The 57,134-nt window shown below is 72.9% G+C and carries 50 protein-coding genes (1 of these 50 running past the window's edge); 28 read left to right on the top strand and 22 right to left on the bottom strand.

Annotation, left to right across the window (positions count from 1 at the left end):
* Nucleotides 1–273: 273 nt before the first annotated feature.
* From AC067U_RS06465 to AC067U_RS06475, 3 genes are all read right to left on the bottom strand, one after another.
* On the bottom strand, nt 274–1,827 hold the full coding sequence (locus AC067U_RS06465; protein WP_478828510.1) for a hypothetical protein: 1,554 nt from the start codon (nt 1,825–1,827) through the stop codon (nt 274–276).
* Nucleotides 1,824–3,329, bottom strand: a complete 1,506-nt coding sequence (pelF, locus tag AC067U_RS06470; RefSeq protein ID WP_478828511.1) for a GT4 family glycosyltransferase PelF — start codon at nt 3,327–3,329, stop codon at nt 1,824–1,826. Before pelF ends, AC067U_RS06465 begins: the two co-directional genes overlap by 4 nt.
* A gap of 148 nt (nt 3,330–3,477) precedes the next feature.
* Nucleotides 3,478–5,565 (bottom strand): hypothetical protein, encoded by a 2,088-nt coding sequence (locus AC067U_RS06475; protein WP_478828512.1) that lies wholly within the window; start codon nt 5,563–5,565, stop codon nt 3,478–3,480.
* A gap of 360 nt (nt 5,566–5,925) precedes the next feature.
* Here AC067U_RS06475 and AC067U_RS06480 point away from each other — a divergent pair, with 360 nt between their 5' ends.
* From AC067U_RS06480 to AC067U_RS06510, 7 genes are all read left to right on the top strand, one after another.
* Entirely contained in the window at nt 5,926–7,455 is a 1,530-nt protein-coding gene (locus AC067U_RS06480; RefSeq protein WP_478828513.1) for a leucyl aminopeptidase, read from the top strand.
* 208 nt (nt 7,456–7,663) lie between these two features.
* Nucleotides 7,664–9,052, top strand: coding sequence for a dihydrolipoyl dehydrogenase (gene lpdA / locus AC067U_RS06485; protein ID WP_393576762.1), 1,389 nt, complete (start codon nt 7,664–7,666; stop codon nt 9,050–9,052).
* 59 nt (nt 9,053–9,111) lie between these two features.
* The gene (gene sucB / locus AC067U_RS06490) at nt 9,112–10,887 is read left to right on the top strand and encodes a 2-oxoglutarate dehydrogenase, E2 component, dihydrolipoamide succinyltransferase (RefSeq protein WP_478828514.1); all 1,776 of its coding nucleotides are present in this window, start codon (nt 9,112–9,114) and stop codon (nt 10,885–10,887) included.
* Nucleotides 10,888–11,016: 129 nt separating this feature from the next.
* Nucleotides 11,017–12,426: an esterase/lipase family protein gene (locus AC067U_RS06495; RefSeq protein WP_478828515.1), complete on the top strand. Its 1,410-nt coding sequence runs from the start codon at nt 11,017–11,019 to the stop codon at nt 12,424–12,426.
* Between the two features lie 189 nt (nt 12,427–12,615).
* Nucleotides 12,616–13,239: a GntR family transcriptional regulator gene (locus AC067U_RS06500; protein ID WP_478828922.1), complete on the top strand. Its 624-nt coding sequence runs from the start codon at nt 12,616–12,618 to the stop codon at nt 13,237–13,239.
* Nucleotides 13,240–13,459: 220 nt separating this feature from the next.
* A complete protein-coding gene (aceE, locus tag AC067U_RS06505) occupies nt 13,460–16,153 on the top strand; it encodes a pyruvate dehydrogenase (acetyl-transferring), homodimeric type (protein WP_478828516.1) in 2,694 nt (897 codons plus the stop codon).
* A gap of 165 nt (nt 16,154–16,318) precedes the next feature.
* Entirely contained in the window at nt 16,319–16,837 is a 519-nt protein-coding gene (locus AC067U_RS06510; protein ID WP_478828517.1) for a DUF4240 domain-containing protein, read from the top strand.
* A 64-nt stretch (nt 16,838–16,901) separates the two neighbouring features.
* Here AC067U_RS06510 and AC067U_RS06515 read toward each other — a convergent pair whose 3' ends face one another.
* Nucleotides 16,902–17,672: an SDR family NAD(P)-dependent oxidoreductase gene (locus AC067U_RS06515; RefSeq protein WP_478828518.1), complete on the bottom strand. Its 771-nt coding sequence runs from the start codon at nt 17,670–17,672 to the stop codon at nt 16,902–16,904.
* An 86-nt stretch (nt 17,673–17,758) separates the two neighbouring features.
* Between AC067U_RS06515 and AC067U_RS06520 the strand changes: the two genes are divergently transcribed.
* The gene (locus tag AC067U_RS06520) at nt 17,759–18,418 is read left to right on the top strand and encodes a TetR/AcrR family transcriptional regulator (protein WP_478828519.1); all 660 of its coding nucleotides are present in this window, start codon (nt 17,759–17,761) and stop codon (nt 18,416–18,418) included.
* 82 nt (nt 18,419–18,500) lie between these two features.
* Here the strand turns inward: AC067U_RS06520 and AC067U_RS06525 are convergent, their stop codons facing one another.
* Nucleotides 18,501–19,490: a GlxA family transcriptional regulator gene (locus AC067U_RS06525; RefSeq protein ID WP_478828520.1), complete on the bottom strand. Its 990-nt coding sequence runs from the start codon at nt 19,488–19,490 to the stop codon at nt 18,501–18,503.
* A 136-nt stretch (nt 19,491–19,626) separates the two neighbouring features.
* On the opposite strand from AC067U_RS06525, the gene AC067U_RS06530 reads away from it, so the two are divergent.
* From AC067U_RS06530 to AC067U_RS06545, 4 genes are all read left to right on the top strand, one after another.
* Nucleotides 19,627–20,217 carry an isochorismatase family protein gene (locus AC067U_RS06530; RefSeq protein ID WP_478828521.1) on the top strand — a complete coding sequence of 197 codons (591 nt, stop codon included), beginning with the start codon at nt 19,627–19,629 and terminating at the stop codon, nt 20,215–20,217.
* Nucleotides 20,218–20,236: 19 nt separating this feature from the next.
* Complete coding sequence (locus AC067U_RS06535; protein ID WP_478828522.1) at nt 20,237–20,983, top strand: cysteine hydrolase family protein; 747 nt, start codon at nt 20,237–20,239, stop codon at nt 20,981–20,983.
* Between the two features lie 308 nt (nt 20,984–21,291).
* Entirely contained in the window at nt 21,292–22,455 is a 1,164-nt protein-coding gene (locus AC067U_RS06540) for a hypothetical protein (RefSeq protein WP_478828523.1), read from the top strand.
* A gap of 179 nt (nt 22,456–22,634) precedes the next feature.
* Nucleotides 22,635–23,849, top strand: a complete 1,215-nt coding sequence (locus tag AC067U_RS06545) for a CynX/NimT family MFS transporter (protein ID WP_478828524.1) — start codon at nt 22,635–22,637, stop codon at nt 23,847–23,849.
* A 66-nt stretch (nt 23,850–23,915) separates the two neighbouring features.
* On the opposite strand, the gene glnA is transcribed toward AC067U_RS06545, so the two are convergent.
* Nucleotides 23,916–25,325 (bottom strand): type I glutamate--ammonia ligase, encoded by a 1,410-nt coding sequence (glnA, locus tag AC067U_RS06550; protein WP_478828525.1) that lies wholly within the window; start codon nt 25,323–25,325, stop codon nt 23,916–23,918.
* Between the two features lie 185 nt (nt 25,326–25,510).
* Here glnA and AC067U_RS06555 point away from each other — a divergent pair, with 185 nt between their 5' ends.
* On the top strand, nt 25,511–25,978 hold the full coding sequence (locus AC067U_RS06555) for an RDD family protein (protein WP_478828526.1): 468 nt from the start codon (nt 25,511–25,513) through the stop codon (nt 25,976–25,978).
* A 112-nt stretch (nt 25,979–26,090) separates the two neighbouring features.
* Here AC067U_RS06555 and AC067U_RS06560 read toward each other — a convergent pair whose 3' ends face one another.
* The 5 genes from AC067U_RS06560 to AC067U_RS06580 all read right to left on the bottom strand — a co-directional run bounded on the left by AC067U_RS06560 (nt 26,091) and on the right by AC067U_RS06580 (nt 29,591).
* Entirely contained in the window at nt 26,091–26,786 is a 696-nt protein-coding gene (locus tag AC067U_RS06560) for a DUF4191 domain-containing protein (protein ID WP_478828527.1), read from the bottom strand.
* A gap of 10 nt (nt 26,787–26,796) precedes the next feature.
* Nucleotides 26,797–26,994 (bottom strand): SCO2195 family GlnR-regulated protein, encoded by a 198-nt coding sequence (locus AC067U_RS06565; protein ID WP_393576739.1) that lies wholly within the window; start codon nt 26,992–26,994, stop codon nt 26,797–26,799.
* Nucleotides 26,995–27,296: 302 nt separating this feature from the next.
* Entirely contained in the window at nt 27,297–28,250 is a 954-nt protein-coding gene (gene lipA / locus AC067U_RS06570; protein ID WP_478828528.1) for a lipoyl synthase, read from the bottom strand.
* Between the two features lie 127 nt (nt 28,251–28,377).
* A complete protein-coding gene (gene lipB, locus AC067U_RS06575; protein ID WP_478828529.1) occupies nt 28,378–29,202 on the bottom strand; it encodes a lipoyl(octanoyl) transferase LipB in 825 nt (274 codons plus the stop codon).
* 53 nt (nt 29,203–29,255) lie between these two features.
* A complete protein-coding gene (locus AC067U_RS06580) occupies nt 29,256–29,591 on the bottom strand; it encodes a hypothetical protein (RefSeq protein ID WP_478828530.1) in 336 nt (111 codons plus the stop codon).
* Between the two features lie 174 nt (nt 29,592–29,765).
* On the opposite strand from AC067U_RS06580, the gene AC067U_RS06585 reads away from it, so the two are divergent.
* A complete protein-coding gene (locus tag AC067U_RS06585) occupies nt 29,766–31,208 on the top strand; it encodes a regulator (RefSeq protein ID WP_478828531.1) in 1,443 nt (480 codons plus the stop codon).
* Between the two features lie 621 nt (nt 31,209–31,829).
* Here the strand turns inward: AC067U_RS06585 and AC067U_RS06590 are convergent.
* The 3 genes from AC067U_RS06590 to AC067U_RS06600 form a co-directional block, all read right to left on the bottom strand.
* Nucleotides 31,830–33,074 carry an FAD-dependent oxidoreductase gene (locus tag AC067U_RS06590; RefSeq protein ID WP_478828532.1) on the bottom strand — a complete coding sequence of 415 codons (1,245 nt, stop codon included), beginning with the start codon at nt 33,072–33,074 and terminating at the stop codon, nt 31,830–31,832.
* A gap of 261 nt (nt 33,075–33,335) precedes the next feature.
* Nucleotides 33,336–34,241, bottom strand: coding sequence for a TIGR01777 family oxidoreductase (locus AC067U_RS06595; protein ID WP_478828533.1), 906 nt, complete (start codon nt 34,239–34,241; stop codon nt 33,336–33,338).
* A gap of 265 nt (nt 34,242–34,506) precedes the next feature.
* The gene (locus AC067U_RS06600; RefSeq protein WP_478828923.1) at nt 34,507–35,172 is read right to left on the bottom strand and encodes a VIT1/CCC1 transporter family protein; all 666 of its coding nucleotides are present in this window, start codon (nt 35,170–35,172) and stop codon (nt 34,507–34,509) included.
* A gap of 148 nt (nt 35,173–35,320) precedes the next feature.
* On the opposite strand from AC067U_RS06600, the gene AC067U_RS06605 reads away from it, so the two are divergent.
* Nucleotides 35,321–36,430: a PP2C family protein-serine/threonine phosphatase gene (locus AC067U_RS06605; protein ID WP_478828534.1), complete on the top strand. Its 1,110-nt coding sequence runs from the start codon at nt 35,321–35,323 to the stop codon at nt 36,428–36,430.
* A 158-nt stretch (nt 36,431–36,588) separates the two neighbouring features.
* Nucleotides 36,589–36,819, top strand: a complete 231-nt coding sequence (locus AC067U_RS06610; RefSeq protein ID WP_478828535.1) for a hypothetical protein — start codon at nt 36,589–36,591, stop codon at nt 36,817–36,819.
* A 98-nt stretch (nt 36,820–36,917) separates the two neighbouring features.
* On the opposite strand, the gene AC067U_RS06615 is transcribed toward AC067U_RS06610, so the two are convergent.
* Complete coding sequence (locus AC067U_RS06615; protein WP_478828536.1) at nt 36,918–37,172, bottom strand: hypothetical protein; 255 nt, start codon at nt 37,170–37,172, stop codon at nt 36,918–36,920.
* 153 nt (nt 37,173–37,325) lie between these two features.
* Here AC067U_RS06615 and AC067U_RS06620 point away from each other — a divergent pair, with 153 nt between their 5' ends.
* The 3 genes from AC067U_RS06620 (at nt 37,326) to AC067U_RS06630 (ending at nt 40,176) form a co-directional block, all read left to right on the top strand.
* Nucleotides 37,326–37,697, top strand: a complete 372-nt coding sequence (locus tag AC067U_RS06620) for an ArsC/Spx/MgsR family protein (protein ID WP_478828537.1) — start codon at nt 37,326–37,328, stop codon at nt 37,695–37,697.
* A 48-nt stretch (nt 37,698–37,745) separates the two neighbouring features.
* A complete protein-coding gene (locus AC067U_RS06625) occupies nt 37,746–39,491 on the top strand; it encodes an aminotransferase-like domain-containing protein (protein ID WP_478828538.1) in 1,746 nt (581 codons plus the stop codon).
* 64 nt (nt 39,492–39,555) lie between these two features.
* Nucleotides 39,556–40,176, top strand: a complete 621-nt coding sequence (locus AC067U_RS06630) for a hypothetical protein (RefSeq protein WP_478828539.1) — start codon at nt 39,556–39,558, stop codon at nt 40,174–40,176.
* A gap of 24 nt (nt 40,177–40,200) precedes the next feature.
* On the opposite strand, the gene AC067U_RS06635 is transcribed toward AC067U_RS06630, so the two are convergent.
* Nucleotides 40,201–41,142 carry a Gfo/Idh/MocA family protein gene (locus tag AC067U_RS06635; protein ID WP_478828924.1) on the bottom strand — a complete coding sequence of 314 codons (942 nt, stop codon included), beginning with the start codon at nt 41,140–41,142 and terminating at the stop codon, nt 40,201–40,203.
* Nucleotides 41,143–41,465: 323 nt separating this feature from the next.
* On the opposite strand from AC067U_RS06635, the gene glnII reads away from it, so the two are divergent.
* Nucleotides 41,466–42,485: a glutamine synthetase gene (gene glnII / locus AC067U_RS06640; protein ID WP_478828540.1), complete on the top strand. Its 1,020-nt coding sequence runs from the start codon at nt 41,466–41,468 to the stop codon at nt 42,483–42,485.
* Between the two features lie 518 nt (nt 42,486–43,003).
* Nucleotides 43,004–43,639 carry a winged helix-turn-helix domain-containing protein gene (locus AC067U_RS06645; RefSeq protein WP_478828541.1) on the top strand — a complete coding sequence of 212 codons (636 nt, stop codon included), beginning with the start codon at nt 43,004–43,006 and terminating at the stop codon, nt 43,637–43,639.
* A 62-nt stretch (nt 43,640–43,701) separates the two neighbouring features.
* Here the strand turns inward: AC067U_RS06645 and AC067U_RS06650 are convergent, their stop codons facing one another.
* Complete coding sequence (locus tag AC067U_RS06650; RefSeq protein WP_478828542.1) at nt 43,702–45,192, bottom strand: PepSY-associated TM helix domain-containing protein; 1,491 nt, start codon at nt 45,190–45,192, stop codon at nt 43,702–43,704.
* A 65-nt stretch (nt 45,193–45,257) separates the two neighbouring features.
* Nucleotides 45,258–46,064 (bottom strand): hypothetical protein, encoded by an 807-nt coding sequence (locus AC067U_RS06655; RefSeq protein ID WP_478828543.1) that lies wholly within the window; start codon nt 46,062–46,064, stop codon nt 45,258–45,260.
* A 145-nt stretch (nt 46,065–46,209) separates the two neighbouring features.
* Here AC067U_RS06655 and AC067U_RS06660 point away from each other — a divergent pair, with 145 nt between their 5' ends.
* Together AC067U_RS06660 and AC067U_RS06665 are read left to right on the top strand one after the other, a co-directional pair.
* Nucleotides 46,210–46,800 carry a rhomboid-like protein gene (locus tag AC067U_RS06660; protein ID WP_478828544.1) on the top strand — a complete coding sequence of 197 codons (591 nt, stop codon included), beginning with the start codon at nt 46,210–46,212 and terminating at the stop codon, nt 46,798–46,800.
* Between the two features lie 74 nt (nt 46,801–46,874).
* A complete protein-coding gene (locus AC067U_RS06665) occupies nt 46,875–47,672 on the top strand; it encodes a tyrosine-protein phosphatase (protein WP_478828545.1) in 798 nt (265 codons plus the stop codon).
* A 75-nt stretch (nt 47,673–47,747) separates the two neighbouring features.
* Here AC067U_RS06665 and AC067U_RS06670 read toward each other — a convergent pair whose 3' ends face one another.
* Entirely contained in the window at nt 47,748–48,149 is a 402-nt protein-coding gene (locus tag AC067U_RS06670) for a VOC family protein (RefSeq protein ID WP_478828546.1), read from the bottom strand.
* A 183-nt stretch (nt 48,150–48,332) separates the two neighbouring features.
* On the opposite strand from AC067U_RS06670, the gene AC067U_RS06675 reads away from it, so the two are divergent.
* The 5 genes from AC067U_RS06675 to AC067U_RS06695 all read left to right on the top strand — a co-directional run bounded on the left by AC067U_RS06675 (nt 48,333) and on the right by AC067U_RS06695 (nt 53,907).
* A complete protein-coding gene (locus AC067U_RS06675; protein ID WP_478828547.1) occupies nt 48,333–50,414 on the top strand; it encodes a hypothetical protein in 2,082 nt (693 codons plus the stop codon).
* A gap of 93 nt (nt 50,415–50,507) precedes the next feature.
* A complete protein-coding gene (locus tag AC067U_RS06680; RefSeq protein ID WP_478828548.1) occupies nt 50,508–51,404 on the top strand; it encodes a metal-dependent hydrolase in 897 nt (298 codons plus the stop codon).
* An 8-nt stretch (nt 51,405–51,412) separates the two neighbouring features.
* Nucleotides 51,413–52,453 (top strand): PDR/VanB family oxidoreductase, encoded by a 1,041-nt coding sequence (locus tag AC067U_RS06685; RefSeq protein WP_478828925.1) that lies wholly within the window; start codon nt 51,413–51,415, stop codon nt 52,451–52,453.
* 155 nt (nt 52,454–52,608) lie between these two features.
* A complete protein-coding gene (locus AC067U_RS06690) occupies nt 52,609–53,310 on the top strand; it encodes a TetR/AcrR family transcriptional regulator (RefSeq protein ID WP_478828549.1) in 702 nt (233 codons plus the stop codon).
* Between the two features lie 60 nt (nt 53,311–53,370).
* Nucleotides 53,371–53,907, top strand: a complete 537-nt coding sequence (locus tag AC067U_RS06695; RefSeq protein WP_478828550.1) for an N-acetyltransferase family protein — start codon at nt 53,371–53,373, stop codon at nt 53,905–53,907.
* 28 nt (nt 53,908–53,935) lie between these two features.
* On the opposite strand, the gene AC067U_RS06700 is transcribed toward AC067U_RS06695, so the two are convergent.
* From AC067U_RS06700 to pulA, 3 genes are all read right to left on the bottom strand, one after another.
* Nucleotides 53,936–55,144 carry an aromatic ring-hydroxylating oxygenase subunit alpha gene (locus AC067U_RS06700; RefSeq protein ID WP_478828551.1) on the bottom strand — a complete coding sequence of 403 codons (1,209 nt, stop codon included), beginning with the start codon at nt 55,142–55,144 and terminating at the stop codon, nt 53,936–53,938.
* Nucleotides 55,145–55,149: 5 nt separating this feature from the next.
* Nucleotides 55,150–55,836 (bottom strand): VC0807 family protein, encoded by a 687-nt coding sequence (locus AC067U_RS06705; RefSeq protein WP_478828552.1) that lies wholly within the window; start codon nt 55,834–55,836, stop codon nt 55,150–55,152.
* A gap of 108 nt (nt 55,837–55,944) precedes the next feature.
* Nucleotides 55,945–57,134, bottom strand: partial view of a pullulanase-type alpha-1,6-glucosidase gene (gene pulA / locus AC067U_RS06710; protein WP_478828553.1) — the end only. 4,174 nt of this gene lie beyond the right edge of the window; the window shows 1,190 of its 5,364 coding nt (coding positions 4,175–5,364); the start codon falls outside the window, past its right edge — the gene reads right to left on this strand; it ends in the stop codon at nt 55,945–55,947.

Genomic DNA, 57,134 nt, shown 5'->3' on the forward strand with positions numbered 1-57,134 from the left:
CGGAATCCGGCACCCTGCCCTCGCCTCAGCGGCCGTGGCAACGGCCGGCACCCACACGGCGGCGGAGTTCGGCCGCCTAGCCCACACGGCCGCCGGAATCCGGCACCCTGCCCTCGCCTCAGCGGCCGTGGCAACGGCCGGCACCCACACGGCGGCGGAGTTCGGCCGCCTAGCCCACACGGCCGCCGGACGGGGCCGCGCCCGCCCCGCACGGTCGGCGGGACGGGGCCGCCCGCCCGGCGCACGGGCGGGGCAACGGCCGGCACTCCGCGCTCAGCGGTGGGACGTGGCCCGGCCCAGCCGGCTGCAGGCCAAGGCCGAGAGGGAGAGAGCGGTGGCCCCCGCCACCAGGAGTTGCGCCGTGCGTGCCGGGGCCAGGCCGCCCAGGACGATCGCCGCCTGCATCGCCGCCGCGCCCGCCACCACCGCCGCCGCGACCCGGATCGCGCCGAAGGACTGGAGCAGCAGGCCGCTCCACATCACCGTGCCGAGGAGGAGCAGGATCGCCACGCGGGAGGCGGTGATCTGCGGCGCACCGGGCCAGAGCAGGGTGCCCACCACGCCCAGAACCAGCAGGACCCCCAGGTACGCGGCCAGGCAGCGGGCCAGCGTGGCCAGCATCGCCCGGCGGAACGCGCCCGTGGAGCGGGCCGCCCGCAGCCCGGTCAGGCTGCCGCTGCGGAACCGGTGCAGCAGCCACTCCGCCGGGCCCATGCTCAGCGTGAGCGCCACCGCCGTCGGCGCCGCCCCGGCCAGCACCTCCCCCAGCGCGGCGTACAGCACCAGCAGTCCGGTGCCGAGGCCGAACAGCCCGAACGGCACCGAGTCCGCCAGCCGCGGCCCGCGCGGGGCGAAGTCGTCCTCCGCGCCGCGCAGCACCCGCCACCGCACCGGGCCCTCGTCCGTGCGCCGCGCGAGCAGCCGCCGCAGCGCCGACCTGGCCGCCCGTACGCCCTCCGCCACCGGCAGCTCCCCCACCGCCAGCGCGCACGCCGCCAGCAGGGACAGCAGCAACAGACCGGTCCGGAGGGCGGCCGGCAGGTCCACGGCCAGCGAGGCCGCCGCGCCCGCCGCCATCGGCGCCAGCGCGTAGAGCAGGAGCCGCTCCCGGCCGAGGACCAGCAGCACCGTCGCGGCACCGACGTACACGGCCTGCCCGGCCGCGAAGGCGTACGAGAAGGCGGGTCCGCCGGGCACCGCGCACGCGGCGGCCGCGCCCAGCAGCGCTCCGGCCGGGGCGCCCACCAGCAGGGTGCGGCCGGCGGCCGCCCGGTCGCCGAGCCCCAGCCAGGAGTACGCCCGGTGGGACAGCGTCTGGTCCCAGACCCAGCCGATCAGCGCGCCCGCGAGGAGGGTGATCGTTCCGGCGGGCAGGCCGAGGCGGTCGGGCGGCCCGTCGAGCAGCGGCCCGCCGAGCAGGTACGCCAGCCCGGGCAGGACGAAGATCACGCCGCGGAGGAGGCAGGCGGCCAGGGAGACCCGCCAGGGGTCGGGCACGTCCTCCGGCTCCGGGAACTCGCGCGGGACCCGTGCGTACAGGTCCTCGGCGAGGGTGAAGGAGTCCTCGCGGCCGTAGGCGAGCCGGATGTGTTCGTCCGTCATGCCGTCGGACTCCAGGACGGCCGCGATCTCGTCCGGGTGCACGGCCGCGGAGACGAAGGTGCCGAGCCGGCCGGCGAGTTCCTCCATCGGGTCGGCGGCCAGGACGCCGCCCTCCGCGCCCTCCGCGCCCACCGCGGTACGGGCGGCGGCGCCGCGCGGCCGCGGGATCGCCGGGAGGCTGCCGGCCCCGGGGCCGGGCGGCTTCAGCCAGAGGGATCCGCTCACCAGGCGCTCCCCTCGGCCGCGAGCTCCCGCTGCCGGGACGGGCCGGCGCCGGAGTGCGGCGGGAAGGCCACCGGGCGGCCGGCCAGTTCGCGGTAGATGTGCCGGAAGCCGTCCACCGACTGGTGCAGGGTGAACTTCTCCACCACCCGCTGCCGGGACAGCCGTCCCAGCTCCGCGCGGCGCGCGTCGTCCCGGAGCAGGGCGAGGGTGGCCCGGGCCATGGTCTCGGGTTCCCGGGGCGGCACCACCAGTCCGGTGTCGCCGACCGCCTCGCGGACTCCGCCCACGTCCGTGGAGACGGTGGTCCGCCCGCAGGACATGGCCTCGATGATGCTGAACGGGAAGCCCTCGCTGATGCTGGAGAGCATCACGACGCTGCCGGCCGCGTAGGCGTCCGCGACCCGGTCGATGCGGCCCTCGTAGCTGATCCCGTCGGTGACGCCGAGTTCGGCGGCGAGTTTCTCCAGTCCCAGCCGGTAGTCCTCGCAGCCGGCCGGGACCGGCCCGAAGAGGCGGAGCCGGAGCGCCGGGAGTTCTTCGCGCATGAACGCGTAGGCGCGGACGAGGGTTTCCAGGTCCTTGATCGGGTCGATGCGGCCGCACCAGCTGAGGGTGGGCACCTCCGGCTCCGGTCCGGCCTCGGGAAAGCGGTGCGGGTCCACGCCGTTGTAGACCGTGCGGATCTTCTCGCCGGGCGCGCCGCCCCGTTCTTCCCAGCGGCGGTTGTACCGGTTGCAGGGGGTGATCAGGTCGGCCTGCCGGTAGCCCTCGGAGTTGAGCTCGCGGTAGAAGCCGAGCAGCAGGGCCTTGACCGGCCAGCGCTGCCGGTCGCTGCGATAGCCGAGATAGCGTTCGCGCAGGTAGATGCCGTGTTCGGTGAGGAGGAACGGTACCTCGTCGAGGTATTTCGCGGCGAGGGCCGGGAGGGTGGCCAGGCCGCTGCTGACGGCGTGCGCGACGCTGTCCGGGGGGAGCCGGACGGTGAGCGGGCGCAGCGCGTGTTCCAGCAGGTCGGTGGCGGCCAGCGCGTCGTGGATGGTGGGGCGGGCGCCGGCCGTGGCGAGGTCGGGGCGGGTCCACACGGCCATCAGGGTGCGCAGGACCGATTCGGAGCGCAGGGCCGGGGCGAGCCGTCCGGTCCGGGCGAGCAGGGCGAGTTCGCGGAGGGCGGCGCCGAAGCCCGTGCCGCTGTGCGCGGGGTCGAGGAGCGAGAGCAGGAACTGCTCGTAGAGGCCGAGGAAGCGGCGGTGCGCGCGGCCGCGCAGGGCGGTGCGGCGGCTGCGGGCGGGTGGCGGGCCCCAGAGCGGGAAGGCGGTGTGGCGGTAGACGTTGCGCGGCAGTTCCCAGGCGACCGGTTCACGGCCGGTGCCGGTGAGGGCCAGGACGTTGAAGTCGACTTCCGGCATCCCCCTGACCAGCTGGTCGCACCAGGTGCTGACGCCCCCGTGGACGTGCGGATAGGTGCCTTCGGTGAGCATGGTGACGTGACGCCCATGGCTCATGGATCTGTGTCCCCCCAAGGACGGAAAGGGAGCCGGCGCTCGCGGACGTGGCGAGCGCCGGCGGAAGAGGTGACGCGTCAGCGGTCAGCCGGTCGGCTCGTCAGCCACTCGGCCGCTCGGCTCGTCGGCCGGTGGACTGCTCGGCCGGTCAGCTGGGCAGCTTGAGCGTGACGGCCGACTGGAGCAGCTCGGGGCCGGTCCAGGCCGAGCGGGTGCCGGCGTAGGCGGTGCCGTACACGGTGGTGCCGAGGAGCATCTGCTTGCGGGTGCCCTCGGGGGCGGTCACCGGGGCGAGGACGCCGGCGGGGGCCTTGACGGTGACCGTGCCGCCGATGCGGTAGGCGGTGACCTTGTTCTCGGCGATCGCCTTGTCCCAGGCGGCCCGGCGCTGGAGTTCGACGCCGGTGTCCTTCTGGCTCTGGTTCACGATCGGGGTGTTGGCGTTGTACAGGGTGCGGTAGGTGCCGAGGACCTCGTCGAGGACGGGGTAGAGGGTGCGGTCCTCCGCCAGGTTGGACTGGTGGACGTAGTGCGGCCGCGGGTCGTTGGCCAGCACGTGCCGCATCGCGATGCGGGCCTCCTGCGGGACGATCCGCTCCAGGTAGCCGGTCGCCGGGTCCAGGGGCTCGGGCAGGCAGGTGGAGGTGCCGGGGTTGTCCTCGCAGATGCCGCTGCCGCCGTCGGCCCGGCTGGTGTAGATCCAGTTGTACTCGTCGGCCATCTCCTGGTTGGTGCCCGTGTTGTAGTACACGTTCATCGGGTGGCGGGGCACGGTGAGGGCGTTGCCCACGCCGCGCTGCGCGGGCTCGCGGGAGTTGTCGCTCGCGATCCACTTGACCCCGTTGTCGGCGAGGGCGCCGGCCAGGTTGGGGTTGTCCTGCGGCTGCTGCGGCAGGGTCCGCAAGCCCGAGTGCTCGCCGGTGACCAGTTCGGTGCGGTCCAGCGGGATGCCCTTCTGCACCGCCCAGTTGTGGTTGTCGCGGATCTGCGCGGAGATCTCGGAGCGGCTCATGTACTCGGGCTGGCCCTGCGCGTTGAGGGCGCACTTCCACGGGATGGCGGAGGTGTCCTGGACGCAGCCGAGGAAGGGGTGGGTGTAGGTGTGGTTGACCCACCGGTACGTGGCCCGGTCGGCGAGGAGCTGTGCGGTCATCGCGTCGGTGCCGCCGTGCTCGGTCTTCCACTCCTCGCCCGCGCCGGCGTTGAAGACCATGTCCAGCCTGAAGTTCTGCCGCTGCTGCCACTGGGCCGCGTACACGGCGTCGGCGGCGGTCATCCGGATCTCGCTCTCCAGGCCCTCGCCGCCGGGGCAGGCGTAGTCGCCGGGGGTGCAGTTCAGCTCGGTGTTCCAGCGGGCGTCGGGCGCGAAGACGTCGTCGACGTGGACGGCGAAGTAGTTGCGGCTCTGGCCGAGGTGGACGCCCTGGGTGAGCCATTCGACGATGCCGCGGGCGAGCAGCCGGTACTGCCGCTGGTACTGGTTGTAGCCGAAGGTGACCACGAGCTCGCTGCGCCCGTCGTGGACGTACTCGCCGAGCAGCGAGGCGCGGCCGGAGCCGACGGGTGCGTCGAGGTAGCTGGTGTAGCCGGGGCGCGGCTGTCCCATGAAGCCGTAGCTCTCCGGGATGAGGACGGCGTTGTCCTCGAAGTCGACGGCGCCGCCGAGGTATCCGAACGGGCCGGCCTTGCCGGCCGCGGTGATCGCCGCCTCGGTGCCGTCGAGCTCGCCGGCGTACCCCCCGTGGTCGGTGTACTCCAGGCCGACGCCGGGGTGGGCCCAGGTGTAGGCGTCCACCTGGCGGATCCCGTACGCCGTCTCGTACGCGGCGAGCGCGGCCATCTCGGCCGAGCCCTCGCCGAAGGGGTTCTCGTTCGGCAGGACCACGCCCTGGTACTTGGCGCGCGGCCGGCCGGTGGTGGCGTCCCTGGCCTCGCTGAGGAAGTCCTCGTTGATGACCGGGCGGTTCGCGCTGCCCAGTTCGACGCGGGTGAAGGGGACCCCGGTGTCCTTCAGTTCCGCGACGATCGCCTCGACCGAGCTGCCGCCGTCGTCGACGACCAGTACTTTCAGGTCGATCCTGGGTGTGACGGCCGCCTCGGCGGCCGGTGCGGCACTCACGGGGTCGGCGGGCGGTGCGAGTGCCGCCGCGGACGGGACCACGGGTGCTGCCACGGAGACGAGGGCTGCCGCGACCCATACGGCGGCAGCCCTGTTCATCCGGTTCCTGTTGACCATGTCGGCCTTTCCCCCCGCAGGCATCCCTCGACGCGGCCCGTGGCGGTCGGCGCCGGGCCGGGGAGGCTCTGTGGAAATCATGCAAAGGGACCCCGCGTCCCCTTGCGAGAGTGGCTCGAGTCTGTCGGACCCCGGCCGATCGAATAGGCAAACCTTGAACAGTCGCCACAGATGGGTGAACCTGGCGGCACGTTGATCGAACAACCTGCCAAACCTTCGAGTGCCGTACGGACTGCGGCGTACGCGTACGCTCGGTTCCGGCGGCCGCCCGGGCCGGAAGTACGATCGCGGACGGCCGGCGACCCCGGCATGGGCGCCACTGCCCCACATCACACATAACGGAAGCGAGACCTCACTACCGTGACTGCTCTGACTCTCAGCACTGCCGGCGCCGCGACGCTGCGCGCCGACGCCCTCGTGGTCGGTGTGGCCAAGGGCGCCAAGGGCGCCGTCGTCGCCACCGGCGCCGAGGCCGTGGACACGGCGTTCGACGGAAAGCTCGCCGCCGTGCTCGACGCCCTGGGTGCCTCGGGCGCCGAGGGCGAGGTCACCAAGGTGCACGCGCCGGCCGGCCTGAAGGTCCCGGTCGTGCTGGCGGTCGGCCTCGGCCCGCTGCCGGAGAAGGACGAGTCCTACGACGAGGAGACGCTCCGCCGGGCCGCCGGTGCCGCGGCCCGTGCCCTGTCCGGTGCCAAGAAGGCCGCGTTCGCGCTGCCGCTGGAGGACGCCTCCGCCGTCACCGCCGTCGCCGAGGGCGCGCTGCTGGGCGCGTACGCCTTCACCGCGTACCAGGGCGGCGAGAAGAAGGGCAAGGAGAACGGCGGCCCCAAGCTGCCGCTCGCCGAGGTGGCCCTGCTGGGCGCCAAGCCGCGCGACAAGGAGCACAAGGCCGCCGCCGAGCGCGCGAAGATCGTCGCCGCCGAGGTCAACATCGCCCGCGACCTGATCAACACCCCGCCGAACGACCTGACCCCCGAGGCCTTCGCCGCCGTGGCCCAGACCACGGCCAAGGAGCTGGGCGTCAAGGTCCAGGTGCTCGACGAGAAGGCGCTCACCAAGGGCGGCTACGGCGGCATCATGGGCGTCGGCAAGGGCTCCGAGAACCCGCCGCGCCTGGTCAAGATCGCCTACACCCACCCGGACGCGGAGAAGCACCTCGCCTTCGTCGGCAAGGGCATCACCTACGACTCGGGCGGCATCTCCCTCAAGCCGGCCGGCCACAACGAGACCATGAAGTGCGACATGTCCGGTGCCGCCGCCGTGTTCTCCGCCGTGGTCGCGGTGGCCAAGCTGGGCCTGCCGGTCAACGTCACCGGCTGGCTGGCGCTCGCCGAGAACATGCCGTCCGGATCCGCCACCCGCCCCGGCGACGTCCTGCGCATGTACAGCGGCAAGACCGTCGAGGTGCTGAACACCGACGCCGAGGGCCGCCTGGTCCTGGCCGACGCGCTGACCCGGGCCTCGGAGGAGAACCCGGACGCGATCGTCGACGTGGCGACCCTGACCGGCGCGATGGTGCTGGCGCTGGGCAACCGCACCTTCGGCATCATGGCCAACGACGACGCCTTCCGGACCTCGGTCCACGAGATCGCCGAGGAGGTCGGCGAGGCGTCCTGGCCGATGCCGCTCCCCGCCGACCTGCGCAAGGGCATGGACTCCCCGACCGCCGACATCGCCAACATGGGTGAGCGGATGGGCGGCGGCCTGGTGGCCGGTCTGTTCCTGCAGGAGTTCGTCGGCGAGGGCATCACCTGGGCGCACCTGGACATCGCGGGCCCGGCCTTCCACGAGGGCGCCCCGTACGGCTACACCCCCAAGGGCGGCACCGGCTCCGCGGTGCGGACCCTCGTCCGGCTGGCCGAGCGCACCGCCACCGGCGACCTCGGCTAGGGCTCGAGCCGACCGTCGGGCGGGATCGGCGATCATGTGTGGCCCCGGGCCGGGAAGCCCGGGGCCGCGCTGTTTGTTCGGTCATGCGAAGATGGGTCCTCGGCAGGACAGGGCCCCCACCACAGGGCCGAAAATAAGCGGCCGATTACCAGCCGCCGCCCGGTCATGAGAGGACCGGTGCCCGGCGCACATGCATGGAGGACGTGACGTGGCGAACGACGCCAGCACCGTTTTCGACCTAGTGATCCTCGGCGGTGGCAGTGGCGGTTATGCCGCGGCTCTGCGCGCTTCCCAGCTGGGTCTGGACGTTGCCCTGATCGAGAAGAACAAGCTCGGCGGCACCTGCCTGCACAACGGCTGCATCCCCACGAAGGCTCTGCTGCACGCGGGCGAGATCGCGGACCAGGCGCGCGAGGCCGCGCAGTTCGGTGTGAAGACCTCCTTCGAGGGCATCGACATCGCCGGTGTGCACAAGTACAAGGACGACGTCATCGCCGGCCTGTACAAGGGCCTGCAGGGCCTGGTCGCCTCCCGCAAGGTGACCTACATCGAGGGTGAGGGCCGGCTGTCCTCCCCGACCTCCGTCGACGTGAACGGGCAGCGCATCCAGGGCCGCCACGTCCTGCTCGCGACCGGCTCCGTGCCGAAGTCCCTGCCGGGCCTGACCATCGACGGCAACCGGATCATCTCCTCCGACCACGCGCTGGTCCTGGACCGGGTCCCGGAGTCGGCGATCATCCTGGGCGGCGGCGTCATCGGCGTCGAGTTCGCCTCCGCGTGGAAGTCCTTCGGCACCGACGTCACCGTCATCGAGGGCCTGAAGCACCTCGTCCCGGTCGAGGACGAGAACAGCTCCAAGATCCTCGAGCGTGCCTTCCGCAAGCGCGGCATCAAGTTCAACCTCGGCACCTTCTTCGACAAGGCCGAGTACACCGAGAACGGCGTGCGGGTCACCCTGGCCGACGGCAAGACCTTCGAGGCCGAGGTGCTGCTGGTCGCCATCGGCCGCGGCCCGGTCTCCCAGGGCCTGGGCTACGAGGAGCAGGGCGTCGCGATGGACCGCGGCTACGTCCTGGTCGACGAGTACATGCAGACCAACGTGCCGACCATCTCCGCCGTCGGTGACCTGGTCCCGACCCTCCAGCTCGCGCACGTCGGCTTCGCCGAGGGCATCCTGGTGGCCGAGCGCCTGGCCGGTCTGAAGACCGTCCCGATCGACTACGACGGTGTGCCGCGCGTCACGTACTGCCACCCCGAGGTCGCCTCCGTCGGCATCACCGAGGCCAAGGCCAAGGAGATCTACGGCGCGGACAAGGTCGTGGCCCTGAAGTACAACCTGGCGGGCAACGGCAAGAGCAAGATCCTGAAGACCGCGGGCGAGATCAAGCTCGTCCAGGTCAAGGACGGTGCCGTGGTCGGCGTCCACATGGTCGGTGACCGGATGGGCGAGCAGGTGGGCGAGGCCCAGCTGATCTACAACTGGGAAGCCCTGCCGGCCGAGGTCGCGCAGCTCATCCACGCGCACCCGACCCAGAACGAGGCGCTCGGCGAGGCCCACCTGGCCCTGGCCGGCAAGCCGCTGCACGCACACGACTGATCCAGTCACGGGCGCGACGACCGACCATTTCCGCAATTCCGTTAGGAGCAACAGAAACCATGGCGGTTTCCGTAACCCTTCCGGCGCTCGGTGAGAGCGTCACCGAGGGCACTGTCACCCGTTGGCTGAAGGCCGAGGGCGAGCGCGTCGAGGCCGACGAGCCGCTGCTCGAGGTGTCGACCGACAAGGTCGACACCGAGATCCCCTCCCCCGTCTCCGGCATCCTGGCGTCCATCAAGGTCGCCGAGGACGAGACCGTCGAGGTCGGCGCCGAGCTCGCCGTCATCGACGACGGCTCCGGCGCGCCGGTCGCGGCTGCCGCTCCGGCCGCCGAGGCCCCGGCCGCCCCGGCCCCGGTGGCCGAGGCCCCCGCCGCCCCGGCGCCGGTCGCCGAGGCTCCGGCCGCCCCCGCAGCCGCGCCTGCGGCGGGCGTCGCCGCCTCCGGCACCGATGTCGTGCTGCCCGCCCTGGGCGAGTCCGTCACCGAGGGCACCGTCACCCGCTGGCTGAAGGCCGTCGGCGAGTCGGTCGAGGCCGACGAGCCGCTGCTGGAGGTCTCCACCGACAAGGTCGACACCGAGATCCCGGCGCCGGTTTCCGGCACCCTGCTGGAGATCCTGGTGGGCGAGGACGAGACCGCCGAGGTCGGCGCCCGTCTCGCCGTGATCGGTGTCGCCGGTGCGGCTCCGGCCGCGCCCGCCGCCCCGGCCGCCCCGGCCCCGGCTGCCGCCCCGGTCGCCGCTCCGGCCCCGGTCCAGGCTGCCGCCCCCGTGGCCGCTCCGGCTCCGGTCCAGGCTGCCGCCCCGGTCGCCGCCCCGGCTCCGGTCCAGGCTGCCGCCCCGGTCGCCGCCCCGGCCCCGGTCGCCGCTCCCGCTGCGGCCGCCCCGGCGGTCTCCGGTGACGAGGGTGCGTACGTGACCCCGCTGGTGCGCAAGCTCGCCTCGGAGTCCGGCGTCAACCTGAACACGGTCACGGGCACCGGTGTCGGTGGCCGTATCCGCAAGCAGGACGTCCTGGCCGCCGCCGAGGCCGCCAAGGCCGCTGCCGCCGCTCCGGCGCCGGTCGCCGCCGCTGCCGCCCCGGCCGCCAAGGCCCCGGCCGCCGCGGTCTCCGAGCTGCGTGGTCAGACCGTCAAGATGACCCGCATGCGCAAGGTCATCGGCGACAACATGATGAAGGCGCTGCACGGGCAGGCCCAGCTGTCCTCCGTGATCGAGGTGGACATCACCAAGATCATGAAGCTGCGCGAGAAGGCCAAGGCGGGCTTCCTGGCCCGTGAGGGCGTCAAGCTCTCCCCGATGCCGTTCTTCGTCAAGGCCGCGGCCCAGGCGCTGAAGGCCCACGCGGTCGTCAACGCCCGGATCAACGAGGACGAGGGCACCATCACCTACTTCGACTCGGAGAACATCGGCATCGCCGTGGACTCCGAGAAGGGCCTGATGACCCCGGTCATCAAGGGTGCGGGCGACCTCAACCTGGCCGGCATCTCCAAGGCGACCGCCGACCTGGCGGGCAAGGTCCGCAGCAACAAGATCACGCCGGACGAGCTGTCGGGCGCGACCTTCACCATCAGCAACACCGGCTCGCGCGGTGCGCTGTTCGACACCGTCATCGTGCCGCCGAACCAGGTCGCCATCCTGGGCATCGGCGCCACCGTCAAGCGTCCGGCGGTCATCGAGACCGCCGAAGGCACCGTCATCGGCGTCCGCGACATGACGTACCTGACGCTGTCCTACGACCACCGTCTGGTGGACGGCGCGGACGCCGCCCGCTACCTGACCGCCGTCAAGGCGATCCTGGAGGCCGGCGAGTTCGAGGTCGAGCTCGGCCTCTGAGGCCACCCCCTGAGGCTCCCGTAGCCGCAGGTCGCACGACACACGACGGCGCCCTTGTCCGGAACTCCTCCGGACAAGGGCGCCGTCGTCCTACGCTGGCCCGTCCAGGGACGACCGACGGGGGCTTGCATGGCGCGTGCTCAGGTGACCGACCTGGTCGTGGTGGTGCCGGGCATCATGGGCAGCCGGCTGGCCGACGCCGACGGCAGGCCGGTCTGGGACCTCTCGGGTGCCGCCCTCCTGCACGGCCTGCGCACCCTCGGCGGCTCCCTGCGCGCCCTCCGGCTCCCCAAGGACATCGGGGACGGCCACCCCGGCGACGGCATCGTGCCCGTGGGCCTGATGCCGGACCTGCACGCGATCCCCGGCATCTGGCACCCCGTCGACGGCTACACCGACCTGCTGGGGTGGCTGGAGCGGTCCTTCACCCTGACGCCCGGCGAGAACCTGCTCCCCTTCCCCTACGACTGGCGCCTCTCCTGCCGCTACAACGCGGCCCGGCTGAAGGAGGCCGTGGAGCGGCGGCTGGAGGGGTGGCGCGCCTCGGCCCCAGAGCGCCGCGAGGCCCGGGTGGTCCTCGTCTGCCACTCGCTGGGCGGCCTGGTAGCCCGCCACTACGTGGAACTCCTCGGCGGCCACGAGGTGACCCGCCGCGTGATCACCCTGGGCACCCCGCACCGAGGGTCCCTGGACGCGCTGGCCCACCTGGTGGACGGCGTCCGCGGGGGCTGGGGTCCGTTCGGCCTGGACCTGACGGACTTCGCCCGCAGCCTTCCCTCGCTGCACCAGCTGACGCCGGACTACGCGTGCGTGGCGGGGGCGGGCGCGGGAGGGCTGGCGTACGTCCGTGACCTGCCGGGGCTCCCGGGGGTCGATCACGGACTCCTGCGGGACGCGGCCGCCTTCCACGCGGACCTCCGCCGGGCGGCCGACCGCCCCTCGCCCACCCCCCTCCACCCCGTCACGGGCATCGGCCAGCCCACGCACACCACCGCGGAACTCACCGGGGCCGAGCTGACGCCGCTGTGGCTGATCAACGGGGTGGACGAACTCGGCGACGGCACGGTCCCCCGGCTGGCGGCCCGCCCCGCGAACGCCGACAACTCGGGCTATCCGGTGGAGGAGTCCCACACCCCGTGCGAACAGCACGGCTCCCTGCAGAACAACCAGGGCGTACGGGACGCCCTGGCGGGACTCCTCGGCCGGGAGGCGCCCTTCCACCGGGAAGCTCCTCCGGACGCCGTCCAGCTGAGCGTGCTCGCTCCCCCGCTGCCGGCGCCGGGAGTGCCGTACGAGGTCTCGGTGACGGTCCCGCCGGAGACCCGCGACCACGACGGGCTCCACCTGACCGCGGAGCTCCGCCCGGCCGACGGCTCGGAACCGCGGGTCCGGACGGTGCGCCCGCTGGGCGAGGGCCGCTACACGGCCTCCTTCCCTCCGCCGGCCCCGGGCGCGTACCGCCTGGCCGTACGCGTCACGGACCGCCCGGAGACGACGGTGACGGCGCTGACCCTGGTGGGAGGTCCCGACGGCGTCTGAGGACACATCGCCGGCCGGATGTGCGGGACGCCGGGAGCGACCCCGGGTGACCGGCCGGGCGGCGGTTGTTACCAGCCTCACCCGGCGGCCCTGAGCTCCAACGCTTCGCTCGGGGCTACTCCGCCGTATTGTCTACGTGTCTACGCATCTTCAGCTGCGCACGCCCCCTCAGGAGATGAAGCACCGATGATCACCCCACCCGTCGTGCACTCGCTGCGCGAGCAGATCCGCGAGCACATCGTGGAGGGGATCGTCAGCGGGCGCTGGAAGCCCGGCGAGCGGATCGTCGAGCGGCGGATCGCCGTCGAGCTGGAGGTCAGCCAGACGCCGGTGCGCGAGGCGCTGCGCGAGCTGGAGACGCTGCGGCTGATCGAGTCCGCGCCGAACAAGGGCGTCCGCGTACGGAACCTGTCGGCGGCGGACCTGGAGGAGATCTACCCGGTCCGGGCCGGCCTGGAGCAGATCGCGGCCGAGCTGGCGGCGCCTCGGCTGGCGGCGGACTGCTCGGCGCTGGAGCCGCACGTCGAGGCGCTGTGGGACGCCGACCGCCGGGAGGACGGCACCGCGCAGGTGCGGCACACCGTCGGTTTCCACCGGGAGATGGTGCGGGCGGCCGGGAACAGCGTGCTGCTGCACACCTGGGAGAGCCTGGGCATCGAGGTGTTCACGGCCCTGTCGATCCGTTGGCTGGGGACCGTGCAGAAGTCGTACGCCGAGGAGCACGAGGCACTGATCCAGGCGTTCCGGCGGCAGGATCCGGACATCGGCCTGCTGGTGAAGCGGCACGTTCTGGGCTGCGCTCCCCGGGCCTGAATATGAGTTTGTCCTGATTTGACCGGCACCGCGTGCCTATTTTTATGGCACGCGGTGCCGACTTTTGCCTTCTCGACCAATTCGCGACCACTTTTGTTTGATCGATCATCGATCAGGGTCTTACAGTCGTCGCGGGCCCCAACCGGGTCCATCGGCCCTGTCCTGCCCGTCAGGGTTCCTGTCTCACCCCCCTCCTTACTCTGGAAGGCGGCGCACACCGATGTCCGACCCCGTAGCAAAGCTTCCGAGCGAGCTCGACCAGCTCCCGGACCGCGACACCGAGGAGACCGCCGAGTGGGCGGCCTCCCTGGACGCCGTCGCCAAGGCTGCCGGTACGCGCCGTGCCGAGTACCTCCTCCGCCGTACCCTCCAGCACGCCGAGGCCGCCGGGCTCGCCCTGCCGAAGCTCCTGGAGACGGACTACGTCAACACCATCCCCACCTCCGCGGAGCCCGAGTTCCCGGGTGACGAGGAGATGGAAGCCAAGATCACCGCGTGGAACCGCTGGAACGCGGCCGCGATGGTCACCCGCGGCTCCAAGTACGGCGTCGGCGGCCACATCGCCACCTTCGCCTCGGCGGCCTGGCTCTACGAGACCGGCTTCCAGCACTTCTTCCGGGGCAAGGAGGCCGACGGCTCGGGCGACCAGCTCTACATCCAGGGCCACGCCTCCCCCGGCATCTACGCCCGCGCCTTCCTCGACGGGCGCGTCTCCGAGCAGCAGCTCGACAACTTCCGGCAGGAGTCGGGCGGCAACGGCCTCCCGTCCTACCCGCACCCGCGGCGCCTGCCCTGGCTGTGGGAGTTCCCCACGGTCTCCATGGGCCTCGGCCCGCTCTCCGCGATCTACCAGGCGCGCTTCAACCGCTACCTGCAGAACCGGAACATCAAGGACACCGCCAACTCGCACGTCTGGGCCTTCCTGGGCGACGGCGAGATGGACGAGCCCGAGTCGACCGCCGCCCTGGCCCTCGCGGCCCGTGAGCGCCTCGACAACCTGACCTTCGTCGTCAACTGCAACCTGCAGCGCCTCGACGGTCCGGTGCGTGCCAACTTCCGCATCGTGCAGGAGCTGGAGGCGCAGTTCCGCGGCGCCGGCTGGAACGTCGTCAAGACCCTGTGGGGTTCCGCCTGGGACGAGCTGTTCCAGCTCGACACCACCGGCGCCCTGGTCCGCCGTCTCCGCGAGACCCCGGACGCGCAGTTCCAGACGTACGCCACCCGCGACGCGGCCTACATCCGCCAGCACTTCTTCGGCGGCGACCCGGCCCTCACGGCCCTCGGCGGCCTGCTGTCCGACGCGAAGATCTCCGAGTGCTTCCACACCTCGCGCGGCGGCCACGAGCCCCGCAAGGTCTACGCCGCGTACAAGGCCGCCCTGGAGCACAAGGGCGCGCCGACGGTCATCCTGGCGCAGACCGTCAAGGGCTACACCCTGGGTGCCGGGTTCGAGTCGAAGAACGCGAACCACCAGATGAAGAAGCTGACCATCGACGAGTTCAAGGGCATGCGCGACCTGCTCGGACTCCCGATCCCGGACAGTGCCTTCGAGAGCGGCGTCGTCCCCTACGGCCACCCGGGCGAGAACTCCCCCGAGGTCCGCTACCTGCACGAGCGCCGCGCGGCCCTCGGCGGCCCGGCCCCGGCCCGCCGGGTCCACCAGGTGGCCCTGCCGCAGCCGGCCGACAAGTCCTACGCCCCGCTACTGAAGGGTTCCGGCAAGCAGGAGATGGCCACCACCATGGCCTTCGTCCGGCTCGTCAAGGACCTGATGCGGGACAAGGAGACCGGCCGCCGCTGGGTGCCGATCGTCCCCGACGAGGCCCGTACCTTCGGTATGGAGTCGCTCTTCCCGTCGGCCGGCATCTACTCGCCGCTGGGCCAGACGTACGAGCCGGTCGACCGCGACCAGCTGATGTACTACAAGGAAGCCAAGGACGGCCAGATCCTCAACGAGGGGATCACCGAGGCCGGCGCCATGGCCGACTTCATCGCCGCCGCCACGTCGTACGCGACGCACGGCGAGACGATGATCCCGTTCTACATCTTCTACTCGATGTTCGGCTGGCAGCGGACCGGCGACCAGATGTGGCAGCTCGCCGACCAGCTCGGCAAGGGCTTCATCGTGGGCGCCACGGCCGGCCGCACCACCCTGACCGGTGAGGGCCTGCAGCACGCCGACGGCCACTCGCACCTGATCGCGGCCACCAACCCGGCCTCGCTCAACTACGACCCGGCCTTCGCGTACGAGATCGCGGTGATCGTCAAGGACGGTCTGAAGCGGATGTACGGGGAGAACCCCGAGGACGTCTTCTACTACCTGACGGTCTACAACGAGCCGAAGCCGCAGCCGGCCATGCCGGAGGGTGTGGAAGAGGGCATCGTCAAGGGTCTCTACCGGTTCAACACGGCGGCGGACCTGGCCGAGCAGGGTGCGGCCGCCCCGGCCGCCGACGCCCCGAAGATCCAGCTCATGGCCTCGGGTACGGCGATCCACTGGATCCTGGAGGCCCAGCGCCTGCTGGCCGCCGACTGGAACGTGTCCGCCGACGTGTGGTCCGCCACCTCGTGGGGCGAGCTGCGCCGCGACGCGCTGGAGGCCGACGAGGCCCTGCTGCGCGGCGAGGAGCGCACCCCGTACGTCACCAAGGTGCTGGAGGGTGCTCAGGGCCCGGTGCTGGCGGTCTCCGACTGGATGCGCCAGGTACCGGACCAGATCAGCCAGTGGGTGCCGCAGGACTACACCTCGCTGGGTACGGACGGCTTCGGCCTGTCCGACACCCGTGAGGGTGCGCGCCGCCACTTCGGTGTCGACCCGCAGTCCATCGTGGTCGCCGCGCTGGCCCAGCTGGCGCGCCGCGGCGAGGTCCCGGCCTCGGCCGTGAAGGAGGCCCGGGAGCGCTACGGCCTGTAGGGCCGCCCGGTCACCCCGGTGCCGCACGGCACCGCCCGTTCCACCGCCGAAGGCCGGTGTCCGCCCCGCACGGGGTCCGGACACCGGCCTTCGGTCGTACGCGGCCGGTCTTTGGCCGTATGCGCGGTGGCGGGGCGCGGACCGAGCCAGGATGCTTGAGCCGTGATGGACGAGACGGAGTTCTGGGCGATCATCGACGGCACGCGCGAGGCCGCCGAGGGCGACCCCGAGGAGCAGGCCGATCTGCTCGTGGAGCGGCTGACCCGGCTGGACCCCGATTCCGTGCTCGACTTCGCGCGGCACTTCGAGTCCCGCTACAACCGGGCGTACACCTGGGAGCTGTGGGGGGCCGCCTGGGTGCTGCTCGACGGCGCCAGTGACGACGCGTTCGACTATTTCCGGTGCTGGCTGATCGGCCAGGGGCGGGAGGTGTTCGAGGGCGGCGTCCACGAACCCGACCGGCTCGCGGAGCTGCTGGGCGAGTTCGACGAGGAGGTCGACGGTGACGGGGAGGAGCTGGGGTACGCGGCGGACGAGGCGTACGAGCAGCTCACCGGGGTGGTCGCACCCGATCTGGGGATCCCGCTGCAGGCGGCGGAGCCGGAGGGCGCCCCGCTGGACTTCGAGAACGAAGACGTGCTGGCGGAACGCTTCCCCCGGCTCTGGGACCGCTTCCGCGGATGAGGCCCGCCCGCGGAAGCCCGTGGCGGCGCTGCCGGTCGCGGCCGCGGCCGCGACCGTGCTCCTCCTAGTAGTGGGTGCCGCCGTCGATCCGGATCTCGGTGCCGGTGATGAAGGCGCCGTCCTCGGAGCCGAGCATGGCGACCACGCCGGCGACGGTGTCCGGGCCGGCGAAGCCCTGGCCGATGGCCGGGGCCAGTTTGGCGAAGAGCGACCAGTCGGTGTCCTCGGGCAGGCCGGGGCCGGAACCGGTGGTCATGCCGCTCTCGATGGAGCCGGGGGCGACGCAGACCACCCGCAGCCCCTGCTTGCTGTACTCGGCGGCCAGTGAGTGGCTCATGGACTGGATGCCGCCCTTGGTGGCCGCGTACGCGGACATGTAGGGGTGGGCGAAGGAAGCCGAGGTGGAGCTGAAGTTGACGATGACGGGCCGGTCGCCGGCCAGCAGGGCCGGGACGGACTCGCGGATCATCAGGAAGGTGCCGGTCAGGTTGACGGCGATGATCCGGTTCCAGAGGTCCAGGGTCGTCTTGTGGGTGTGCTCGGAGCGCAGGATGCCGGCCGCGTTGACGAGTACGTCGATGCCGCCGAGCGCGTCGACGGCGAGCGCCACGCCTTCCTTGACCGCGCCCTCGTCGGAGATGTCGAGCACGGCGGTGGTCAGCCGGTCGGCGGCGCCGTCGGCGGCCGCCTTCTCGGCGGTGGCCTTGAGGCCGGCTTCGCTGACGTCGACGGCGTGGACCCGGCCGCCCTCGGCGAGAATGCGGTGGACGGTGGCCCGGCCGATGCCGGAGCCGCCGCCGGTGATGAGGACGCGTCGGTCTATGTAACGGTTCATGTGCCGAGCGTACGAGGCCGTGACACGTTTTGCCAGACTGACAAATGAGGCATTTGCCCTCGGCAACCAGGGGTACCCTTCCCTACGTGAGATCCCCTCGTCCGTACTCCCCCAGTTCCGGTGCGGCGGCACAGTCGCTGACCGAGCGGCGCAAGGCCGCCACCCAGCTCGACATCGCCCGCGCGGCCTGCGAGCTCTTCGCCGAACACGGTCCCGACGGCACCACCGCCGAGGACATCGCGCACCGCGCCGGCGTGGCCCTGCGCACCTTCTACCGCTACTTCCGCAACAAGCAGGACGCGGTCGCGCCCCTGCTCGCGGGAGGCGGCGACGAGTGGCGGGCGCTGCTCGCCGAGGAGGAGCCCGGCACTCCGCTGGCAGAAGCCCTGGAGCGCGCCGTCACCCGGACCCTCTCCGGCCCGGTGGCCGTGGCCGAAGGCCTCAACTGGACCCGGGGCCTGCTCCGCGCCGCCACCGGCGACCCGGCCCTGCGCGCGGTCTGGTACCGCGTGAACCAGGACTCCGAGGAGGACCTGGTCCCGATCCTGACCCGGCTCGCCGGGCCTTCCGCGGACGCCCTGCAGATCCGCCTGCTGGCCGCCGCCGCGACCGACGCGATCCGGGTCTCCCTGGAGGTCTGGTCCGGCACGGACGCCGCCCCCACCGGCCCGGGCTCCCCCGCCGAACTGGCCGTCCGCTCCCTCCGCGAACTCACCCGCGGCATGGCGGTCCTGGCCGGGGACTGAAAAGCCGGGGGACGGAAGCCGGGGGACGGAAGCCGGTACGGAGGCGTGCACGGGTGCCGCCGGCCGGACCCGCCCGCGGTCGTCAGCCGGAGTGCCGGAACCGGTTGCGGTACTCCGTGGGCGTCGTGTTCAGCTTGCGCCGGAAGGCCCGGATCAGCGTGTCCACGGTGCCGAAGCCGCACAGCGCCGCGACACGGTCGAGGGTGTCGTCCGTCGACTCCAGCCGGTTCCGCGCCATCTCCACCCGCGCCGACTCGACGTACGCGGCCGGGGTCGTGCCCAGCTCGGTCTTGAAGACCCGGGTCAGCTGCCGTTCGCTCATGTGCGCGTACTCGGCGAGGTCCCCGATGGTCAGCTTGCCGCCGATGTTCTGCGTGACGTAGTGCCGCAGGTCCTCCATCCGGCGGGTCGTGGCGACCGCCTCGGTGGGGACGCTGAACTGGCTCTGCCCGCTGGGGCGCTTGAGGTACATGACCATCTGCCGGGCCACGCGCAGGGCCATGGCCTCGCCGAAGTCCTCGGCCACCAGGGCCAGTGACAGGTCCAGGCAGGCGGTGATGCCCGCACCGGTCCACACCTTGCCGTCGCGGATGAAGATGGGGTCGGCGTCCACGTCCACGGCCGGGTGGTCGGCGGCGAGCTGCTGGGCGGTGGACCAGTGGGTGGTGGCGCGTTTGCCGTCGAGCAGCCCGGCCGCCGCGAGCAGATGTGCGCCCACGCACACCGAGGCCACCCGCTTCGACCTGTCGGCCAGTTTGCCGACCCACTCGACGATGACGGGGTCGGTGACGGCGTGGACGCGGCGGTCCTCGTCGACCTCGACGGAGCCGGGGACCAGCAGGGTGTCGATGGAACGCCCGGCGGCCTCCCGGAAGGTGATGTCGGGGAGGATGCGCACCCCCGCGGAGGTGGTGACCGGTTCCATCGTCTCGGCCGCCAGCGCCACCTGGTATCCGCCGGCGTTCCCGGTCTCGCGCTGGAGCAGGGCGAAGACCTCGGGAGGGCCCGTGACGTCGAGGAGGTCGACGCCTTCGAAGAGGAGCACCACTATGAACCGGTTGAGGTCGCCCACGGGCAGATCCGTTCGTCGAGCGGGGGGTGTCGGTATCTGCAAGTTACATGACATTGCCGTCACTTGATCGGGTTCCTAGCGTGGAGGTGTGCCCTTCGCGGGCTCCCAGGCTTCCTTTTCGAAAGACGGTGCAGTCATGCCTTCCACCACCCTGCGCGACCTCAGCGGCCTCGACCAGACCCCGGCCGTCCTGGCGTCCTCGACCCTGATCCTGGTGGACTACCAGAACACCTACACCCAGGGCGTGATGGAGCTGGAGGGGTGGCAGGACGCCCTCGCCGCCGGCGCTCTCCTCCTGGCCCGCGCCCGTGAGGCCGGCGCCACCGTCATCCACGTCATCAACGACGGCGGCGAGGGCGGCGCGTACGACATCCGCCAGGAGATCGGCCGGATCCACCCGTCCGTCGCCCCGGTCGACGGCGAGGAGGTCGTGGTGAAGACCACCCCGAACTCCTTCAACGAGACCAACCTCGGCGAGCTGGTCGACAAGGCCGACCACCAGGACGTGGTGATCGCCGGATTCATGACGCACATGTGCATCCAGTACACCGCCCACGGCGCGTTCCTGCGCGGCAACCGGGCCACCGTCGTCGCCGACGCCTCGGCCACCCGCTCGCTGCCCGCCCTCGGCGCCGAGGTGCCCGCCGCGCAGGTCCACGCCGGCGCGCTCGCCACCATCGAGGACCTCTGGGGTGTCGTCGTTCCGTCCGTCAACGAGCTGGGCTGAGGATTTCACGATGCTGTCGATGCGCAACCGCGTCACCACCACCGCTCTGGCGGCGGCCTTCACCGGCATGGCCCTGCTGGCCACGGGCTGTTCGAGTGACAAGGATTCCGGCAAGGACGCCGAGGACACCAAGCCGAAGGCCGCGGCCGTGGCCTCGGCCGAGGCGGTGGACGTCTCCAAGACGACCACGCTGCGGAAGCTGAACGGCCTGCCGGACACTCCCGCGAAGCTCTCCTCCTCCACGCTGATCATGGTGGACTACCAGAACACCTACACGCAGGGCGTGATGGAGCTGGAGGGGTGGAAGCCCGCTCTGGACGAGGCCGCCGCACTGCTGGAGAAGACCCGCAAGGCCGGGGGCAAGGTCATCCACGTCGTCAACGACGGCGGCAAGGGCACTCCCTACGACGTCAACGCGGAGATCGGGAAGATCCACCCCAAGGTCGCGCCGATCGCCGGCGAGCCGGTCGTGGTGAAGACCAAGCCCAACGGCTTCCTGGACACCGACCTCGCCAAGCGCGTGGACGAGGCCGGCAACAAGGACGTGGTGATCGCCGGGTTCATGACGAACATGTGCGTCACGTTCACCACCGAGGGGGCGTTCCTGCGCGGGAACAAGCCCACCGTGGTGGCCGCCGCCTCCGCGACGCGCCCGCTGCCGTCCCCGGCCGGGAACGTGTCGGCGCAGCAGGTGCACAAGGCCGCCCTGGCGACGATCGGCGACCTGTACGGCGTGGTCGTGCCGAACGCCGCCGCCCTGAGCTGATCAGGCCCCTGCTCGCCCCCTCTTCCTCCCGAAGAGCCCCGCCGTGGCGGGTGTTGCGGTCGGTTCCCGGCCCGCGGCACCCGCCACGGCGATTCCCGACCCACCCCGTGAAACCGGAGTGATTAGCTCCATTCATCTGGAAAGCCCGAAATGAACATGCTTCATATGATTTATGCGAAATAAACCACTCCGCCTCGGATAGTGCTGTGCCATCCGATAGTTCCCTGCGAATCGGCCCGCGCCCTACGTTGATCGCGGGTGGCCGAAAGACCACCCGTTGGCCACAACTTGCAGGGGAATGAACGGCCTTGACGACTCGTAGACAATTCATAGGCACCACCGCAGCGGCAGTCAGCGCGGCGACCGTGCTCGGCTCGACCTCGGCTTTCGCCGAGGAGGCCCCCACCACCGACGCAGCCCTCGCCGCCGTCGACGAGAAGACGGCACGCGACGCGATGCGCGCCGTCAACGCGGCCATGCGCACCAACTACGCCGACCTCAAGGCCAAGCTCATCAAGGAGCTCGGCCCGGTCATCATCGTCCAGAACAACGCCATCGGCGGCCGCTTCCGCCTGGTCAACAAGGGCACCGTGCTGGAGACCGTCGACCCGGTCCCCGAGGTGTTCGAGCTGGCCAAGTCGATCGCGCATGTTCCGCTCGGCATCTACTCGACCGCCGGCTCCTACCTCAGCGACCGGGTACCCAACGTCGCCAACGCGGCCCGCATCGACGCCCACGACCTGGACATGGTGTCCATCGAGGGCCCCGGGTCCACGGCCTGGATCGCCCCGCTCCAGGCGTTCCGGGACAAGCTCCGGGACGCCAAGGTCAAACTGTCCCGCGCGAACCTGCCCCGGGACCTCGAAGAGTCCTGCAACACGATCCTGTCCGAGGCGATCAGCTTCATCAACAACTCGGTGCAGAACCGGGTCTTCGACATCCCCACCTTCCAGGAGTTCTCCAAGAAGGTCTACCCGGCGGTCCGGGTCAACATGAAGCACTCCTCCGCCGCCCAGATCAGCGGCGTCGGGGGCCTGATGAGGCGCTGGCGCACCCAGCTCGGCGAGGCCGCCTGGAGCGACCTCTACGTGTGCGTGCTGTCGATCTGGACGACGTCCGAGCTGAACCAGGCGTCGATCATCATCAAGCAGCACATGAACCAGGCCAAGGTCGCCTCCCACCTGATCGACCTGCCGACCGTCGAGTCCCCCTCCGACCCGGTGGCCGTGGCGCTGGACAACCTCGCCCGCATCGTCCAGGACAACATCGCCGCCGAGATGGTGTTCGCCGCGGACCTCCGCGTCGCCGACGCCCTCAAGGGCAAGGAGGACCTCCTGTCCCAGGAGATCCTCGTCCAGATCGGCGGTGGCAGCTCCACCGGCACCGCCGGCGGTACCGGTGTCGCCGACACCGCCGCCTTCGGCGCGGCCGCGAAGGGCGCGTGCCCGGTCTCTCACACCCTGCAGGTCTGACACACCGCACTGACGAACCTGCCCCGGGGACGGCCGGGGCAAGGCGATGGCCTCCCGCACAGCAGCCCTGACCGCGCTGCCCCGTGGGGGGCCGTTGCCGTCCTCCTGGGGAGACGATCTTGATACGCACGTCCCGAGGTGCCCGCCTGTGGGTTCTTCTCGGCCTGGCATTACTCGCCGTGAACCTACGCGCGGCGATCACTTCCATCCCGCCGCTCCTCGGCGAGCTGGAGCTCGCATTCGACCTGTCAGGGGCGCAGACGAGCCTCCTGACCACCCTGCCGGTCGCCTGTCTGGGAGGAGTGGCGGCACTCGCCCCGCCCCTGTCCCGGAAGATCGGCACCGAGGCGGCCATCGCGGCCGCTCTGACCCTCCTCACCACGGGGCTCGTCCTGCGGGCCCTGCCCTACACGGCATGCCTGTTCACCGGGACGGTCCTGGCCGGGGCGGGGATCGCGATCGGCAACGTCCTCATGCCCGCCGTGGTCAAGCGTCACTTCGAGGCCCGGATGGGGTCCGTCATGGGAATCGCGCTCACCCTGATGGCAGGCAGTGGCGCCGTGGCCGCGGCCCTCGCCGTCCCCGTCCACGACGCCGCCGGCCTGCGGGTGGCGCTCGCCGCCTGGGCGGTCCCGTCCCTGCTCGCACTCCTCCTGTGGGGACCCCTCACCCTGCGGAAGCGCACCGGCGGCGGCTCCCCGGCCCGGCCGCGGCGCGGCGAGTCGCTCCTGGGATCACGGCTCGCCTGGGCCGTCGCCGGATTCCTCGGCGTGGTGTCCCTGATGTTCTACGTGCTGGTGTCCTGGCTCCCGGAGATCATGCAGGACGGCGGCCACTCCGCCGCCGAGGCCGGGCTGATGATGTCCGTCATGCTCGCCATCGGCATTCCCCTCGGCTTCGTCGTCCCGGTGGTCGCCGCACGCCTGCACGACCAGCGCCCTCTGGTCGTGGCCGTGGCCACGCTGAAGGTGATCGGGATGACCGGGATCCTCCTCGACCCGCAGGCGGCCTGGGTCTGGGTCGTCGTCCTCGGGATCGCCACCGGCAGCGCGTTCCCCCTGGCCATCACCCTGCTCGGACTGAGGTCGGCGGACCCTCTCACCGCGGCCCGCCTGTCCGGGATGGCCCAGACCTTCGGATACCTCCTCGCGGGCGTCGGACCGCTCGCCGTCGGGCTGCTCCACGACCTCGCCGGCACCTGGCAATGGCCCCTCTGGGTCCTCATCGCCCTGGCCTGCCCGGGCACCTGGTGCGGTCTGCGAGCGGCGCGGCCCGGACACGTCCGGACGGGCCGTCGGTCCGGCCCGGCCGGTCGGCCCGACGGCCCGGCGGCACCCGTCCCGGCGAAGATCCCCGCTCAACGGCGACGTACGCACGCCGACGCGCAATTCTGAGCAGAGCCGGAAAGGACGAAGGCCCCGCCGCTCTCCTTGGAGAGCGGCGGGGCCTTCACCTGCTTCTTAGAGGTCGAAGTAGAGCTCGAACTCGTGCGGGTGCGGACGCTGCGCGATCGGGGCGATCTCGTGCGTGCGCTTGTAGTCGATCCAGGTCTGGATCAGGTCGGGGGTGAAGACACCGCCGGCCAGGAGGTACTCGTGGTCCTCCTCCAGGGCCTTGAGGACGTCCTCCAGGCTGGTCGGGACCTGCGGGACGTTCGCGTGCTCGTCGGGCGAGAGCTCGTAGAGGTCCTTGTCGATCGGCTCCATCGGCTCGATCTTGTTCTTGATGCCGTCGAGGCCGGCGAGCAGCAGCGCCGAGAAGGCCAGGTACGGGTTGGACGACGGGTCCGGCGCGCGGAACTCGACGCGCTTGGCCTTCGGGTTCGAGCCCGTGATCGGGATGCGCATGGCCGCGGAGCGGTTGCGCTGCGAGTAGACCATGTTGACCGGCGCCTCGAAGCCCGGAACCAGGCGGTGGTACGAGTTCACCGTCGGGTTGGTGAAGGCGAGCAGCGACGGGGCGTGCTTGAGGATGCCGCCGATGTAGTAGCGGGCGGTGTCCGACAGGCCCGCGTAGCCGGCCTCGTCGTAGAAGAGGGGCTCGCCGCCCTGCCACAGCGACTGGTGCACGTGCATGCCCGAGCCGTTGTCACCGAAGATCGGCTTCGGCATGAAGGTCGCGGTCTTGCCGTTCTTCCAGGCGACGTTCTTCACGATGTACTTGAAGAGCATCAGGTCGTCGGCCGCGGCCAGCAGCGTGTTGAACTTGTAGTTGATCTCGGCCTGGCCGCCGGTGCCGACCTCGTGGTGCTGGCGCTCGACCTGGAGGCCCTGGGCGTCGAGCTCCAGGGAGATCTCGGCGCGCAGGTCGGCGAAGTGGTCGACCGGGGCGACCGGGAAGTAGCCGCCCTTGTAGCGGACCTTGTAACCGCGGTTGTTCTCCTCGGAGCCCGTGTTCCAGGCGCCGGCCTCGGAGTCGATGTGGTAGAAGCCCTCGTTCGCGGTGGTCGCGAAGCGCACGCTGTCGAAGATGTAGAACTCGGCCTCGGGGCCGAAGAACGCGGTGTCGGCGATGCCGGTGGAGGCGAGGTACGCCTCGGCCTTCTTCGCGATGTTGCGCGGGTCGCGGCTGTAGGCCTCGCCCGTGATCGGGTCGTGGATGAAGAAGTTGATGTTCAGCGTCTTGTCGCGGCGGAACGGGTCCAGGCGCGCGGTGGTGATGTCGGCGCGCAGAGCCATGTCGGACTCGTGGATGGCCTGGAAGCCGCGGATCGAGGAGCCGTCGAAGGCGAGCTCCTCCGCCGGGTCGAATGCCCGAGCCGGGATGGTGAAGTGCTGCATCACACCAGGCAGGTCGCAGAAGCGGACGTCGACGAACTTGACGTCGTTCTCCTCGATGTACTGCTTCACTTCGTCGGCGTTCTGGAACATCCAACTCCTCCTACTCCCGACCCCGGGGGAGGGACGGGTTGTATAGCTCGTGGTGCGTCAGTGCGGTGCCGCACGCTGACCCGACCATAAGCAGACGGGATTTCTCAAGCATGACCCATTTGTTTCGCACAAGTTAACCAGGGTCCCGTCGAGGAGTGCTTGAGCCACCCGGGTACCGTGGTCGAGTGGACAACAGGCAAGCAATCGGATCATGGCTCTCCGGCCCCCGTGCGGCCGCCGAGGATATGGGCGTCGAGTTCGGCTACCCGGGCCAACAGCTGGGCCTGCCGCAGCAGGGGCCCGGCTCCGTGGCCCGCTTCGGGCGGCGGCTGGGCGCGCTGCTCGTCGACTGGCTGGCCTGTCAGCTGATCGCGTTCGGCCTGATCACGAACCGGGACTGGGTCGCGGCGGGCAACTGGGCGCTGCCGGTGTTCGCCGTGCTGGCCGTGCTGACGCTGGGCACGGTGGGCTTCACTCCCGGAAAACGCCTCCTGGGCCTGCGGGTGGTCGCCGAGGGCGGCGGACGCCTCGGGATCCTGCGGGTGCTGCTGCGCACCGTACTGCTGGTGCTGGTCGTCCCGGCGCTCGTCTGGGACCGCGACGGGCGCGGCCTGCACGACCGGCTCTCCCGCGCGGTGCAGGTCCGGATCTAGGAACGCGAAGCAGCGAAGACGCGGCAGACGCGGCAAACGCGAGGAAGGGGCGTCCGGGAGCCGAAAGCTCCGGGACGCCCCTTCCTCGTATACGAAAAGTACGACGGTCCGGTCAGCGCATCTTTCCGCCGCGCGGCATCCGCATGCCCTTGGGCATCGGGCCCTTCGGCAGCGGCATGTTGCTCATGAGGTCGCCCATCGCCCGCAGCTTGTCGTTGACCTGGGTGACCTGCGGGCCGGCCAGCACGCGCGGGTACTTCAGGAGGGTCGTACGGACCTTCTTGAGCGGGGTCTGGCCCTCGCCGGTGCCGACGATGATGTCGTGGACCGGCACGTCCGGCAGGATGCGCGCCATCTTCTTCTTCTCGGCCGCGAGCAGGGGCTTCAGCCGGTTCGGGTTGCCCTCGGCGACCAGCACCACACCGGCCTTGCCGACCGCGCGGTGCACGATGTCCTGGTTGCGGTTCATCGCCACGGCCGGAGTGGTGCTCCAGCCCCGGCCGACGTTCTCCAGGACGGCCGCGGCCGCGCCGGGCTGGCCCTCCATCTGCCCGAAGGCAGCCCGCTCGGCACGCCGCCCGAAGACGATCGCGGTCGCCAGGAACGCCACCAGGAAGCCCAGGATGCCCAGGTACCACGGGTGGTCGATCAGGAAGCCGATTCCGAGGAAGACGCCGAGGGTGACGATCGCCACGGCCGCGAGAATGAGGCCGATCTTGGGATCGTTCCGCCGCGTCATCTTGTACGTCATGGCGATTTGCTTGAATCGCCCGGGGTTCGCAGTGTCTGCGTTCGACTTCCTCGCCATAAGGCGAAGTTTACGTGGCCTGCGGGGTCCGGGTCGCCACGGCCTCCAGCACGTGTTCGGTTTCGACCCGGTCGCGGGCCCGGCGGCGGTCCTCCAGGACCGCCGTCCAGGCGTTGCGGCGGGCCCCGCGGATCAGCATCGACTCTATTCCGCGGATGGCGTCGCCCAGGGTCGGGATGGCGATGGCGCGGACGGGCGCGGCCTGCATGGTGATCCCTCTCTCAGTCTCTCGTCGCGGTGCGTGGACCCAGCATCACTGTTCGGTGTTACCCCGGAGTGACCCGCCGGTCAAACAGGCATGAAACATTGACGCGGCCCCTACGGCTCGTTGTTACGAGCGTAGGGGCCGCGTCACTGCTGGTTACCGCTTGGTAAGAATTTGTGCGTGAGTTCACACGGTCCCGGGGGGCCGCCTGAGTCTGCGACCGCTTCTCCGTACTGTCGGTCGAGCTCCGCCTCGCCACCGCTCCGGCCGAGTGCCCGCCCTCGTACCTCGGGCGGACCCTCAACCTACGCTCCGGCTCGGCTGCGCTTCTCCATCGCCTGGGTGTAGAGGCGGCCGGCGCGGTACGAGGACCGGACCAGCGGGCCGGACATGACGCCCGAGAAGCCGATCTCCTCGGCCTCCTTCGCGAGCTCGACGAACTCGTCCGGCTTCACCCAGCGCTCCACGGGGTGGTGCCTCGGGGTCGGCCGCAGGTACTGGGTGATGGTGATCAGCTCGCAGCCGGCCTCGTGCAGGTCGCGCAGCGCCTCGCTGACCTCCTCGCGCTCCTCGCCCATGCCCAGGATCAGGTTGGACTTGGTCACCAGGCCGTACGCGCGGGCCTTGGTGATGACCTCCAGCGAGCGCTCGTAGCGGAAGCCGGGGCGGATCCGCTTGAAGATCCGCGGCACGGTCTCGATGTTGTGCGCGAAGACCTCGGGGCGGGAGGCGAAGACCTCCTCCAGCAGCTCCGGGACCGCGTTGAAGTCGGGGGCCAGCAGCTCGACCTTGGTGTGTCCGGCCTCGCGGCCGGCGGTCTGCTGGTGGATCTGGCGCACGGTCTCGGCGTACAGCCAGGCGCCGCCGTCGGCCAGGTCGTCGCGGGCGACGCCGGTGATGGTGGCGTAGTTCAGGTCCATGGTGACCACGGACTCGCCGACGCGGCGCGGCTCGTCCCGGTCCAGGGCCTCGGGCTTGCCGGTGTCGATCTGGCAGAAGTCACAGCGCCGGGTGCACTGGTCACCGCCGATGAGGAAGGTGGCCTCGCGGTCCTCCCAGCATTCGTAGATGTTCGGACAGCCGGCCTCCTGGCACACGGTGTGCAGGCCCTCGCTCTTCACGAGGCTCTGCATCGCCTTGTACTCGGGGCCCATCTTCGCCCGCGTCTTGATCCACTCGGGCTTGCGCTCGATGGGGGTCTGGCTGTTGCGGACCTCCAGACGCAGCATCTTGCGTCCGTCGGGTGCGACTGCGGACACGACCGGCTCCCTGTGACTGTGATTCCTCGGCGCCCACCAGGGTACGCCCGTATTTTCTTACGCTCTTACGTCCGGCCAACCCGGGACTGCCCGGTGACATTCCCGGAAGGGCCTACCCGCCGGTAGGTCAGGCGGGGGTCTCCGCGGCGGCGGGGGCCTCCGCCGGGTGCTCGATCTCGCGCGGGGCCAGTACCGCCCCGGCCATCACCTCGGCCAGGTGGCGCTCGGCCACCGGCAGGACCTCGGCGATGGTGATCTCGCGGCCCAGTTCCTCCGAGAGGGAGGTCACACCGGCGTCCCGGATCCCGCACGGGATGATCCGGTCGAACCAGGTGCTGTCCGGGTTCACGTTGAGGGCGAAGCCGTGCATGGTGACGCCCTTGGCCACGCGGATGCCGATGGCGGCGAGTTTGCGGTCCTCGCGGCGCTGGCCGGCGTTGGAGGGGGCGTACTCGGGGCCGTTCAGCCGGGGGTCGAACTCCTCGTCGGTGAGACGGGGGTCGAAGTCCAGGGACAGCCCGCCGATCTTCGGGCGGTCCTCGACGGGGTCGCCGAGCACCCAGACCCCGCTGCGGCCCTCGACCCGGGTGGTCGCGAGGCCGAAGTCGGCGGCGGTGCGGATCAGCGCCTCCTCCAGCCGGCGGACGTGGGCGACCACGTCTACCGGGCGGGGCAGCTTCATGATCGGATAGCCGACCAGCTGGCCCGGGCCGTGCCAGGTGATCTTGCCGCCGCGGTCCACGTCGACGACGGGGGTGCCGTCGAGCGGGCGCTCGCTGTCCGCGGTGCGCCGGCCGGCGGTGTAGACGGGCGGGTGCTCCACGAACAGGCAGGTGTCCTCGATCTCGTCGGCGAAGCGGGCCGCGTGGACGCGCCGCTGCTCCTCCCACGCCTCGGTGTACTCGACCGCGTCCGGGCCGAAGCCCAGCCGGACAAAACGCAGCTCAGCCACCGCAGCGCCTCCTCGTTGAACCTGCTGTACCTGCTGTGTGCACGTAACGCACTTCAGCAAGGGTACGGCGGGCTCGTATTCCGCTTCCGGCGGCCCCGGGGCCGGTCCGGATCCTCGTCGGCGCGGGGCAGCCGCCGGTGGCCTTCGGAGTGGTCGTTGACCCAGCCGCACACCCCGCAGGCGTAGCGGCCGTCCAGGCCGGCGATGAGCGTGCCGCAGCGCCGGCACTCCGATTCGGTCAGTTCGGGCGCGGGCAGCGGGGCGGTGGTCTCGGCGGTGCTGCCGGCAGCGGCCCCGGCGGTGGTTCCGGTGGGGCGGGTGAGGGGGGCCGCACCGGGGAGGTCCGCGCCGGGTGGCGGGCGGTGCGGGTGGTGGTGCGGGCGGCTCATGGGGCGCAGCGTACGCGGGGATGGCACCCCTGCCCGTAAAGAGCCGTGCAGATTCTGCACACGATCGGATGAATGTGGGGCACAGCGGGCGGTGTGAGCGGAGTTCGCCGCTACATTCACGCCGTTCACAGGGCCGGGTGACCGGTCCGTCACTCCAGGAAACCGTGGAAGCTGATGACGGAACGACCTGCGCAGCGCGTCCCCAACCGGCAGCTCGCGGCGCTGATCGCGGAAGCGGGCTTCTCCAACGCGGGGCTGGCCCGCCGGGTCGATCAGCTCGGCCTCGAGCACGGACTCGATCTCCGGTACGACAAGACCTCCGTGACCCGGTGGCTGCGCGGGCAGCAGCCGCGCGGCACCACCCCGGCGCTGATCGCGGAGGTGTTCACCCGGCGGCTGGGGCGGCGGCTCTCGGCGCAGGACCTCGGCCTGGACGCGTGCGCCCCGGTCTACGCCGGGCTGGAGTTCGCGGCCACGCCGGAGGAGGCCGTGGACATCGCGAGCGGGCTGTGGCGCAAGGATTCCGGTTCCCACGCGGAGCTCCGGAAGATCGCGTTCACCCCGGCCGGGCTGGTCGTCCCGAGCCGGGACTGGCTGATCGGCCGGGCCGACGAACGGGTGGGGCGCGGGGACGCCGCGGCGGCGGCCCGGGTCCCGCTGCAGGGCCGGCCCGGCCAGGTGCCGCGGCAGCGGCAGGTGGACCGCGGGCCCGGGCAGCGGGTGACCGCCGGGGACATCGCGGCGCTGCGGTCGGTCGCGGAGCTGTTCCGGACCCTGGACCAGGCGTACGGCGGGGGACACGCGCGGCAGGCGCTGGTGCGGTACCTGGAGCACGAGGCGGAGCCGATGCTGCGGGGCACCTACGGGGAGACGACGGGGCGGCGGCTGTTCGCGGCCGCGGCGGACCTGACCCGGCTCGCCGGCTGGACCTCGTACGACATCGCGGCGCACGGCCTGGCCCAGCGGTACTTCGTACAGGCGCTGCGGCTCGCGCAGGCGGCGGGCGACCGGCCGTACGGCTCGTACGTGCTGGTCACCATGAGCCGGCAGGCGGTGTACCTGGGGCACGGCCGGGAGGCGGTGCAGCTGGCCCGGGTGGCGCAGCAGGGGGTCGGCTCCGGGCCGCCGCCGGTGGTGCAGGCCCTGCTGCACTCCTCGGAGGCGCGGGGGCACGCGGTGCTGGGCGAGGTACGGGCGGCGACGGCCTCGCTGGTCCGGGCGGAGCGGGCGCTGGGGGCGGCCAGGCCGGGGGACGACGTACCGCACTGGGCCCGCTTCTACGACGAGGCGCAGCTGGCGGACGAGTTCGCGCACTGCCACCGGGACCTCCAGCAGTACCGCGCGGCGGCGCAGCACGCGGAACGCTCGCTGCAGCTCCGCGCGCCCGGCTTCGCCCGGTCCCGGCTGTTCTGCCGGGTGGTGCTGGCCACCGCGCGGCTGGGGCTGGGGGAACTGGAACAGGCGTGCGCGCTGGGTGCGGAGGCGGCGCAGCAGGCGAACGAGATGCGGTCGGTGCGGGCGGTGGAGTACGTACGGGACTTCGAGCGGCGCCTGGAGCCGTACCGCGAGGCGGCGGCGGTCCGCCAGTACCGGGACCGGGTGGCGTCCCTCCACTGAGCGTTGCCCTGCCGGGCGGCTTCCGCGGAGGTGTGGGCAGCCCCGGCGGAGGCCAGGCGCCCCTCCGCCGAGGCGTGGGCGGCCTCCGCCGGAGGTGTCGGCGGCCACCGCCGGAGGTGTCGGCGGCCACCGCCGGAGGTGTGGGCAGGCACCTCCGCCGAGGTGTGGGCAGGCACCTCCGCCGGAGGTGTGGGCAGGCGTTCCGCAGGGCGGAACGGGTGGGCACACCGGAACGCCGCCCAGCGGGCTCGCTCCGGCCCCACCGAAGCGTTGCCTCGGCTCCGCGTGCAGCCGCGCCCGGGCAGGGCGGTGGCTTCGCCGGGCCCGGCACGCCGGGAGCGGAGCTCCGCCCGGACGGGGCCCGGACCGCAGCGGGGCCGGGGCGGGGGGTGGCTGCGCGAGCCCTCGCGGGACCGGGGTGCCGTGTGCCCACCCGTGCCGCCCCAGCGGCACGACTGCCCACACGGCGGCGGCAAGGGGGCCGGCGCGCCCGCCCCACGGCCGTGGCAACGGCCGGCACCCACACGGCCGCTGGGACGGGGCCCCGCCCGCCCCGCACGGCCGAGGCACGGCCGGCACTCGCACGGCGGCGGGACGGGGCAGGCTGGCCCCCGCCAGGGGTCAGGCCGCGGCCGGGACCGCCGGGTCCGGGACCGGGAGGGGGATGCCGAAGTCGCGGAGGATCGCGGCGGCGGCGCGGCGGGAGGAGTGCAGGGCGCCCGCCACCGTGTTGGTGTCGCGGTGGTCCCCGCACACGTACAGCCCGGACAGCATCCGGACCGGCCGCCGCGTGTCGTACGGCGGCGGCATGGCCGGCACGGCCTCGGCGGTGTGGTGCACGGCGAGCAGGTCCCAGTCGCGGGTGGCCGTGTCGTAGAGGCGGGCCAGCCGCGAGGCCACCGCCCGCATGGGCGGCGGCGGGCCGAGCACCGTGGTGGTGACCAGGGCGCGCCCGGCGGGGGCGCGGGTCGGGTCGACCGCGCTCATCACCGCGGTGTGCGAGACGGGCCGGTGCGGGTCCGCGTCCAGGAGCAGCGAGCCGTCCCAGGGCAGCGGCCCGGGGGTCGCGTGGTGCAGCAGGGTGATCTCGTGGAACGCCGGCACCCGCAGCCCCGGCAGCAGGTCCGCCGCCGCCCGCGCCCCGGTCGCCAGCAGGACCGAGCGGCAGCGGAACTCCCCGTGGTCCTCGGTGGTGACCACGTTCACCGAGACCGACCGGACCCGGACCCCGGTCTGCACCGTTCCCGGCGGCAGTCCCGCCGCCAGCCGTTCCGGCAGTGTCGCCGCGCCGCCCTCCGGCACCGCCAGCCGTCCCCGGGCGAAGGCGCGCAGCGCCAGGTCGGCGACCCGGCTGGAGGTGCCCAGGGCCGGATCGCAGAGCAGGGTCGCGAGCAGCGGCCGCAGCAGGGACCCGCCGCGGGTCGGCAGCGCGGCCTCGGCCGTGCGTTCCGGCCGGGCGAGCACCCGCTCCACCGGCATGGCCCCGAGCCGCCCGAGGACCGCGCCCGTCCGGGCCTGGTCCAGGGAACGGCCGGCCAGGGCGCGGACCGGGGTGACCGTCCCGGCGCGGAGCCGGCGGCCGTCCTCGGTGTGGACCAGGGCGCCCGGCGCGAAGGGCCGCAGCACCAGGTCCTCCAGCCCGGGGGTCCGGTCGAGCTCCTGGTGGGAGGTGTTGAGGAGCTGGCCGATCCGGTCCAGCCGGAACCCCTCGGCCGTCACTTCGGTGGCCATCCGGCCGCCCGGGTCGTCCGCGGCTTCCAGGATGGTGACCGATACCCCCGCTGCGATGAGGTGGTGTGCCGCGGCGAGTCCTGAGACCCCGGCTCCCACAATGACTACGTCCGCGTGGTGTGCGCTGCTGAGCACGTGCCCCTCCCCGAGGTCGGCGCGGCTTGTCTGGTCCTCTTTCCCCAACGGGATCCAGGAATACCCGAGTCCGACACCAGAATTACGTCGGGATCCGGTCGCACCCCGGTCGCGTCCGGGGCATGAACGGTCGCACACGTGCCGGAGCCGGACGGTTCCGGCCGATGCCCGACCGAAACGGCGCGGACGGCGCGCGGCGGGCACGGCGCGTGGACGGGCACGGCGGGACGAACAGGCACGGCGGTGACGGACAGGGACGGCCTAGTCGTGGTCCAGGGCCGCCCGGAGCGCGTCCTCGACGTCCGGGTGCCGGAAGGTGAAGCCGGACTCCAACAGCCGTACCGGCCGGGTCCGGTGACTGCCCAGCACGTCCTGCGCCATCTCCCCCAGGGCCAGTTTCAGCACCGGGGCGGGCACCGGGAACGGAGTCGGCCGGCGCAGCACCCGGCCCATCGCCGCGGTGATCTCACGGTTGGTCAGCGGATCGGGGGCGCACACGTTGACCGGCCCGGACAGGGCGGGTGTGTCGAGCAGGTGGCGCAGCGCCGCGACGTGGTCGTGCAGGGCGATGAACGGCCAGTACTGGCGGCCGTCGCCGAGTCGGCCGCCGAGGCCGGCCCGGAACAGCGGGAACAGCCGGCCCCAGGCGCCGCCCTCGCGGGCCACGACCAGGCCGGTGCGGGCGAAGACGGTGCGCACGCCCGCTTCGTGGGCGGGTGCGGCGGCCGCCTCCCAGGCCACGCACACCGAGGGGAGGAAGCCCTCGCCCGCCGGGAAGCCCTCGTCCACCACCCGGTCACCGGTGTCGCCGTAGTAGCCGACGGCGGAGGCGTTGAGCAACACCGCCGGGCGCTCGTCGAGGGCCGCGACCGCCCGGGCCAGGGTGCTGGTGCCGACCACCCGGCTGTTGCGGATCTCGTTCTTGTACGCCTCGGTCCAGCGCCGGTCGCCGATGCCCGCGCCGGCGAGGTTCACCACGGCGGCGCAGCCGGCCAGCGCGGCCGGGTCCGCGTATCCGGTGCCCGGGTCCCAGCGCGCCTCGTCGGCGGCGGCGGGCGGGCGGCGCACGAAGCGGACCACGTCATGGCCGTCGGCGCGCAGCGAACGTACGAGGGCCGTACCGATGAGACCGGTCGAGCCGGTGACCGCGATCCGCATGTGCCTCATTGTGCGGGAAGGCGGGCCGGTACACGGGCCGGTACGGGGGCCGCCGCGCGGCCGGTACGCGACGGCGGCCCGGCCGGGCGAACGCCGAGCGGTCCACACCCGGCGTCCGGATCGGCGTCCGGACCGGACCGTACCGTCCCGGCCCCGGTCGTATACGGCCGGCGTCGTGCGCGTACGGCCGACGCCGTGCGCGTACGGCCGACGCCGTGCGCGTACGGCCGACGCCGTGCGCGTACGGCCGGCGTCGGATGCGTCCGGTACGCGGCTATCCCGCGCCGAGCCAGGTGCCGGCGGCGTACGTGACGGCCATGGCGACGGCCCCGCCCAGGACGTTGCGGAGGACCGCGCGCCGCACGGGCGCGTCGCCGAGCCGGGCACTGATCCAGCCGCACAGGGTGAGCGCGAGCAGGACGGCGGTGACCGTGACCGGCACCCGCCGCGAGGGCTCGGGCAGCACGATCGTGAGCAGCGGCAGCAGCGCGCCCACGGTGAAGGCGGTGAAGCTGGCGAGGGCGGCGTGCCACGGGTTCGCCAGCTCGTCCGGCTCGATGCCCAGCTCGACCCGGGCGTGGGCGCGCAGCGCATCGCGCTCGGTGAGCTGGACGGCGGCCTCCCGGGCCACGTCCCGGGTGAGGCCGCGCGCGGTGAGCATGTCGGTGAGCTCGTCGAGCTCCGCCTCGGGGTCCGCGGCGAGTTCACGGCGCTCCTCGTCCAGCGCGGCCTGCTCGGAGTCCCGCTGGGAGCTGACGGACACGTACTCCCCGGCCGCCATGGACAGCGAGCCGGCCAGCAGTCCGGCGACGCCGGCGGTGAGGATCGCGGTCCGGGAAGTGGTCGCGCCGGCCACGCCCACCACCAGGCCGGCGGTGGAGATGATCCCGTCGTTGGCGCCGAGCACCCCCGCACGCAGCCAGTTGAGGCGGGTACTCATGGCGGCGCTCTGTGCCTGCCCGCCGGGGCCGTCTGTCACGGGACCACTCTCGGGGCGCCGTGGACCGGCGGCCACCCGGGGAACCACCGCGGCCCCCCGACGGCGCGGCCGGGGTGCGCCGACCCGGCCAGGGCAGCAGGGTGGAGGGGTGAGACGGGGACGCGAACGCGGACGCCAGGAGCCGGGGTGGCTGCGCGGGGCGCCGCCGCCGCGCTGGGCGCGGGCCGCGCCGATGGTGGCCACGGTGGTGCTGGTGCTCGCGCAGCGGGCCACTCCGGGCACCGTGGAGCTGGGCTACTTCCTGGCCGCGGTGCCGCCGATGGCCGCGTTCGCGTACGGGGCGCTCGGGACGGCGCTGTACGCCATGGGCGTGGTGCTGCTGTTCGCCCTGTCCGCGCTTGGGGTGGGGGTCGGGCACGCCCAGGGCACGGACCTGTGGACGGTCGCGACCGTGGGGCTGCTCAGCGTGGTGATCGCCTGGGTGCGGAAGCGCCGGGACGCCCAGCTGGTGAGCGTACGGACGGTGGCGGAGGCGGCACAGCTCGCCGTGCTGCCCCCGGTGCCGGAGGAGGTGGGCCCGGTGCGCTGCGCGGGGCTGTACCGGGCGGCGCAGCAGGGCACCCTGGTCGGCGGCGACCTGTACGACGTGCGGAACAGCCCGTACGGGGTACGGGCGGTGGTGGGGGACGTGCAGGGGCACGGGCTGGCGGCGGTGGGTACGGTCGCCTCGCTGCTGGGTGCCTTCCGCGAGGGGGTGCTGGACGATCCGGAGCTGGGCGGGGTGGCGGCCCGGCTGGACCGGAGGCTGGTGCAGGACGCGGCCGGGGCGGAGAACACGGAGCTGTTCGCCACGGCGCTGCTGGTGGAGTTCCCGCCCGGCCGAGACCTGGTGCGGATGGTCTCCTGCGGGCACCCTCCTGCGCTGCTGCTGCGCGGGCCGGCCGCCGAGGAGGTCACGATCGATCCGGCGCCCCCGCTGGGGCTGGGGCTCGTGGAGGTGACGCCGCCCACCGTGGTCGACGTACCGGTGCGGGCGGGCGACCGGCTGCTGGTGCACACGGACGGGGTGACGGAGGCGCGGGACGCCTCGGGATTCTTCTACCCGCTGCTGCGGCGGGTGCCGGTGGTGTCGCTGCCGGGGGATCCGCCGGCGGCGGTGGTGTCGGCGGTGTGGCGGGACCTGGCGGCCTTCACGGACGGCGGCCCGCGGGACGACGTGGCGGTGCTGGTGCTGTCCGTTCCCGCGGCCCCGGCGTGAGGGGCCGGTGTGTGCGCAGGGCATGACCACTTTGTTGTGATGATGTGCGCAATCGATGGCGAGGGGTGCCGCTCGGCCCGTTCACGTGGTTCGCTCGACGGCGACAGAACCGGAAGCCGGACGTCCGATGCCGGCGGCCGAGCGAAAGGGGATCCGGGATGCGGGTACCTCGGAAGTACCGGCGGCGCATGGCGGCGGTCACGGCGACGGCGGCCGCGGCCGGCCTCCTGGCCGGCGTGGTCTGGTCCGGCCTGGACGACAGGGCGGCCGGCGCCGGCGCGGGTACCGGCGGCGGTACCGGTACCCACACCGGCCTCGTACGGGTCGTGGACCCGGCCCCGGCCCCGGCCTTTGGTCCGGCCCCCCGGGAGCTCACCGGGTCCGTGTGACCCGCCCGGCCGGTGGCCGCACAGCCGGTGGCCGCACAGACGGTGGACATCCGGTCAGCGGCGTCCGGTCGGTGCGCGCCCCGTCGGTGCGCGCCCCGTCAGTGGGCGTCGCGGATCAGCGAGCGCACCATCCGGCAGGTGGTGTTGGACGGGCGCCGGATGCCGGTACGGACCGCCATCGTGCGGATCTTGCGGTTGGTGGCGCGCTGGGCGTCGTACGTGCCGGAGTCGAGCAGGGATATGGCCAGGCGCATGGCCTTGAGGCGGCGGTTGTGGGACTCGTACCACTCGCGCGGCAGACCCGCCGGAAGCGGCTTCTTCTTCGGCGGGGAAATGATCGCGGCAGCGGCCATCTACAGCCTCCCAAACGGTAGTTGGCGTTCTGTCGTTCTCCTTCGATTCTACTTTCCGGCACTGACAAAGCGCCTGGCCGGGAAGGTTGCGGGACAACCCCGGCGGGCCGCGGGGACGACGGCCTCCCGCCCGCGAACCCCTAGGCTGAGCGTATGGAGATCTGGATCAATCCCGCGTGTTCGAAGTGCCGCAGCGCGGTGCAGCTGCTCGACGCCGAGGGCGCGGAGTACACCGTCCGGCGCTATCTGGAGGACGTGCCCGCCGAGGCCGAGATCCGCGAGGTGCTGGACCGGCTCGGTCTGGAGCCGTGGGACATCACCCGTACGTCGGACCCGCTCGCGAAGGAGACCGGCGTGCGGGAGCTGCCGCGCGAGGAGACCGCGGAGGCGCGGGACCGGTGGATCGCCCACCTCGCCGCACACCCCAGGCTCATCCAGCGCCCGATCATCACCGCCGACGACGGCACGGCCGTGGTGGCCCGCACGGAGGAGGCGGTCCGGGACGCCATGTCCCGCAGGGCCTGATCCACAAGCCGCGGCCCCGGCCCGAAAGGCCCCGCATAGGCTCGGGGCATGACGCGCGAGGGTACGGACGGCACCGGCGGAACCGACGGCACCGGGAGCGACCTGCATCTGGAGCTGCCCCCGGACGGGCCGCGCCGGCCCGCGCTCGCGCGGGCCTTGCGCGAGGCCGTGCGGAGCGGCCGGCTGGCCGGCGGGACCCGGCTGCCGCCGTACCGGGCGCTGGCGGCCGACCTCGGCATCGCACGGGGTGCCGTCGCCGACGCGTACGCCGAACTGGTCGCCGAGGGCTGGTTCACCGCCCGGCAGGGCTCGGGCACCCGGGTCGCCGAGGGTCTGGCGCGGGCCGACGAGGTCGACCCTTCCTTCTCGCGCCGGGCTGCGGGCGGCATCCGCGCCGCCGGTACCTCACCTGCCGGTACGGGTCCCGTCGGCTCCGCACCCGTCGGCTCCGCTCCCGTAGGCTCCGCGGATACCGACTCCGCAGGCGTCGGCGGGCATGCGGGCGGTCCACCCACCGGCACCCCTGCCACCGGCACGCCTCCCACCGGCGCCCCCGGCCGGCCGCCCCGGTTCGACCTGGTGCAGGGCAAGCCCGATCCCTCCGCGTTCCCCCGGATGGCCTGGGCGGCCTCCGCCCGGCGGGCCATCGCCGCCGCGCCCACCGACGCCTTCGGGCCCGGCGATCCCCGCGGGCGCCCCGAGCTGCGCCGGGCCCTTGCCGCGTACCTGGCCCGCGCCCGGGGCGTGCGGGCCGATCCCGAGCACCTCGTCGTCTGTTCCGGCTTCGCCAACGGACTGCGGCTGCTCGCCGCCGTCCGCCCCCGGGACTGGGCCGTCGAGGGGTACGGGCTCCCCTTCCACCACGGCGTCCTGGACACCGCCGGGGTCCGCTCGCACCCCGTCCCCGTGGACGCCGACGGCGCCCGGACCGACCTGCCGGGCGCCGTCGACGTCCGCGCGCGGACCCTGCTGCTCACCCCGGCGCACCAGTTCCCGACCGGCGCGACGATGCACCCCGCCCGCCGGGCGGCCGCCGTCGAGTGGGCCCGGTCGCATCCCGGGGCGCTGGTCGTCGAGGACGACTACGACGGCGAGTTCCGCTTCGACCGCAAGCCGGTCGGCGCCCTGCAGGGGCTGGCTCCGGAGCACGTGGTGTACGCCGGGTCGCTGAGCAAGAGCCTCTCCCCCGCCCTCCGGCTCGGCTGGCTGGTGCTGCCGGACGGGGTGCGGGAGGACGTACTGGCGGCGAAGGGCGTACGCGAGTCCTGGTCGAGCGCCCTGGACCAGCTGGCACTGGCGGACTTCCTGGAGTGCGGCGCGTACGACCGCCAGGTGCGCCGGATGCGGCAGCGCTACCGGGAGCGGCGGGACCGGCTCGTCGCAGCGTTGGCGGAGGGCGCGCCCGAGGTCCGGGTGACCGGGATCGCGGCCGGACTGCACGCGGTGCTGGAGCTGCCGCCGGGAACGGAGGCCGCCGCGCTCGGCGCCGCCCGCGCGGCGGGCATCGCGCTCGACGGGCTGTCCGGCTACCGCCATCCCGCGCACCCCGTGGTGCGGCCGGGCGGAGCGGGCTCCGGGTCCGCCCGCGAAGCGGGCCGCGAGGGCCTGGTCGTCGGATACGCGGCGCTGCCGGACCGGGCCTTCGCGGAGGCGCTGGAGGCGCTCGTCCGGGTGGTCGGGGAGGTGACCGCGGGGCCCGGGGCCGCGGGGCGGCGGGGCAGAGGACAGCGGGGCGCGGAGCAGCGGGCCGGACGCCGTGGCCTCATACAGAAATCCGACACTTCGGTCTCGTAGGGTGGCGCGGGTCGGATAAAAGCCCCAAAAGGGGCAGACAGTCGACCCGACCGGAAGGACCGTCGTGACCTCCGACCACCCGACCCCGGACGACCGCACGCCCCTGGAGGCCCACACCGGCCCGGAAACCCGCACCGGCCCGGAGACCCGCGCCGATCCGGAAGCGCACACCGCACACGCCACCCCCCACGCGACGGCGGAGCCCGCCCACCACGCGCCGAACTGGATGTTCGGCGGGGTGTACGGCCTGGTGCTGGCCAGCGGCCTGCTCGCCGCACTGGAGGCGAAGGGTGACGAGTACACCCCCTTCTACGACGCCTCCTGGGTCCTGGTGACGGCGATCACCGCCGGACTGGCCCACGGGTACGCGCACCACATGTCCTCGCACCGGCGCGGTTCGGCCGGGCACCGCTGGCACACGCTGATGGTGACGCTGCTGCACGAGTGGCCGATGGTGGCGGCCACCCTGCCGAGCGTCTTCCTGCTGACCCTGGCCGGGTTCACCGGTTGGAGCGAGTCCGGCACCACCGCCATCGGGCTCGGCCTGAACACCGCGCTGCTGTTCGCGTGGGGCTCCCTCATTGCCCTGCGGAGGGGCTACCGGATGCTGTCGGCCCTGGCCATCGGCGCGGCCGACGCCGGCATCGGCGTGGCGATCATCGTGGCGAACGCGCTGATCAAGTAGGACATCGGCCACTCACACGCAACGTCAGCCACCCTCGGCCAGCCGGGCCTCCGCCGCCGCCAGGATCTCGGTCAGCCGGAGCCCGAAGGCCGCCCCGCGCGGGTCGGGCACCCCGGTGCGGGCCGCGGCGAGCAGCGCGTCCACCGCCCGCCCGTACGCGCCCGGTACGTCACCCCAGTCGGGCAGCGTGAACACGCCCTCGGATCCGCGCAGCTCCAGGCCGACGCCGGCCGCCGCGCGCGGCGCGGCCAGGGTGAGCACGGCGGTGCTGGCGGCGCCGGAATCGTGCCGGAGCAGCAGTGTGACCGTTTCTGCGGGGCCGCGGGCGGCGGTGACACCGGTGACATCGCCCAGCACCGGGATCAGGACGGACAGGGCGTGCGGCCCCACGTCCCACAGTCCGCCCTTGGCCCGGCGCCACGGCGAGTCGGCGTAGGGGCTGCGCGCACCCGCGGCGCCGGCTTCGCCGTCGGGCCCGAACACCGCGCCGAGCCAGTGCGCGGACGCGCTGAACCAGCCGCGCCGGCCCGCCTGTTCCGCCACCCAGCCGGCTGCGGGTTCGGCGAACCGGAGGGTGAGGAAGACCACCGAGGCCACACCGTGCCGGTCGGCGGCCTCGGCCACGGCTCGGGCGTCGGCGACGGTCGTGGCGACCGGCTTGTCCAGCAGCAGGTGGCAGCCGGCCGCGGCGGCGCGGACGGCGAGCGGGGCCTGGACGTCCGGCGGGAGGGCGAAGGCCACGGCGTCGCAGTCGGCGAACAGCGCATCGGGGTCCTCGTACGCCTTCACGGCGTACTTCTCCGCCAGTTCGGCGGCGGCCTCCGGGCGGCGGCCCCAGACCCCGGCGAACTCGGAGCCGGCGTGGGCGGCGAGGGCGGGGGCGTGGGTGCGGTGCGCCCAGGGGCCGGTGCCGAGCAGGCCGATACGGGGCAGGGGGCCGGGACGGCCCGTCGACTCGGCAGGCAAATCGTACGAAATGGTCACCGAATCAGTCTGCCCTACCGGGCGACCCCCCGGACGGCCGCACCCCCGGCGACCCGCACCAGGGGCCGGACCTGGGCCGGAACCCCCGGTAACACGGGGTTCACAAGCGGGCAACGGACGGGAAATCGCGACGGGGCACGCTGCGGTCATCACCGCAGCGAACCGCAGCACCCGCAGTGCCCGGCAGTACCCGAAGTGCAGGCAATACCGACGCGCAGGCAGCACCCGCACCCGCACGCAGCACCCGCACGCAGCAGGCAGTACCGCACGCAGCACGCACCCGCAGAGTCTGAGGATGGGGCCCCGTGACCTACAAGGCTGAGTACATCTGGATCGACGGCACCGAGCCGACCGCGAAGCTTCGCTCCAAGACGAAGATCCTCGAGGACGGGGCGGAGCTCCCCATCTGGGGCTTCGACGGTTCGAGCACCAACCAGGCCGAGGGCCACGCCTCCGACCGCGTGCTGCAGCCGGTCTTCTCCTGCCCGGACCCGATCCGCGGCGGCAACGACCTCCTCGTCCTGTGCGAGGTCCTGAACATCGACATGACCCCGCACTCCTCGAACACCCGGGCCCTGCTCCGCCCGGTGGCGGAGAAGTTCGCCGGGCAGGAGCCGATCTTCGGCATCGAGCAGGAGTACACCTTCTTCGACGGCGCCCGCCCGCTCGGCTTCCCGGTCGGCGGCTTCCCGGCCGCGCAGGGCGGCTACTACTGCGGTGTCGGCTCGGACGAGATCTTCGGGCGCGAGATCGTCGAGAAGCACCTGGACAACTGCCTCACCGCCGGCCTGGCCATCTCCGGCATCAACGCCGAGGTCATGCCCGGCCAGTGGGAGTTCCAGGTCGGCCCGATCGGCCCGCTGGAGGTCGCCGACCAGCTGTGGATCGCGCGCTGGCTGCTCTACCGCACGGCCGAGGAGTTCAACGTCTCCGCGACGCTCAACCCGAAGCCGGTGCAGGGCGACTGGAACGGCGCCGGCGCGCACACCAACTTCTCCACCAAGGCGATGCGCGAGGACTACCGCGCGATCGTCGCGGCGTGCGAGGCGCTGGGCGAGGGCAGCAAGCCGATGGACCACGTGAAGAACTACGGCGCGGACATCGACAAGCGACTCACCGGCATGCACGAGACCGCCCCGTGGAACGAGTTCAGCTACGGCGTCTCGGACCGCGGCGCCTCGGTCCGCATCCCGTGGCAGGTCGAGAAGGACGGCAAGGGCTACATCGAGGACCGACGCCCGAACGCGAACGTGGACCCGTACGTGGTGACCCGCCTGATCGTGGACACCTGCTGCACCGGCCTGGAGAAGGCCGGCCTGGTCTGACCCGCCGCCATCCCGTTCGCACCCCGCACCACCCGTACGGGGTGCACGCGGGGTGCGCATCACGCACGACGCCCGCCGGGACCTCCTCCCGGCGGGCGTCTTCGCGTCCGCGATGCGAAACGCGCCGCCGTCCCGAACCGGCGGAATGCACCCCTCACTTGGGGACAAGTCCGAAATGCGGCGCGGAATATGAGATTCCGATCCATTGACTGAGACTCGCCCTGCCCTGGGCGGCCTCCGTCTGCTTCAATGTCGCCCATGGCCAGCTATCCGCACACCTCGACCGGTCGCAGCGACCTCGAGCCGTTCTGGCCGTCCCGTCAGCACCACGACTTCGACCGGGTGTGTTGTCGCGCGGAGAACGCGCCGACCCTCTAACGCCTTCCGGGACCCGACACCGAGATCGACACCGGCTTCCCCGAAGACCTTCGGTCCGCGCGGCACGACTCCGACGCAAACGCACTGCGTCCGCACCTCGTCCAGTCACCTGCCGACTCGCGTGAAAGAGCTGCCCACCCATGGCGAACACCCGCACCCTCTCCTCCGCTGCGACCGCCGCCCACCCCCACTCCCCGTCCCACACCCCCGCCCCCGCCGCGTTCCCCCGGCACCGGCTGCGCGCCGTGGACCGGGACGAGGTGGCCCGGGTGGTGGACCTGCTCCCGCCCGGCGCCACCTGGCTGCCCGCCCCGCCGCACACCCTGCCGGCGGCCCTCCCGGGCCGGCCGCCGATGATCGGCTACCTGGTCCTCGTACCCGCCGACCAGCAGCCGCCGCTCGACCTCGCGCCCCGGCCCGTCACCCCGGCCGGGCCCCCGGCGTCGGCGCCCGCCGCCGCCCGGGCCACCGCCGACGGAACGGCCGTCACCGGGGACGCCCTCGTACGGATCGACCCGGCGCGGCGCACCGCCGAGGTGGACGGGCACGTCCTGGACCTGACCTACCTGGAGTTCGAGCTGCTGGCCCACCTGGTCGCGCACCCCCACCGGGTGCACAGCCGGGACCAGCTCGTCACCACCGTCTGGGGCTACGGCCACGTCGGCGACGGCCGCACCGTCGACGTCCATGTCGCCCGGCTGCGCCGGAAGCTCGGCGCGCAGCACCGCGGTGCGATCCAGACGGTCCGCCGGGTGGGCTACAAGTACGCGCCCTGAGCACGGCGGTGGGCCCGCACTCCCCCATCCGGGAGTACGGGCCCACCCTCGACCTGTTGCCGTCAGACCGTGGACGCCTCGGCCCGTCGGCCGGCCACCAGGCCGAGCAGCACGTCGATCACCAGGAACACGACCAGGCTGATCCCCAGCAGCGGGATGAACCAGCCGACCAGCGCCGACACCGCCGCCAGCGGCAGCAGCACGGTCACCGGCAGCTTGCGCCAGGCGCCGCGCGGCTGCGCCCGGCCGACGGACAGGGTCCGCTCCTTGGTGGGCCTGCGCAGCCACCACATGCGGTAGCCCCAGAAGACCAGGAACATCAGCGCGACCGCGAGTGCCGCCAGGGCCAGCTGGTTGACCAGGCCGAACAGCAGACCCATGTGGACGTCGATGCCGAAGCGGGTGAGCTTGGCGAGCAGCGGGTAGTCGGCGAAGGGCAGTTCGTCCATCACCTTGCCGTCCGCCGGGTCCACGGACACCGCGTCGAGGTGCACCGGGAAGGTCTTGTCCCGCTCCTTGACGACGTAGCCCTTGCCCTTCGCCGGCAGGGTGATCTGCACGCTCTCGGACACCCCGGCGGCGCGCGCGGCCGCGAGGACCTTGTCGACTCCGACGTCGGCCGTCGGCGGCATCACCATGTTGCCGTCGGCGTCGACCTGGTGGCCGGCGTGCTCGTCGCCGCCCGCGTCGCCGCCGCCGTTGACCGAGGCGGACACCGACGGGGTGGCCCCGCCGAGCCGGTCCTGAAGCTGCCCGATGTTCTCGCCGGCGTACGTCGACCAGGTCAGGCCGGTCGCGGAGAGCACCACCAGACCGAGGGCGGCCCACAGGCCGACCGTGCCGTGCCAGGACAGCGTCCGGCGGCGGCCCGGCGCCGCCTTCCGGTCCGGCACCACCAGCTGCGCCTTGCGGCTGCGCCGCCGGCCGATCCACAGGGCCAGTCCGCCGAGCGCGACCACCCACATCCAGCTGGCCGCCAGCTCGCTGTAGATCCGGCCGGTCTCACCGAGCTGGAGGCTGGCGTGGAACTCGCTCAGCCAGGCGCGCAGCGGGAGGGCGTCACCGGAGGTGGCGAGCTCGCCGCGGACCTCGGCGGTGTACGGGTCCACGAAGACGGTGAGCGTCTCCTCGGCGCCGACCTCGGGGCTCTCCATGATCACCCGGGTGGTCGCCTCGGCGTCGGGGCCGGGCCAGACGCCGATGACCTCGCCCTTGGGGGCGGCTTCCTGAGCGGCCTTGACCTGCTCGCTCAGCGGCAGTGCGGACTGCCCGACCTTCGCGACGGTCAGCTCGTCCGAGTAGATGATCTTCTCGGCCTGGAAGGACAGGGCGTAGAGCAGGCCGGTCACGGCGGCCAGGAACAGCAGCGGGGCGATGAGGACGCCCGCGTAGAAGTGGAGGCGCAGGAGCAGCGGGCGGACGGCCGCCCAGCCGCTCTTGCCGGCCTTGCCGGCCCTGTCGGTGTCGCCGGTGTTGCCGGTGTCGCCGGTGTTCGCGTCGTTCTGGTCGTTCTCGTCCCGGACACGGGCGTCGGGTATGTCGTCAATGGCCATGCCAGTCCTAGGGGTTGGCGAAACATGGGGAAATCGACCCCAGGTCTCGCCGGTTCGCCGTGGGTTCAGGCGAAGGCAGGAAGGCCGGGGGCCGTGGCGCGGGCACTGAGGCCCCGCGGCGGCCCCCGCCGCACCACGGCGTGGGCGTGCACGGCACCGCGCAGTCGGCGCGGGCGTACGTACGGACGGGCGGGGACGGGGCGGTCCGGCGGCGCCGGCACCCGCTCCCGTACGAGGGCCAGCACGCGGCGCACCGGCCCGGCGGCCGTGGCGGCCAGTACGCGCAGGGCGCGGGCCAGGCGGAAGACGGCGGCTTCGCCGCGGGCCAGCCACAGTGCGCAGAACAGCCCGGCGAGCAGGTGGGCGGCGACCATGCCGAGGCCGCCGTGCCCGGCCATGTCACCCATGCCGCTCATGCCGGTCATGCTGCCCAGGGCCGAATCCGCACCCACGCCCATGCCCATGCCCGCGTCGGCACCCATGCCGGTGGCCGCGTCCGCGCCCATCCCGACAACCGCGCCCGTCGCCGCCTCCGGCGCGTGGTGGTGCAGATGCCCTCCCGCCGGCGGCGCGGTGTGGGTGGCGGTGAGCGCGCGGGTCGGGCCCGCGGCCGCGGCGGTCTGCGCGGCGGAGAACACCAGGTGGAGTACGCCCTGGACGGACAGCAGCGAGACGGCGATGCCCACGGGCCCGCACCGGCGGCCGGCGCCGAGCCAGGCCAGCACGGCGGTCACCCCGAAGGCCGACAGCAACCCGCTGGCCGGAACATCCGTGCCGGACATGGACGAATGCCCCATCGCCGCCAATGCCACGCACACCGCCGCGAACATCGCGGCCCGCGTGACGCGCATCGGCGCGGATTCCCTCGGCATGGCCGCTCCATGGTGCCACCTGCGGCAGCGCCCGGGGAGGGCGGGTGACCTGGGAGTTGTCGCACTCCCCGGCTCCGGGCCGCCCGCACGCCCCCCGCGCGCCCCCGCCCGCGCCTGCCCGCCCCGCATGACGGATCATGATCGGATGACCCCTCTCCTCCTGGCACCGGTGTACGCGGGCGGCGTCCAGCTCGGGGCGTACGCCCTGGAGCGGCTGGACCCGGCCGAGCGCGAGCGGATCCTGCGCGGCTGCTCGACGAACGTCGACAACCTCGCCGCCGGCCGCTGGGACACCCTGCTCAGCAGCGCCTTCGTGGTCGAGGAGCCGATGCCGCTGGCGTACGCGCTGCTGCTGCTCGCCGTCCTCGGGTACGCCGAGTACGCGTACGGGGCCTGGTGGACCGCCGGCGTCTTCCTGCTCGGGCACACCACGGCCACCCTGCTCGTGTACGGGACCCTGCGCGCGGGCTCGGCCGGGGCGCGGACCCGGCGGGCGCTGGACGTGGGGACGAGTTACGGCTTCAACGCCGTCCTGGGGGCGATGACCTCGGCGCTGCCGCGGGGTCCGGTGCGTACGGCGGTCCGGGCGGGGCTGCTGGCGCTGGCGCTGCAGCCGGTGCTGCGGCGGGACCGGACGTTCACGGACGCCGGGCACCTGGCCGCACTGGGGATCGGTGTCGGGCTCTCGGTGGCCGCCGATTACCTTTCCTCAACAAAACGTCCGAAAATCATATGACTCAGCCGTTCCGCTGAGCCGGCCGTCTCGGCCGCCTCGGCCGACCGGCCTGTCCGTTCCCAGGAGCCGCCACGATGACCGCCATCCCGTCCACCACCGTCGCCAATCTCCGCGACCTCGGCGGCACCCCGCTCGCCGGCGGCCGCGCCGTCCGCAGCGGCCTGGTCCTCCGCTCGGGGCAGCTCGACCGGCTGGACCCGGCGGCCGACCCGGCGGTGGCCGCCCTGGGCATCCGTACGGTCCTGGACTTCCGCACCGGCGCCGAGCGCGGCGACCACCCGGACCGGCTGCCCGAGGGGGCCCGTCTGCTGGTGGAGGACGTGCTGGCGGACAAGATGAACACGGGCCGGGTGCCGGTAGCGGCCCAGCTCAAGGACATCCTCGCCGACCCGATCAAGGCGGAGGAGCACCTCGGCGGCGGCAAGGCGGAGGCCCTGTTCGGCGACATCTACCGGTCCTTCGTCAGCTCCGCCTCCGGCCAGGCGGCCTACCGCACCCTGCTGAACGAGCTCGCCGACCCCGAGGCCGGCCCGCTGCTGTTCCACTGCACGGCGGGCAAGGACCGTACGGGATGGGGCGCCACCGTGGTGCTGGCCCTGCTCGGCGCGGACGACGAGACCCTGATGGCCGAGTACCTGTCCGTCAACCCGGCGGTCCGGCAGGCGTTCGCCCCGATGATCGAGGGCTTCACGGCGGCCGGCGGCAACCCGGACATCGCGCTCGCGCTGATCGGCGTGGTCCCGGCCTACCTGGAGGCGGCGCTGGACGAGGTCAGCACCCGCTACGGCTCGATGGAGAAGTACGTCCGCGAGGGCCTCGGCGTCCCGGACGAGACGGTCGAGGCGCTGCGCACCCTCCTGATCGACGGGTAGGGCCGCGCCGGGAACGGCCGTGCGGGCCTAGCGATCGCCCGGCCCGCACGCCGGTACCCGCTGCCGGGCTGCCCGTTACGCCTCCTCGGTGAAGCCGTACGGGCGGGTGATGATCTCCATGCCGTGGCCGCTGGGGTCCCGGAAGTACAGGCCCCGGCCGCTGTGCTCGTGGTTGATCTCGTTCTCCTGCCGCATCTGCGGATCGGCGTAGTACGTGATCCCGCGCGCCGTGATCCGCTCGAAGGCGGCGTCGAACTCCTCGTCGGAGATCAGGAACGCGTAGTGCTGCGGAACGATCGACTCCGCCATCTTCTCGGGGAGGGTCACGAAGTCCAGTGCGACGCCGTTGCTCATGTCGAGCTGGATGAACGGACCCCATTCGGCCCCGATCTCGAGACCGAGGACGTGCGCCAGGAATTCGGCGGACTCCCGCTTGTCACGGGAGTGAATGATGGTGTGGTTGAGCTCTACTGCCATGGGTGAATGCCTCCACGGGCATCTCGCGGAACCTCCATGCCTCACCCAGCCGGTGACCGACACGCGATGCCGCCGATCTTGATCGTAGACGCCGGTACGCGCCCCGTCGACCGTTTTTGACCGGTTGGTTTCGCCGCTGTCGACGCCCGGTGACCCGTCGTCCGTTCGCTCGTTCTGCTGAACGTGACTGCTCCGGATACCGCCACCCGTACCGCTGAACCCGCCGTCGGCGCTGCCGCCGGTGCCGCCGTCGGCGTCGACCAGGCCGAGGCAGCTCTGGTCGAGCACTACGCCCGGCTGGTGCGGATCGCCCATCTGGTGCTGCCGCCCGCGCTCGGGCGCAAGCGGCGGGTGCTGACCGCCCACGCCCTGGTCCAGCGGGCGCTGCCGCGCGGCCGCGGCACCGACCGTTCGGCGCGGTCCGGCCGGGCCGCCGGGCCGGTCCCGGCGCAGCGCGGAGAGGGGCCCGGCCCCGGGTACGCCTACGTCCGGCAGCGGGTGCTGCGCTCGGCCCTGGAGGCCGGGCTCCCGCTGACCTTCCGGGCCCTGCCCCGCCGGGCCCAGCTGCCGCCGCTGCTCCCGCAGGTCTGGGGCCTGCGGCTGTTCCCGCGCTCGGGCGGGGCCGAGGAGCTGGCCCTGGACCAGTGGCTGGCCGGGCTCAGCGGGCCCGCCCGGGCCGCCTGCGCGCTGCGGGTGCTGGAGCGGCTGCCCGAGCCGGAGCTGCTGCGGGCGCTGGCCGACGCGGGAGTCACCGACCCGGCCGGGGCGCTCGCCGAGTCCGCGCCGCCGGCGGCGGACGGCCCGCGAGGCGGACCGCGAGACGCCCGGGGAAGCGGCCCGGAAGGCGGCCAGGGGGACCGTCCGGCCGGGGCCGCGCCGGGTGAGGCGCTGCTCCTCACCTCCCCCGAGTTCGACCCGTGCATGCTCCAGGCCCGGCCCACCGATCTGCTGCGCCGCCGCCGGTACGGCCGGACCGCGCTCGCGGCCGCTGCCGCGCTGCTGGTCTGCGGTGCGCTGGTCGGCCTGCCGGGCGGGGGCTGGGGCGCCGACGGCCCGGCCGCCCCGCCGTACGCGCGCAACACCGCCGCCGAGCAGGCACTGGACCCGGCCCTGCTGACCCGGACGGCGCCCACTGCCTGGCGCACCGCCTCCCGTACGGACTTCTCGGCCTGGCCCGCCCGCGGCTCACGGACCGGCGACACCGCGCTGCTGCGCCGGGCGCTGGCCGTGTGGGCCCGGCCCGGCGCCCGCGTCGTGGTCTCGGCCACCCCCGGCACCGCCTCCGGCCCGCCGATGGGCCCGGCCCAGCTGCTGTACGCGGGCGAGGTGGACCAGGCGGTGGTGGTCCTGCTCCACGACGGCCTGCGGGTGATCCGGTACGCCGAGCCGCGCGCGGGCACCGCGGGCGCGGCGCTGGACTTCGCCCGGACCGACGGGGCCACCGCGGAGACCTCCGGCGCGCTGGTGCTCAGCCGGGTGGACGGCAACGTCCGCTACCTGACCGCGCCCTGGGTGACCTCGGTCTCGGTACGCGACCTGGTGAAGCCCGCCGAGCCCCCGGCCCCGCTCCGGCTGACCCCCGACGGGGCCACCCCGCCGGTCCCCTCGCCGCCCGCGTCCGGCGCGTGCACCTCCTGGAACGCGCTGGCCCTCACCTCCGCCGGCTCCACCGCCCTGGTCACGGATCTCGGCGAGCTCACCCCGGCCCGGCTCACCTCGGGCACCCCGGGCGGCGCCCCCGGCACCCCCGGCGAGCGGGCCACGGCGGCACCTTCGGTTGCGCCTTCGGTGGCGGCGGTCTCGGCGGACTGGGCGAAGTCGGCCTGCCTGCTGTCCTCCGTACGCTCGCACGGCGTGCGGACCGTCAACTCCTGGACGTACGCGAAGCAGTCGCTGCCGGAGGGCAACGGGACCGCGGCGTGGCTGTGTGCGCGGGCGGAGACCTGGCGGGGTGCGGCGGACCGGGTGCAGGCGCAGTTCCTGGCCCCGGGCGCGCCGACGGCCGCGGCGGCCGCTCAGGCGGAGGGCTCCCCGGCGTGCGGGCCGCGCGAACCGCGGGTGCTGGCGGGCGTGCTGTGGAAGTCGAAGGGCGGGCAGTGGTACGTCCTGGCGGCGGGCAGCGGCCAGTTCACCTCGCTGTCGGTGTCGGGCGGCGCGACCGGCCGGGCGGGCGGCAACCACCTGGCGGTGAAGGCCCCGGAGGGGGCGCAGGTGGAGCTGACGGGCCGGCTGGCGGACGGCACGAAGGCGGGCGTACTGCGCTGACGGGGCCCGGCGCGGGTCGCGCAGCGGGAGCGGGCGGAAGAAGGCCGTGCACGGGGGGTGTGCACATGCCTTACCCCTCAGTACATTGACGCCATGTCTAATAAGCCGCTCGCCCCCGCCCCCGTGGCGTCGGAACACATAGACCTGCAGGCGCGGAACGTCTCCTTCTCCTGGCAGGACACACCCCTCCACTGGCTGCCGGGCGATCCCTTCGCCACGCACACCATCAACGTGCTGCACCTCCTCCTCCCGGCGGGCGAGCGGTGGTTCGTGCACGTCTACAAGCAGGCACTGCCGCTGATCAAGGACGAGCGGCTGCGGAAGGACGTGGTCGGCTTCATCGGCCAGGAGGCGATGCACGCGGCCGCGCACGACGACGTGCTCCCCCACCTCAAGCGCCAGGGCCTGGACCCGACGCCGTACACCGCCCAGGTGGACTGGCTGTTCGAGAAGCTCCTCGGCGACCGCACCCTCCCGCCCGGCAGGGCCCAGCGCTGGTGGCTGCTGGAGCGGGTGGCGATGATCGCGGCGATCGAGCACTACACGGCGTTCCTGGGCAACTGGGTGCTCAACGCGGACGAACTGGACCGGCGCGGCGCCGACCCGATGATGCTCGACCTGCTCCGCTGGCACGGCGCCGAGGAGGTGGAGCACCGCTCGGTCGCCTTCGACCTCTTCATGCACGTGGACGGCAGCTACCGCCGCCGCGCCCGCACCTGGGCCTCCGCCTTCACCGCCCTGGTCTTCCTGTGGCAGCGCGGTGCCCGCTTCTTCATGGAGAACGACCCGACACTGAAAGACGGCCGGGCGTCGTTCGGGCAGTTCTACCGGGCCGGGCAGCAGGGCACCCTGCCCGCCACGGGCGCGATGCTCCGCTCGATCCCCACCTACCTCTCCCGCACCTACCACCCCTCGCAGGAGGGGTCCACGGCCCAGGCGGTGGCCTATCTGGCGACCTCGCCGGGCGCGAACGGCGGTGCGGCACGGTGACCAACGCGATGAACAGCGCGCTGAAGCTGGCCGCCCTGGCCGGCACCGCCTACCTCACCCGGCGCACCCTCCGCACCCGCATCCGCCGCTCCCCGCTCTGGCCGCTGCCGGCCCTGCCCGTCCCCGTCTCGGGCCGCTCCCCGCGCCGCTGGATCCCCGCGCGGATCGCGTCCCGCACGGAGCCGGCGGACGGAGTCGCCCTGCTGACCCTGGAATCCCCGGAACTGGAGCCCTGGGCCCCGGGCGCCCACGTCGACGTCCGGCTCCCCTCGGGCCTGGTCCGCCAGTACTCGCTGTGCGGCGACCCGGCCGACACCGGCCGCTACCGCATCGCGATCCGCCTGGTCGAGGACGGCCGCGGGGGCTCGGCGGAAGTCCACGCCGCCCTCCGCGCCGGCACGGCACTGGACGTCCGCCCGCCCCGCAACCACTTCGCCCTCCGCCCGGCGGACTCGTACGCGTTCGTCGCGGGGGGCATCGGCATCACCCCGGTCCTCCCCATGCTGGCGGCGGCCGATGCGGCCGGTGCGGACTGGACCCTCCTGTACTGCGGCCGCAGCCGTGCCTCGATGCCCTTCCTGGACGAACTCGCCGCCCACGGCGACCGCGTCACGGTGGTCCCGGAGGACGAACGGGGCCTGCCGGACCTGACCGGTCTCCCCGCCGACGCCCTGGTCTACTGCTGCGGCCCGGAACCCCTGATGGAGGCGGTGCGTTCCGCCGTTCCGCCCGGCACCGAGGTGGTCCTGGAACGCTTCACCCCGGCCACCGCCGTCGCCGCGGACCTGCGCCCCTTCACGGTGGAACTGCACCGCTCGGGCACCACCGTCGAGGTCGGCCCCGACGAGTCCGCCCTCACCGCGATCCGCCGGGCCCTGCCCGACACCCCCTACTCCTGCGGCCAGGGCTTCTGCGGCACCTGCCGGCACCGCGTCCTGTCGGGCGGGGTGGACCACCGCGACACCCTCCTCACCGATGCGGAACGGGAGGACTCCCTGCTCCTCTGCGTCTCCCGCGCCACGGGCGACCGCCTGGTCCTGGACCTCTGAGGCAGACCGGCCACTGGCTCGAAACCCGTGGTCGTCACGGCCTGCTGACCGGGCGTCACCGGCCGGATCACGGGGAGTCGGTGACAGAACACGGCGCGCGCACGGGCGAAATCCGGCCAGGCGACACCGGCGGCCCGGTGGGTAAGGTGTCACACATGACAACTGGCGTGCGGCGGAGGATGGGTGTCGAGGAGCGGCGCCGGCAGCTGATCTCGGTGGCGCTCGACCTGTTCAGCCGGCGCTCGCCCGAGGACGTGTCGATCGACGAGATCGCCGCGGCGGCCGGGATATCGCGACCGCTGGTGTACCACTACTTCCCGGGCAAGCAGAGTCTGTACGAGGCCGCGCTGCGGCGGGCCGCCGACGAGCTGGCCGCGCGGTTCGAGGAGCCCCACGAGGGGCCGCTCGGGGCGCGGCTGCTGCGGGTGATGGGGCGGTTCTTCTCGTTCGTCGACGAGCACGGGCCGGGGTTCTCGGCGCTGATGCGGGGCGGGCCGGCGGCCGGGAGCAGTCGGGCCAACGCGATGATCGACGAGGTGCGGCGGGCCGCCTACGAGCAGATCCTCGTCCACCTGGGGGTGACGGAGCCGCCCGCGCGGCTGGAGCTCGTGGTCCGGTCGTGGGTGTCGCTCGCCGAGTCGACCGCGCTGATCTGGCTGGAGGGGAGGCGGATCCCGCGGGCGGAGCTGGAGTTGCAGCTCGTGCACGACTTCGCCGCGCTGGTGGCCGTGAGTGCCGCCTACGACGAGGAGATGGCCCAGATCGCGGTGCGGATGCTGGCGGGCGAACCGGCCGACGGGCCGTTCGGGGACCTGGTGGGACGGCTGGGACGGCTGGTGCCCCCGCCCCGTTGGTGATCACCGTCCCCTTGACGGTCCCCGTCCCGTCGATGATCACCGCCGCGTGATAATTCCCGCGTGATCATTGACGATGGGTTCGTGTTCCGGCCGGCCGAGGAGAAGGACGCCGGGACGCTGGTGGCCTTGTACGACTCCGCCGCGCGCTGGATGAGGGGCGCGGGGATCGACCAGTGGAAGGTCGGCGACAAGGACCGGGCGCACTTCCGCGCGCGGATGCGGGACGGCGAGGTGTGGCTCGCCTCCGACGAGGACGGCCGGGTGGTCGGCGGCTACGAGCTGTGGTGGTCCGACGAGGAGGCCTGGGGGGTGCAGCCCCCGGTCGCCGGCTATGTGCACCGGCTGATGGTGGAACGCGCGACCGCTCCCGCCGGCACCGGGCGCCGCATGCTCGAACATGCCGAGCGGCGGATCGCCAGGACCGGGCGGGAGCGGGCGCGGCTGGACTGCGTGTCCACCAACCCCCGGCTGCTCGCGTACTACCGGGGTGCGGGCTACCGGGTGGTCGGGGAGTTCCCCCACAAGGAGGGGAAGGACGGCCGGGTGTACGGGGTGATCCTGCTGGAGAAGCGGCTGGACCGGCTCACCGTGGTGTGACCGCCCGTTCCCGACCGCCTCGGGGTGATCACAGCAGTCGTTCCGCGAGGTAGCGCTGGAACTGCCACAACGGGCGCTCCAGATGGGAGAACCGGCCGTCGGACGGAGCCGGGTGGGACGCCAGGCCGCGCTGGACGCCGCGGACGGCCACCAGGTCCTCTTCCTGGATCCGGTCGATCTGATCGCGGATGCCGGCCAACTGCGCGGCGAAACCGGGTGTGTCCGGCACTCCGGGCGGGACCATGGCGGTGATCCGCGTGGCGTGGGTGGTGGGACCGGTGGGCAGCCAGCGGATGGCGACCGCGCTGTCCGGGAGGACCGCCAGGACGAACTGCGGGAAGATCCCCGCGATGAGCATCCCGGGCCGCGGTTCCCGGCCGGATCCATCACGGCCCGCCGGACCCGCGCCGCCCCGCTCGGGGCCGGACATCGGTGTGAACATGGTGAACCAGCGCCCGTCGCATTCGTCGACTTCCGTGTCCCGGCCCGGCAGCACCGGGTCCAGGGTCGCGGCGTGCGTCCCCATGTGGTGGTAGTTCTCCGAACCGTTCTCCACCGCCACCTTCCAGTTGGCGGGTACGCCCTCCCAGGTCCGGGTGTGGACACTCACCCAGTCCGCGAGGCCATGGCCGCTCAGCCGCCGGTCCAGGCCGCGCAGTCCGGGTGCCGCCGGTGCCGCGGCGGGGTCGAGGTTGAGCATGACGAAGCCGTTCCAGACCTCGACGCGGTGCGCCGGGAGCCGACAGCCGGCCCGGTCGAAGTCGACCCGATGCATCAGCGGAGCACCGGCGAGCTGCCCCGCGTAGCGGCCGTTCAGCCGGTAGGTCCAGGTGTGGTACGGGCAGGTCAGGCGCTTCAGACAGCCCTGTTCGGGCGTGGTCTCGGGCGGCAGGAGGTCCATGAAGCGGTGGCGGCAGACCCGGGACAGGGCATGCAGCTCGCCGTCCTCGTCCCGGGTGATCACCAGGGGCGCGCCCAGGACGTCCAGCCGCAGGTAGCTCCCCGGCTGCGGGATCTCCTCGGCCCGTGCCACGCACAGCCACTCCCGCCGGAAGATCCGTTCGGTCTCCCATGCGTACAGCTCCGGGGAGGTGTACGCATGGGGTGGGAGCGTTCGGCCGCGTTCGAGCGGGAGCTCGGCCAGACGCCGCAGCTCGGCGAGCGTTCCGCGCAGCACCTCGGGAGCGCGGGACGCGGGTGCCTGGGGTCCCTCGGCCGTGGTCCGGTGGCGAGTCATGGTGATCAGCCTTCCTTTCCGGTGCTCAGGGGTGTCGAACCGAAGAGCGACAGTGCGTGCCGGCGCCCGTGGCGGCGGCTGTAGGCGATGGTGGCGAGGACGACGGCGCAGAGCACGGCCAGTCCCTTCGCGCGGTTGAGTGCCGGAACGGACTCCACCGGAAGCAGCAGCGCGATGAGCACTCCGGCACCGCAGTCCAGCAGTTGGGAACAGCCCCACAGGACCGTCAGCCGGGTCAGTCCGCCGCGCAGCGCCGGTGATGCGTTCCAGGCGGCTTCCCGGGCGCGCGCGGCGGCAGGCCCGTACCAGGACTGGCCGGCTTGGAAGGCGAAGGGCTTCGCCATGAGGAGGGAGCCCAGGATCCAGAGCCCGGCGGCCGCCCCGAGTCCGGCGTCCTTGACGAGGATGACCCGTGGACTGGCGGTGAGCAGCGACGTGACGATGCGCACCGCCAGCATGCCGATCAGGAATGCCTCGAAGCCGTTGACACGGCGCCGCGCGGCGGTCTCGAAGACCATGCGCACCGCCGGGACCGCCCCGCTGAGCGTCAGCGCCAGCCACTGGCCGGCCCCCTGCGATCGCAGAACGTAGAAGACGGCCAGCGGGAGGGCCAAGGTGAACACGACCGGCGCGGCCACGGTCCGCCACGTCGGCAGGTCCGGTGTTCCGGTCCGACCGTTCGGTGATGTCATACGAAAACCGTAGAATCCGGAGAAGATCACTGAATCGACGCGAGGAATGACAAAACCGGTACATCGAAGGATGTACCGGTTTGTCTGTCCTGCGGTGCGCCCGGCGGCTTACCGGGTGAAGACCGCGACCGTGCGGGCCGGGACCTTGAACTCCCTGGCGGCCGCGTCGTACGACGAGCGCTTGACCACGGCGTCGGCGCCGGAGGACTGGACCGGGTGCAGGCGGTAGCCCTTGCCGGCCAGCGCGGCCACCCGCTGGGACTGCTCGGTGGGCGTCGCGTTGAAGACCACCACCAGGTCCCCCAGGGTCATGGTGATGACACCCGGGGTCTCCTCCGTCCCGGAGAGGGGGAAGGCGAGCCGGTCCTGGACCTCAGCCGCCGAGCCGAGGGCGAAGACCGGTTCGGTGGTGCGGATCCGCAGCAGGTCGCGGTAGGCGCCGGCGGCCGCCCCGATCTCCGTGCAGCCGGGGGCGGGACGGGTCAGGAGGGGCTTGGCGTAAGACCACTTGGCGCGGTTGTCGGCGGCCGGCGGGAGGCCGCGGCCGAAGCCGTTGCCGTTCCGGCAGTCCCAGTGGATGGCGTTGAACCAGTCGCCGCTGTCGTAGGAGTTGCGGTCCAGGGACTTGGAGCGGAGCAGGTCGGTGCCGGCCTGGGAGAGCACCGGGCCCTGGGAGAGGGCCGCCGTGGCCAGGGCGATGACCTGCATGCGGGCCTTGTCGGACTCCGTGGTGCCGGCGGGCAGCTTGTACGTCAGGGCGTCGTACAGCGACTCGTTGTCGTGGGCGTCCACGTAGGCCAGGGCGTCGCCGGGGGCGGCCGCGTAGCCGGCCGGCTGACCGTTGTAGTCGACCTGCGCGCCGGTGACCGTACGGCCGCCGGTGTCGGTGAAGCGGTACGCGGCCATGTTGCCGGTCAGACCCACCTTGAGCAGGTCCTGGGCGTGCAGCAGGCGGGCGCGCTGCTCGTCCGGGGTGCCATTGGCGGGCGAGCCGTTCGGGGCGGTGAACAGGCCGGAGGCGAAGCCCTGGACGCGGGGGTCCTCGTCGAAGGGGCCGCCGCCGCGGGCCGCGTCGCGGGCCCGGTCGGAGAAGGTGGCGATGCCGGTGCCCGCCATGTTCTTCTGGGTGGCCTGGACGAAGCGGGCGTCATCGGCGACCTCGCCGAAGTTCCAGCCCTCGCCGTAGAGGATGATCGCCTTCCCGTCGACGCCGTCCTTGGCCACGGTCAGGGCGTCGAGGGCCTTGCGGACCGCGAGGACGTTCTCCTTGGGGTGGTGGCCCATCAGGTCGAAGCGGA

The organism is Streptomyces sp. NPDC043853 (assembly GCF_056436025.1).

Coding starts and splice junctions, on each gene's coding strand:
- pelF (WP_478828511.1), bottom strand. CDS start 3,329: ATGAGCCATGGGCGTCACGTCACCATGCTCACCGAAGGCACCTATCCG.
- AC067U_RS06475 (WP_478828512.1), bottom strand. CDS start 5,565: ATGGTCAACAGGAACCGGATGAACAGGGCTGCCGCCGTATGGGTCGCG.
- sucB (WP_478828514.1), top strand. CDS start 9,112: ATGGCGGTTTCCGTAACCCTTCCGGCGCTCGGTGAGAGCGTCACCGAG.
- AC067U_RS06495 (WP_478828515.1), top strand. CDS start 11,017: ATGGCGCGTGCTCAGGTGACCGACCTGGTCGTGGTGGTGCCGGGCATC.
- aceE (WP_478828516.1), top strand. CDS start 13,460: ATGTCCGACCCCGTAGCAAAGCTTCCGAGCGAGCTCGACCAGCTCCCG.
- AC067U_RS06510 (WP_478828517.1), top strand. CDS start 16,319: ATGGACGAGACGGAGTTCTGGGCGATCATCGACGGCACGCGCGAGGCC.
- AC067U_RS06515 (WP_478828518.1), bottom strand. CDS start 17,672: ATGAACCGTTACATAGACCGACGCGTCCTCATCACCGGCGGCGGCTCC.
- AC067U_RS06530 (WP_478828521.1), top strand. CDS start 19,627: ATGCCTTCCACCACCCTGCGCGACCTCAGCGGCCTCGACCAGACCCCG.
- AC067U_RS06535 (WP_478828522.1), top strand. CDS start 20,237: ATGCGCAACCGCGTCACCACCACCGCTCTGGCGGCGGCCTTCACCGGC.
- glnA (WP_478828525.1), bottom strand. CDS start 25,325: ATGTTCCAGAACGCCGACGAAGTGAAGCAGTACATCGAGGAGAACGAC.
- AC067U_RS06560 (WP_478828527.1), bottom strand. CDS start 26,786: ATGGCGAGGAAGTCGAACGCAGACACTGCGAACCCCGGGCGATTCAAG.
- AC067U_RS06565 (WP_393576739.1), bottom strand. CDS start 26,994: ATGCAGGCCGCGCCCGTCCGCGCCATCGCCATCCCGACCCTGGGCGAC.
- AC067U_RS06580 (WP_478828530.1), bottom strand. CDS start 29,591: ATGAGCCGCCCGCACCACCACCCGCACCGCCCGCCACCCGGCGCGGAC.
- AC067U_RS06585 (WP_478828531.1), top strand. CDS start 29,766: ATGACGGAACGACCTGCGCAGCGCGTCCCCAACCGGCAGCTCGCGGCG.
- AC067U_RS06595 (WP_478828533.1), bottom strand. CDS start 34,241: ATGAGGCACATGCGGATCGCGGTCACCGGCTCGACCGGTCTCATCGGT.
- AC067U_RS06600 (WP_478828923.1), bottom strand. CDS start 35,172: ATGAGTACCCGCCTCAACTGGCTGCGTGCGGGGGTGCTCGGCGCCAAC.
- AC067U_RS06610 (WP_478828535.1), top strand. CDS start 36,589: ATGCGGGTACCTCGGAAGTACCGGCGGCGCATGGCGGCGGTCACGGCG.
- AC067U_RS06615 (WP_478828536.1), bottom strand. CDS start 37,172: ATGGCCGCTGCCGCGATCATTTCCCCGCCGAAGAAGAAGCCGCTTCCG.
- AC067U_RS06620 (WP_478828537.1), top strand. CDS start 37,326: ATGGAGATCTGGATCAATCCCGCGTGTTCGAAGTGCCGCAGCGCGGTG.
- AC067U_RS06625 (WP_478828538.1), top strand. CDS start 37,746: ATGACGCGCGAGGGTACGGACGGCACCGGCGGAACCGACGGCACCGGG.
- AC067U_RS06645 (WP_478828541.1), top strand. CDS start 43,004: ATGGCGAACACCCGCACCCTCTCCTCCGCTGCGACCGCCGCCCACCCC.
- AC067U_RS06650 (WP_478828542.1), bottom strand. CDS start 45,192: ATGGCCATTGACGACATACCCGACGCCCGTGTCCGGGACGAGAACGAC.
- AC067U_RS06655 (WP_478828543.1), bottom strand. CDS start 46,064: ATGCCGAGGGAATCCGCGCCGATGCGCGTCACGCGGGCCGCGATGTTC.
- AC067U_RS06660 (WP_478828544.1), top strand. CDS start 46,210: ATGACCCCTCTCCTCCTGGCACCGGTGTACGCGGGCGGCGTCCAGCTC.
- AC067U_RS06665 (WP_478828545.1), top strand. CDS start 46,875: ATGACCGCCATCCCGTCCACCACCGTCGCCAATCTCCGCGACCTCGGC.
- AC067U_RS06670 (WP_478828546.1), bottom strand. CDS start 48,149: ATGGCAGTAGAGCTCAACCACACCATCATTCACTCCCGTGACAAGCGG.
- AC067U_RS06680 (WP_478828548.1), top strand. CDS start 50,508: ATGTCTAATAAGCCGCTCGCCCCCGCCCCCGTGGCGTCGGAACACATA.
- AC067U_RS06685 (WP_478828925.1), top strand. CDS start 51,413: ATGAACAGCGCGCTGAAGCTGGCCGCCCTGGCCGGCACCGCCTACCTC.
- AC067U_RS06690 (WP_478828549.1), top strand. CDS start 52,609: ATGACAACTGGCGTGCGGCGGAGGATGGGTGTCGAGGAGCGGCGCCGG.
- AC067U_RS06700 (WP_478828551.1), bottom strand. CDS start 55,144: ATGACTCGCCACCGGACCACGGCCGAGGGACCCCAGGCACCCGCGTCC.
- AC067U_RS06705 (WP_478828552.1), bottom strand. CDS start 55,836: ATGACATCACCGAACGGTCGGACCGGAACACCGGACCTGCCGACGTGG.